The organism is Microbacterium sp. RURRCA19A (genome assembly GCF_900156455.1).
GTDB lineage: Bacteria > Actinomycetota > Actinomycetes > Actinomycetales > Microbacteriaceae > Microbacterium.
In genome coordinates, this window is sequence record NZ_FTNQ01000005.1 from 1 (window position 1) to 57,671 (window position 57,671).

Genomic DNA, 57,671 nt, shown 5'->3' on the forward strand with positions numbered 1-57,671 from the left:
CCGGACGGATCGACTACAGCCGCATCCGACGGCGCTAAGGCAGCGCTAACAGCAGCCCACGCGTCGTGGTTCCAACGCTGTCTCAGCGTGCCCGCACGAAAAGCCCCGGTTCGCCGGGGCTTTCGTCGTTTGCACGACCTGCTCCGAGAGGCGTGCGCTCGAGTGTCACGAGGGCGCCGCCCGCCGGCATCCCTCCCCGTCCCCGCGCACGCGAACGGCGCACCCGGGAGAACCCGAGTGCGCCGTTCGCGCGTGAGCCGGTTCGGCTCGCCGGTCACGCCTGGATGAACGCCAGGATGTCCGGGTTGATCACGTCGGCGTGCGTGGTCAGCATGCCGTGCGGGTAGCCCTCGTAGATCTTGAGGGTCGAGTTCTGCAGCAGTTCGTGCTGCAGGAGCGCGGCGGCCTTGTACGGCACGACCTGGTCGTCGTCGCCCTGGAGCACCAGGACCGGGACCGTGATGGCCTTGAGGTCTTCGGTCTGGTCGGTCTCGGAGAACGCCTTGATGCCGAGGTAGTGGGCCTGGGCGCTGCCGGTCATGCCCTGACGCCACCAGTTGTCGATCACGGGCTGGGACGGGGTGACGCCCTCGCGGTTGAAGCCGTAGAAGGGACCGGATGCCACGGCCTCGAAGAACTCCGAGCGGTTCGCGGCGAGGGCCTCGCGGAAGCCGTCGAACACCGACAGCGGCGTGCCCTCGGGGTTGGTGTCGCTCTGCAGCATGATGGGCGGGACGGAGGCGACGAGCACGGCCTTGGCGACGCGCCCCTGCGGCTCACCGAACTTCGCGACGTAGCGGGCGACCTGTCCGCCGCCGGTGGAGTGACCGATGTGGATGGCGTTGTGCAGGTCCAGGTGCTCGACGACGGCGGACGCGTCGCTGGCGTAGTGGTCCATGTCGTGACCGGTGCCGATCTGCGAGGACCGGCCGTGACCGCGCCGGTCGCTGGCGATGACGCGGTAGCCCTTGTCGAGGAAGTACAGCAACTGCGCGTCCCAGTCGTCCGACGACAGCGGCCAGCCGTGGTGGAACATGATCGGCTGGGCGTCCTTGGGGCCCCAGTCCTTGAAGAAGATCTCCGCGCCGTCTTCGGTGGTGACGAATCCCATGATCGAACCTCTCGTGTGATGGATCCGAGCGCTGCTCGGGGGTGTGGGTGGGTCGCTCGCCATCCGGGTCCGGGGCCGAGCGCGTTCACGATAACCAGGACGGTCCCGCGGCCTGCTTCGACATTTGTCTGATCTCTTCGCACACCTGGACGGGCTGTCGGATGCCGGCGGCGAGCGCCTCAGTAGTCGTCGTGGTTCTCGCGGACGATGTCGAGTCGCGTCTCGTCGTCGGCCCATTCCGCGAGCGCTGTGCGCAGTTGTCGCTGGAGCCAGGCCGCCGGAAGCAGGGCGCCGTCCCGCTCCAGATCGTCGAGGCGCGCGAGGCGTTCGTCGACGGAACCGGTGAGGTCGGGCAGAGCGGGGGTGTCGCTGTGGCTCATGGGAGCTCCGTTCTCTCCCCGCGGGTGCCGGGTGCGCCCGCGGTGCCCCGAGGGTAGGCGTCGCCCGCGCGACGACGGTTCGACGGATGTCGAAGGGTGGGTCGTCCGCTGTCCGAGTGCCGAGCGCGTGGGCCGACGTAGCCTCCTTCCCGGCGGGCATGCGCCGTCGTCCGCCGCCCATGATCGCTGAGCCGGAGGGTGAGATGAACGTCGCCGAAATGATCGTCGAGACGCTGCACCGAGCAGGGGTGGAACGGGTGTGGGGGCTCCCCGGCGATTCCTTGAACGCGTTCACCGATGCCTTGCGTCGCGACGGGTCCCTCGACTGGATGCATGTCCGCCACGAGGAGTCGGCGGCTTTCGCGGCGGCGGGGGAGGCGGCGATCACCGGTCGGCTGGCCGTCGTGGCCGGCAGTTGCGGCCCGGGAAGCCTCCACTTCATCAACGGTCTCTACGACGCCCAGCGCTCCCGCGTCCCGGTCCTCGCGATCGCCTCGCACATTCCGTCCGCGGAGATCGGCAGCGGGTACTTCCAGGAGACCCACCCCCAGGAGCTCTTCCGCGAGTGCAGCGTGTACGTCGAACTCGTCGGCGGCCCCGAGCAGATGCCGTGGGTACTGGAGGCCGCGATGCGCGCGGCTGTCGAGAAGCAGGGCGTCGCAGTCGTGGTCGTGCCCGGCGACGTGTTCTTCGCTCGGGCTGCGGATCGCCGACCCAGCGCCCCGATCGTCGCCACGGCGTCGCACATCGTCCCGACCGACGGGGCGCTCGCCGCCGCGGCCGAGATGCTCGACTCCGCCGAGAACGTCACGATCCTCGCCGGGGCGGGGGTCGCCGGCGCCCACGCCGAGGTGCTGGCCCTTGCCGAGCGGTTGAAGGCTCCGATCGTGCACGCGTTCCGCGGCAAGGAATGGATCGAGTACGACAACCCGTTCGACGTCGGGATGACGGGGCTCCTCGGCTTCTCGTCCGGATACCGCGCCATGGAGCACTGCGACGCGCTGCTCATGATCGGCACCGACTTCCCCTACCGGCAGTTCTACCCCTCCCGCGCCAAGGTCGTGCAGATCGATCTTCGCGGCGAGCAGCTGGGCCGGCGCACCGCGATCGACGTCGGTCTCGTCGGCGACTCCGGCGACACCGCGCGGGCGCTGCTGCCGCTCCTCCGCGACGATCGGGACGACCGGCACCTCCGGCGCAGCCTCGACCACTACCGGCGGGCGCGGACGGGTCTCGACGATCTGGCCGCCGACGACGGCCGGCAGCCTCTGCACCCTCAGTTCGTGGCGCGCCTCGTCGACGAGCTGGCCGCCGACGACGCCGTGTTCACCGCGGACGTCGGGACGCCGGTCATCTGGGCGGCGCGCTACCTGCGCATGAACGGGCGCCGGCGCCTCATCGGATCCTTCACGCACGGATCCATGGCCAACGCGATGCCGCACGCGCTCGGTGCGCAGGCGGTCGACCGCGACCGACAGGTGATCGCGTTGGCCGGTGACGGCGGCATCGCGATGCTGCTCGGCGATCTCCTCTCCATCCGTCAGAACGACCTGCCCATCAAGATCGTCGTGTTCGACAACTCGGCTCTCGACTTCGTCGAAGTGGAGATGAAGGCCGCTGGCATCGTCAACGCCGGCACGCACCTGCAGAACCCCGATTTCGCCGAGGTGGCCCGGGCGATCGGCATCCCGGGTTATCGCGCGACGACCGGCGAAGAGCTGCGTTCCGCGCTCGCCGAGGCGTTCGACCGACCCGGACCCGCGCTCGTCTCGGTCGTCGTGGCGCGCCAGGAGTTGGCGATCCCGCCGACGATCACGGCGGAGCAGGCGAAGGGGTTCGCCCTCTTCGCCCTGCGGACGCTGTTGTCGGGGCGCGGCGATGAGCTGATCGACCTCGCCGACACCAACGTCCTCCGGCGCCTGCTCCACCGGGACTGAGGCGGCGTTCGCCGGCACCCGTCGCCGATCTTCCGGGGTCGACGGCGGCGGCCGTCGAGCCTCAGGCGGCGACGACGGACGGGGCGGTGAGGAGGGCGAAGACCTCGGCCGTCACCGAGCCGGGCGTGGCGAAGTACATCGTCACGAAGCAGCCCGGGTGCGCGGGGGGAGTGAAGTTCTGCACACCGATCTCGAGCTCACCGAGATCATCGACGCGGGCCGACAGTCGGAACGTCGAGGGCTGGGCGACTTCATGCAACGCCCACAGGCGCGGGAAGTCGGGGTCGTCAGCGAGCTGCGCCAGCAGTTCCTGTACGCGGGGGGAATCGGGGTCGGCGTTGAAGCGGAACGATGCGATGGCGTCGCGCGCCACTCGCTCCCAGTCGCGCACCGACTGGCGGGATTCGGGGCGGAAGGTCTGCAGAAGGGCGTTGCGGCCCGGCGCCAGGTCGCCTCCCGAAAGGGCGAGCATCGCGTCGTTGGCGGCGAGGATGTCCAGGGCGCTGTCGGTGACGTAGGCGGGGCAGGCCGGCCACTGCTCGAGCAGTACCCGAAGGCTTTCCGTCGTCTGCGCGGTGACCGGGCGGGCGGGGCTGGCGGCGCCGCGGGCGAGTCGGTGGAGATAGTCGGCGTGGACGGCGTCCATGCGCAGAGCCCGGGCGAGCGACTCGGTCACCTGGTCGGACGGGCGGGTGACGCGCCCCTGCTCCAACCGCACGTAGTACTCGAGGCTGATTCCGGCCCGGGCCGCGACTTCGTCGCGTCGCAGCCCCGCGACGCGCCGACGACCGTCGCGCTCGACGCCGAAATCCTCGGGTACGCATGCGGCGCGACGGGCGGCGAGGAAGACTCCGAGGGGCGAGGAGCGACGGGCCATGTGATCCTCCGGGGTGAGGGCGATGGCATCACGTTAGGTGATGGAGCGGTCGCTCCACATCACCCGGGGCATCCCCCGACATCGCATATCCGCTCAGGCGGCGCGGACGGCCTGTGCGATCATCGCCGCGCTGTCCCGGGCGGAGCGCTCCAGCACGTCACGCGAGCGACCCAGGCGACTCACCAGGATCAACGACTGGGAGGCGGCCACGGCCTGTTCGGCGGCCCGGGATGTGTCGCTCCGCTCGTCGTCCGCGGGGGAGGCGGCGTCCAGAGCCTCGGCGACCGCGCTCACCATGCGTGCGAGCGTGTCGTCGGCGATCTCCGCGATCGGCGCCTCGTGCCCGAGTTCGGCGATGGAGTTGATCAGAAGGCACCCGCGTCGCTGCGGATCGCCGGCGCAGTCGTCGACCACCGCGGCGAAGTAGCGGGCGAGTACGTCGTCGGGGGATGCGGCCGGCGACGCGACCGCGCTCTGGACGAAGGCCACCCGCCGCTCGCAGTAGGCGCGGAACGCCGCCAGGAACAGCTCGCGCTTGCTGCCGAAAGCGAGGTACAGGCTGCCGTTGCCCACGCCGGTCGCTTCGGCGATGTCCTGCATCGACACGCCCGCGAAGCCGCGGGACCAGAATAGATCGATGGCGGCGTCGACGGCGGACGCCGTATCGAAGGTGCGACCACGCGGCATGACACGACCGTATCGGACGGGGTGGAGGTCGGGACGCGTGGGAGCGTTCTCTTGCATTTCCACGTATTGGATCGCTCACTCCAGTACGCTCCGTCATGTGGCCCGCTCTTCCTCGCCCTCGGAGCCGGACCCGGCGCTCGCCCTGAGCCCCGGCGTCTCGCGCGGCACGCTTCCCGTGCGCGGACGCGACGACGTCCTCCTCGAGATCGATCGAGCGCTCGACGCCCCCGCCGTCAGCGTCGTCGTGCTCGTCGGAGGCCCCGGCATCGGCAAGACCCGACTGCTGGAGGAGACGATCGCGGCCGCGCGTCGTCGCGGCTGGTGCCGTGTGATCGTCGCTCCGACGCCCGACTCGCGGACGACGCCACTGGGCGCCCTCACCGATGCCGCCCTGGCTGCCAGTCCACCCCTGCTGGACGCCGCGGAGCTGGCGCCGGTCCTGCTCGGATCCCATCCCCAGTACTGGATCACCCGGCTGCTGCACGACGGGATCGAACGTGCCGCCACCTCCCGCGGACTCCTGTTCGTCATCGACGACCTGCAGTGGCTGGATGCGGGTTCCGTGGGTGCCGTGGCGGCGCTCATGCGGACGACGGTCGGAATGCCCGTGACGTGGCTGATCGGCACGCGTCCGGGCGGGACGGATGCCGGTCAGGACCGCCTCCTCTCGTACGCCCGCGACGTCGGTGCGCTGATCGAACTCGAGCCGCTGACCGACGCGGCGGTGCGGGAGATCGGCGGCGACGTGCTCGGGATGCCCGCGGGCCCCGTCCTCGCCGACGCGCTCGGCGCCGCGGAGGGGAGTCCCCTGCTGGCGCTCGAGATGCTCTACGGGCTGTCGGACGAGAACCTCATAGATGTCACGGGCGGCACGGCCGAGATCGTCGACTCCCGCGTGCCCCGCGGGTTCGGCGCGTCCTCGCGTCGACGGCTCGCGGCGGTCTCCGCCGATGCCCGACGGGTGGCGCAGGCGGGCGCGCTGTTCGGGCGACGGTTCGGGCTGCCGGGAGTCGTCTCCGTGCTCGACCTGCCGCTGGCGTCGGCGCTGGCGTCGGTGGACGAGCTCCTCGCCGCCGACATCGTCGCCGACGACGGTACGGGTCTGGTGTTCCGTCACGACACGATCCGCGATGCCGCCCTCGAGAGTCTGTCTCCGTCTCTCCGTCGTGCGCTGGGCCGTGCCGTGCTGGAGAAGCGCCGCGCGGAGGGCGTGCCCGCCGCCGCGCTCGCGCCCGATCTCCTCCGCTTCGCCGAACGGGGCGACGACGAGTCCCTCGCCCTTCTCCTGGATGCCGCCCGGGAACTCGCCGCGACCGACGCGCAGACCGCCGCCTCGCTGGTCGCCCGGGCCGCCGAGCTGGCGCCCGCGACCGAGCGGTACCGGGCCGAGATCGTGGAGCTGCTCCCGGTGCTGTGGGCGGGGGGACGGGCGGATGAGGTGGCCGCGATCGGCGACCGGTTCTCCGCCTCTCTCGGCGGCGACGAACGGGCCCGCGTCGATCTCGTGATGGCCCGCCTGTTCACGGAGTCCTCGTTCGAACGGGCCCTGGAGATCTGCGACCGCGCCCTGGAGATCCCGGATGCCGCCCCGGCGACGCGCGTGCAACTGCTCGCCGTGCGCGCGCTGAACTGTGCCAACGCGGCAGACCCCGAGGGGCTGCGCGACTCGATCCGTCGGGGGCGCGCCGAGGCCGACGACCGGCGCGACCTCGTGGCTCTCGCGACGCTCGATGCGAGCGAGTCGGTGCTGACCTTCTACGAGTCGCGCTTCGACGACGCTCTCCGGCTGCAGCGCGACGCCCTCCGGCGGATCGCGGACTCGGGCACCCTCGCCTCGCTGTGGCTCCCGGAGGGCCTCTGGATGGCGTTCATGCGGAACTCGCTGGGTGAGTGCCGTGCGGCGCTGCGCGACGTCGACACCGGTCTGGCCGAAGCGCGTCGTGCGCACAACGTCATCGCCGAGGCCTTCTGGATGATGGTGCGTGCCCGCGTGCTCTACGACCTCGGCGCCCTCGAGGACGCTCGGACGCAGGCTGAGGCCGTCCTCGACCTGGCGTCGGAGCTGCAGCTCGGGGATTTCGCGAACGCCACGGCAGGCGTGGTCCTGTTCCGGATCTCCCTCCACACCGGCGACCGCGTCCTGCGCGACCAGACCCGCCCGCTCGTGACGGCTCTCGCCGAGGGCAAGGGCCTCACGCGCACGGGTCGGTGGAACCTCGTCGTGGAGGCCCTGGACGCGGGGCGGTTCGACGACGCCCGTGCCCTCAGCTCGCTCGCGCTGGAAGGGCTGGACCAGCCCGCGCCGGCGATGACCACCCCCGCCGACCTGCTCGACGACCTCCTCCTCGCCGAGGTGTGTCTGGGTGCCCGCGACACGGACGCGCTCGACCGGGTCCGCGTCACCGTCGCCGCGCGGGCCGACGCCAATCCGGACCGCCCCGCGGTGCAGGCCGTCGAGCTCGCGGTGCGCGGTCTGGCCGACCGTTCCGAGTCACTGCTGAGGGAGTCCGCGGTGCTGTGTCGTGCGGGCGAGCGACCGCTCGTCCTGGCGCGCGTCCTGGAGGTGCTCGCCGCCGTCCTCGTGGGCGATGAGGAAGCCGCGCGGACGCTCACCGAAGCGCTCGATGTCTACCAGGCCGTGGGCGCGACCCGCGACGCGAGCCGGGTGCTCCGCAGCCTTCGGGCGCGTGGCGTGCGCACGCGCCCGAAGGCGGCGTCCACGGCCGACCCGGCCGGCCTCGGCCTGTCGCAGCGCGAGCAGCAGGTGGCCGATGTGCTGCGGACCGGGGCGACGACGAAGGAGATCTCGGAAGCCCTCCTCCTCTCGCCCCACACCGTGGTCACCCACGTGCGTCACATCTTCGCCAAGCTCGGGGTCAACACCCGGAGCGAGGTCATCGAGATCCTGTCGTCCGCGCACGACTGAACGCCGCGGATCCTGACGGATGTCGGATGCGCATTCGTCACCCGTCGGGTGCGGTCGGCGTGCCGGTCGGTCACCATCGTCGTCATCGACGATCTGGAGGATGCCATGACCGACTCACTGTCCCGTCTCGCGGGGCCCGCCATCGTGCACCTCGAGCACGAACTCATCGTCCGCGACTTCCTCGAGCTGCTCGACGAGCAGTGCTGGAGCGACCTCCGGCCGTTCCTCCATGACGAGGTCGTGTTCGTCACAGCCCCGGGACGCAGCATCGACGGGAGGGAGTGCGTGCTCCGGGCCGTGCGCGAGATCCGCCACGGCTTCGCCCGCTTCGGGGTGGAGCTCGAGGACCTCGGATTCGGACCCGCCACGGTCTTCGCCCACCTGACGCTGTCCCTGCGGCTGCCCACCGGCGAGGAGGCGCGGGTGCAGAGCTTCGCGAAGTTCCGGCTGCGTGACATGCAGATCGTGGAGTGGACGCAGTCCTATGCCTGATCGGCACCTGCGGCGGCCGCGACCGTCGAAGGGTCTCTCGACGTCTGTCGGAGCGGCGGTCATCCCCGTACGCCTAGCCTGCGGTCGCAGGCGTTCGTGGTCGCGGTCGTCACGACGGGTCGCGCCGGGGGAGAGGGGTTCCATGGGAGAGATCGAGTTCGACGGGTACCTCGCGGAAGCGCGCCGGCACGTCAGCGCCGCCAACTACGACGTGCAACGGATGTCCGACGACGCGGGGGATCGACAGGCCGTCCACAGCGTCGTGCTGGCCCTCGACGCGATCCTGGCCGCCCTCGAGGACGTGGACGACGCGCGGTCGCGCGCGGGGGGAGAACGCCCGTGAGGGGCGGGCTGCCGGACGGTGTGCAACGCTTCACCGCGCCGCTCACGGGCCACGCGATCTTCCTCGTCGTCACCGTGGCGGACTCCGCCGTGGACGACGTGCGGGATGTGCTGCGCGACCTCGGCAGACTCGTCCAGACGGTGCGATTCCGCGACCCCTCGGACGGGCTGTCGTGCACGGTCGGTATCGGGGCCCGTGTGTGGCCGACGCTCGTGGGTGGTCCGCTGCCGCGCGAACTGCACCCGTTCGCGCCGGTGGTCGGCGCCGTGCACACCGCGGTCGCCACGCCCGGCGATCTCCTCTTCCACATCCGCAGCGATCGCGCCGACCTGTGCTTCGAGTTCGAACGACTCCTGGTCGCGGCGCTCGGGGACGGCATCCGGGTCGAGGACGAGACGTCGTGCTTCCGCTCGTTCGATCGGCGCGACCTGCTCGGCTTCGTCGACGGCACGGCGAATCCCGTCGGAGACGACGCCGACGACAGCGTGCTCGTGGGCGACGAAGACCCCGCCTTCGCCGGGGGCACCTACGTCGTGGTGCAGAAGTACCGGCATCCCCTCGAACGGTGGCAGGCGTTGCCCGCCGAGGTCCAGGAGCACATCATGGGCCGGACCAAAGCCGACAACGTCGAGCTCGACGACGCCACCTCGGGACAGAAGTCGCACAAGACGCTCGCGACGATCGTCGACGATGCGGGCGTCGAGCACGACATCGTGCGCGACAACATGCCGTTCGGCCGCCCCGGCCACGGCGAGTTCGGCACCTACTTCCTCGGCCAGGCGCGTGCGCTGTGGGTCATCGAGACGATGCTCCGGCGGATGTTCGTGGGGGATCCTCCCGGCATCCACGACCGCCTGCTCGATTTCTCCATCGCGCTGACCGGCTCCACCTTCTTCGCCCCGTCGGCGGCACAGCTCGCGGTCCTCGGAGACGACCGCGATGCGCCCGTCCCCGCCGCGACGGTCGTCGCGGCTTCCTCCCCTTCGCTCGGTATCGGCGCGAACCGCGCCCCGCTTCCCCAGGAGAACTGATGGATCATCTCACTCGCCGTCTCGCCCCGATCACCGACGAGACCTGGAACGCGCTGGACGACGAGGCCCGGACCCGGCTGCAGCCCGTTCTCGGCGCGCGTCGCCTCGTCGACTTCGTCGGGCCGCGGGGATGGGAGCACTCCTCGACCAACACCGGTCGTGTGCGCCCGGTCGGCGACGACGCCGGACTGCGCGCGCGGCAGCGCGTCGTGCTCGCGCTGACCGAGGTGCGCGCGGACTTCGTCCTCGCCAGGTCCGAGCTCGACGACACGGCGCGCGGCGCGGTCGACACCGACCTCTCCGCGCTCGACGAGGCGGCGCACCGGCTCGCCGTGCGGGAGAACACCGCGATCCTCGCCGGCTGGCCCGCCGTCGGCTTCGCGGGCATCGCACCGAGTTCGCCGCACGCCCCGATCGATGGGGCGGGGGATGCCGCGGGGCTGACGCGTCGCACGGCGGAGGCCGTCCGTCGACTCGGCGACGCGGGGATCGGCGGACCGTACGGCATGGCCGTGGGATCGCGCGAGTGGGTGGAGGTCCTCGGCGGGAACGACGCCGGCGGCCAGCCGCTCCGGCGGCACATCGAGCGGATCCTCAGCGGCGATGTCGTGTGGACACCCGGAATCGAGGGCGCGGTCGTGATCAGCCTGCGCGGGGGCGACTTCCTCCTCGAGGTCGGGCAGGATGTGGCGCTCGGGTACCTGGCGTCCGCGGAGGACCGGGTGCAGCTGTACCTCGAGGAGTCCTTCAGCTTCCGCATCGCGACTCCGGAGGCGGCGATCGCGCTCCTCCCGGGCGCGGACGACGACTGATCCGTCCGCGCTCAGCGGCGCAGGAACGCGTCGACCACGGCGTTGAAGCCGTCGGGGTCCTCGAGGAACGGGAAGTGCGAGTGCGCGGTGTTCCCGTCGAACACATGCAGTCGTGCCCCGGGGATGCGCTCGGCGATGTAGCGCTGCGACGTCGGTGTGACGTGGCTCCCCACGCAGCCGATCACGAGGGAAGGGAGGTCGATCCGGGGGAGAAGATCACGCCAGTCCTGCCCGGCGTGATCGACCAGGAGTGTCGAAGCCTGTTCCCGGGGCGCGGACCGCAGCTCCGCGCAGACGAAGTCCCACAGCTGCGGATCCGGTTCCCGCCCGAACATGCTGCGGACGAAGTCCCGCGTGACCTTCCCGGTCGCGTCATCGTGGATGGCCCCGGCCAATGCGTACAGACCGGCCGGATCGAGGATCGCGCCGGTCTCCTCGCGCTCCCGCGTCGAGATCCACGGCGCGGCCACGACCGCGGCGGGTTGATCGACGAAGATCGCGCGACCGAGGCCGTCGGTGCCGAACTGATCGATCAGCGACCACAGGACCGAAGCCCCCATCGACCAGCCCAGAACGTCGACCTCGGCGACGTCCAGCGCCGTGATGAAGCCGTGCACGTCGCGGGCCAGGCGCGCGACCCGGTACCCGTGCACCGGCTTCGCGGATTCGCCGTGTCCTCGGAGATCGAGCGTGATCACGCGGCGGCCGGATGCCATCGTGCGCTGGCCCCGGAACATCTCCCGCGTCTGACCCCACCCGTGCAGGAGGACGAGCGGCACTCCGTCGCCCCCGGTGTCGTCGAAGGCGAGGGCGACGCCGTCGTCCGTGAGGTGGCGCAGGGCCGTCGTCGTCCTCATGCGTGCAGCCCCGCCGCCGCGCGGTGGTACTGGAACAGTTTCATGCTCATGTGCAGCGCACTGCGCCGCGGTCCGTCGTCGAGCGCGTCCTTGACGGTGTCGGGGAGGTTGTCGAGCCGGTAGTACAACGTCGTGCGGTGGATGTGCAGCTTCTCGCACGCCACCCGGACGTTCCCCCCGACGTCGAGATAGGTCTCCACGGTCTCCCTCTGGGTCGGATCCTCCGAGGTGCACAGCGCGTAGGCGGCGGGCGAGTACACGCGGACGGCTTCGGGATCCGCCGCGACGCTGTCGATGAGCGCCCAGAAACCGAGGTCCGCGATGTCGGCGATACCGGCCACCGACGGCACGCGCGACACGATGCGCGCCGCGATCACGGCGCGGTCGGCCGCCCCGACCAGGTCGCTCTCGGCTTCGTCCAACGTGGCGGTCCCGATCGGGGCCGGGGCCATCCCCGCCGCGGCGAGCTCGTGGGAGACGACCTGTGCGACCGCCTCCACGTCGGTCGTGCGAGCGGCGAGCAGCAGCGGGCCACGGTGCACCCCGAGCGACAGCACGCGCGGCGCCCGGGTCGTGGCGAGGCGTCGGCCGAGAGTCAGCCGATCCATCTCGCTGACCGAGCCGTCGATGCGCAACGCCAGGACCGTCGTGCCCGGACCCGGCGCGAACATGCGCCGGTCGACCGCCTCGCGGAACGCGCGGCGGGCCGTCGCGTCGTCGGAGGAGAGCAGCGCGTCGATCACGCCGCGCGCTTCGCCCCCGTCGCGGTCGGCCTCCTGCTCCAGGAGCACCCGGATGAGTTCGCACGCCGCGTCGATGGCCGCGTAATCGACGCTGCGGAGGACCGGTTTGTCGCCGGTGATGAGCCAGAGGAGCGCGATCGTCTGATCGCCGCTGCGGATCGGGATCGCCAGGCGTTCCTGACCGCCGAACGGCGCCATCGGAACGTTGGTGGGCTGCCGGATCTGCCGGATGTGGAGCCCTTCCAGATACTCCCGCGCCTCGGGCGGGGTCGTGCGCTTGAGGAGGGCGCGGCGACGCATCTCGTCGACGTCGTCCTCCTGCTCGCTCGCCGCGATGGGCGTGTAGTCGAGGTCGTTCACGACCACGGAGCGCCCGAGCGTGCGGGCCAGCTCGTCCACGATCTCCTGCAGCTTCATGATCCGCGAGCGTAGGCGGGCTCTCCCGCCCCGGGGAGGGGTCGGGTTTTACCACCCTCGCTCCCGGGCGTGTCCGACGAATGATGTAAAGCCCTTCGACGTACGACGGGGAGCGGCGATCCCGGCGCTCTCTAACCTGTGACGACCCGGGCGGTGCCCCGCGCGTCCGGGAGGGAGAGGACATGATCGAGACGACACTGGACGACGGGTGGACCCTTCCTTCCTTCGCGGTGGGCGAAGGCCCCCCGATCGTCCTGGTGCTGGGGTCCGTCGAGGCCGTCCACAGTGCCGCGGCGGTCGCGGCCGACGCGGCGGCGGGGCACCGGGTGGTCGTGGTCGACGTGGCCGACCTGGCATCCGATCCCGCCGAGACGACGATCGCGACCGGGCGTCTTCTGGCTCTGCTGGCGTCCCTCGGAATCCGGGATGCCACCCTGGTGGGCCACACCGTCGGGTGTGCCGTCGCCGCCCACGCCGCGCGCACCGCGCCCGCGGGTGCGATCTCCCGGCTCGCCCTGATCAGCTCGCCGGTCGTGCTGCCGGCCTCGTCGGTCCCGTCCCTCGCCGCCGACTACGCCACCGACCTCGGTCACGTGACGGTGCCGACCCTGGTGCTCCACAGCGAGACCGACCCGGTATCCCCGGTGAACGACACGGCCCTGGGGGCGGCGATCGCGTCGCCGAACGCGCAGCTGCGGGTCTACCCGGGGGTGCGTGAGGCGTTGAGCGCGGAGCAGCGCGACGCCGTGATCCGCGACCTGCTGGCTTTCGCGGACGACTGAGCGCGGGCGGGTGCGCCACCCGCCGCCCTACGCCCGCCGCACCTCGAGCGCGTCGATGCCCGGCATCCCGAACCAGGACCGTCCGCCGATCTCGTCCACCAGGGTCATCAGCACGGCGTCGCACGAGCGGCAGCGTGCCACGGTCCCCATCGCCGTGGCGTAGACGGCGACCCGCGCCATCGCCCCGCCGTCGCCGCAGGATCGGCAGCGGATGAGCGAGTCGGTGGCATCCCATCCGAGGAGGTCGGTCAGCCGGCCGGCGAGTGCATTGCCGTCGAGAACGCCCATCACGAGCCTCCGAATCGCTCGGTGCGGATGTCGCCGGGCCGGTGGCCGGCGGCGAGGAGCCAGCGCGACACGGCTTCGACGAACGGGGTCGGGCCGCAGACGTAGACGCGCGGGGCGCGGGCGGCGGAGAGCACCGCGTCGCGCAGACGCTCGGCCGTCAGACGGCCGGGCGGGGTGGATGCCGCGGGAGGCGCGGCGCGCGTGTAGACGAGGTCGAGGTCGATCGCGCCCGACGCCGCGAGCGCCGCGAGCTCGTCCGCGAAGAACAGGTCGCCCGGGGTCCGCACCGAGTACAGCAGGCGGAACTCGCTCGGGTCTCCGGCGGCGGCGTGCGCCTGGGCCATCGCGTAGAGCGGAACGACTCCGGAGCCGCCGGCGATCAGCTGCACGGGCCGCGGCGATGCCTCGGTCGGCGGCGTCCACACGAAGAACGCCCCGAGCGGTCCGTGCACCTCGATCTCGTCGCCGACCCGCAGATCGTGGACGAGGAAGGGCGAGACCTCGCCGTCGGGGACTTCGTCCACCGCCAGCAGCACGCGCGTGCCGTCCCCGGACGAGGCGATCGAGTACGACCGCGACGCCTGATATCCGTCCGGCGCCGTGAGACGCAGATCGAGGTGCGCCCCCGCGTCGTTCCCCGGCCAGGTCGGGATGTCGAGTGCGATGCGCTGCGCCGTGGGGGTCTCGGCGCGGATGTCCGCGACCGTCGCGGTGTGCCAGGCGGTCGGGCGGCGCGTCACCAGTACCGTTCCTCCTGCCACGGGTCGCCGTGCAGGTGATACCCGTTCTGCTCCCAGAACCCCGGGTCGTCGTCGGGCATGGTCACGAGGCCGCGGACCCACTTGGCGCTCTTCCAGAAGTACAGGTGCGGCACGAGCAGCCGGGCGGGGCCACCGTGCTCGGGGGTGAGGGGTTCGCCGTCGGCCTCGAAGGCGATCCAGCTCCTCCCGTCGAGGAGGTCCTCCAGCGGCACGTTCGTCGTGTATCCGCCGTAGGAGTGCGCCATCACGTAGTCGTGGGCGGTCTCGACCTCGTCGAAGATGCGGTCCAGCGACACCCCGCGCCACGGCATGTCGAGTTTGGTCCAGTGCGTGACGCAGTGGATGTCGACGGTGATGTCCTCCATCCCCAGCGCCTGCAGCTCGGCGGTGTTCCAGCGGTGGTCGCCGTTCTCGGTGCGCACGACGAACTCCCATTCGTCGGCGTCGATCTCGGGCGTCGGACCGGCCGACAGCACGGGCCAATCGCCCACCAGGGTCTGGCCCGGGGGGAGACGCGGGTCGCGTTCGGAACGGCGTCCGGAGAATCCTCGAGTGATGAACGACATGGATGCCTCTTTCCTCCCCGGCGTGGGCGAGTTTCACCCTAGCCAGGTCGCCGACCGCGCGACAGGGACGATTGTCGGATCCCGGGGCGTCGCGACCCGTCAGTTCGTCGAAGACGTTCCGTCGGCGTGCGGACCGCCGGTGTCCGCGGCAGCCGCGCGCACGGTGCCGACCAGTGCGGCGGTCTCGTCGCCCCCGACGGCGATCGGCTGCAGGATCTCGCCGGTGGTGGTCAGCAGAACCCCCACCGGGCGGGTGCCCGGGATGCCGAGCGCCCTGGCGAACTCCCCGGACGGATCGACGTGCAGACCCTCGTCGGCCGCGCTCAGGGGCATGTCGTCGCCGACCGGCACGATGAGTCGGACGTCCACGAGGGTCTCGAGCGGGGCGCGGTCCCATCGCATCCGGTCGATCAGGTTCTCGCACGACGTGCATCCCCGTCGGACGAAGAGCAGCAGTTGCGCGCGCCCGCGCAGGGCGCGCTGACGGGGGACGACGACCGACCCGTCCGGCGTGAGGAGGGCGGCGTCGGGCACCCCGGCCGCGGGGGACGCCGAGCGTCCGCCGGAGGGTCGGAGCGTCGCGGCGATGACGGCGACGGCTGCGACGCTGAGCAGCAGGACGCCGTCGAGCAGAGGGGACAGGGCGAGGCGGACGGCGACCGCCGGCGCGAGCGGTGCGCTGACGGAGCCGACCATCGCGAGTCCGGCGAGGACGGCGATCGCCGTGTTGCGCGCCGTCAGGGCAGGACCCACGGGAGTGGATGCCAGTCGTCCGAAGCATCCGCAGTCCTCGGTCGACGCGCGCGTCTGCGCCCGCACGCCGACGGCGAGGAAGACGATCGACAGCGCGAGGGCGGCAGCGCTCGCGGTGGCGGAGACCACTCCGCTCCCGAGGAGGAGTCCGACGGCGACGACGAGTTCGACGACCGCGACGGCACCGACGACGGTCCGCGGAGGGAGACCCGACAGGCGCAGCGCGCGCAGTGTCGCGGGCGCGGCGTCGATGTCGAGGAGCTTGCCCACGCCGCTGGCGGCGAACACGGCGGCGAGAGCGAGGACGGGGAGGCTGAACGGCCCGAGCATCGCCCCAGAGTCCCACCCTCCGGGCGAGCGGTGCGGCCGGCGGTGCCGGGCTTTCGGCGGGTGAAGTCGGCCGGCGCGCCCGCCGTTCGCGGGGGCCGATAGTGTCGCTGTGACGACTCCGTCACTGCGCGCGGCTCCCGCGGCAGCCGCTCATCCAGGGAGAATCGCCCATGTCCGTCGGTCTGCTCGCCGTGGTGGATGACATCCTCGGCGCCGCACTCAAAGCCAGCGCGAAGACCGCGGGCGTCGTGATCGACGACGCGGCCGTGACGCCGCAGTACGTGCAGGGCATCACGCCCGCCCGTGAGCTGCCGGTGGTCTGGAAGATCGCCCTCGGCAGCATCATCAACAAGTACGTCATCATCATCCCGATCGCGCTGCTGCTGACGGCGTTCGCGCCGGGGGTGCTGCCGTTCCTGCTGATCCTCGGAGGCGGGTTCCTGTGCTTCGAGGGTGCGGAGAAGGTGCTGGAGTGGTTCGGGGTCGGTCACGGTCACGGTGACGACGACGGGCCTCGCGACGAGCGCAAGCTGGTACTCGGGGCCGTGCGCACCGACCTCATCCTCAGCACCGAGATCATGCTCATCGCGCTCGCGAGCCTGGATCCCGGCTTCGGCATCTGGATGACGCTCGGCGCGCTGCTCGTCATCGGACTCGCCATGACGGTCGTGGTCTATGGCGCCGTCGCACTCCTGGTGAAGATCGACGACATCGGACTGCGGTTCATGAAGAGTCCCGCGCGTGGGGTCCGTCGCTTCGGCGCCCGGGTGGTGGCATCCATGCCCGCCGTCTTCCGTGTGATCAGCGTGATCGGGACGATCGCGATGCTCTGGGTCGGCGGTCACCTGGTGGTGCAGAACCTCGGCGAGACCCTCTGGGCGGGACCGTCCGATCTGCTCCACGCCGTCGAGCACGCGATCGAGGCCACGGGCCCGGTCGTCGTGTGGATCGTGGACACCGCGATCTCGGCGGTGTTTGGTCTGATCCTGGGGCTCGTCATCGTCGCCGTCGTCACCGGCCTCCGGCGGGTGTTCCACCGCGGCGAGTCGGCCGACGCCGCGCACTGAGCCCCCGCCGGCGGGGACCTCCGAGGCTCGGCGTCAGTCGAGGCGCGAGTGCTCGCCCAGGCGGTGCCACGTGCGGTTGTGGTACACCAGGGCGGCGCCGGGCTCGCCCGGCTCGAGGTCGCGCTCGACGTCGACCTGCAGGGCCTGGGCGGCGATGACGGTCGAGCCGCCGGCATCCATCCGACTGACCACGGCGCACCGCAACCATGCCCGGACGCCGTGGTACACCGGCTCGCCCGTGGGCAGGCGCGACCAGGTCGAGGTGTCGGCGAAGCGGTCGAGTCCGCTCGTGGCGCCGGCACGGGCCAGGACGATGTCCTCGGCGTCGAGCAGGTGCACGACGATCGTGGACGCGGCCACGATCGTCGGGGTCGCCGACGACAGGCTCGAGACCGAGAAGATCAGCAGCGGCGGCTCGGCCGAGACCGACGACACGGATGAGGCGGTGAGGGCGACCGGTCCGTGCTCGCCGTACGCGGTGATGACGGCGATGCCGCCCGGGTGGCCGCGGAACGCGCGCTTGAAGTCGTCCGCCGTGACGGACGTGCCGATGGTCGGCGTGCTCTCGGATCGCTCCTGCGGCAGGGAAGTCATACCTCGACGGTAACCCTCGGCGCGCGGCCCGGCGCGGGACGCCGAAACGCGGCGACACACGTGATCCGCCCGCACGCGAGTGTTGTGAGGCTTCACATCGCCTTCTCCGTGATGTTTCCGTTGCAAATCGTTCTTGACAGAGCGCTGAGTGTGAGCGCTAACATTCAGAAGTCAGCCCGCCCGAGCGGCTGCATCACATGGACCGGCGACGCCGCCGGCGAAACGAGGAGGTTTCATCATGAAGGCGAAGAAGACCCTCGCCGGACTCGCGCTCGTGGGCGCGATCGCTCTGACCACCGCCGGCTGCGCCGGTGGCGGCTCGACCGCCGGTGGCGGCGGAGACGACAAGGTCATCACCGTCGGCTTCGCGCAGACCGGTTCCGAGAGCGGATGGCGCAGCGCCAACACCGAGTCGATGAAGACGGCGTTCTCCGAGGCCAACGGCTTCAACCTCATCTTCAACGCGGCCGACAACAAGCCGGAGGCGCAGATCGCCGCCGTCCGCAGCTTCATCAACCAGGGTGTGGATGCCATCGTGCTCGCCCCCATCGTCACCGACGGCTGGGACGACGTGCTGAAGGAAGCCAAGGACGCCAACATCCCGGTGATCCTCGAAGACCGCACGGTGTCCGCGTCGGAAGACCTGTACGCCAGCTGGGTTGGTCTGGACTTCAAGAAGGAGGGCGAGACGGCCGGCAAGTGGGTCGCCGAGAACTTCGGCAAGACCCCGACCAACCTCGTCGTGCTCGAGGGCACCACGGGTTCGTCGGCCGCCACCGACCGTGCCACCGGCTTCAACGACGCGATCAAGGGGACCGACATCACGGTGCTCGACTCGCAGACGGGTAACTTCACCCGTGCCGAGGGCAAGACCGTCATGGAGGGCTTCCTCCAGAAGTACGGCTCGCAGATCAACCTGCTGTTCGCCCACAACGACGACATGGGCCTCGGCGCGCTCGACGCGATCAAGGCGGCGGGCCTCAAGCCCGGCACCGACATCAAGATCGTGACGATCGACGCGGTCAAGGACGGCATGACGGCTCTGGCCGACGGCGAGTTCAACTACATCGTCGAGTGCAACCCGCTCCTGGGCGACAAGGTCGCCGAGGTCGTCAAGAAGGTCGTCGCCGGCGAGTCCGTCGACAAGCAGTACATCGTCGAGGACCAGGCGTTCGACCAGGAGCAGGCCAAGGCCGCTCTGCCCGACCGCAAGTACTGATCCATCCACGGACGCCTGGCGTCCGTCCCCGGGTGTGCGGGGCCGATTCCGGCCCCGCACACCCTCCCTCGACTCATCCCCCGAGAAAGCGATCGAGCATGACATCCGAACGCTCCGCCGTCGTCGCGATGCGCGGCATCAGCATCTCCTTCCCCGGAGTGAAGGCGCTCGACGGCGTGGACTTCACCCTCTATCCCGGCGAAGTCCACTCCCTCATGGGGGAGAACGGCGCCGGCAAGTCCACCCTCATCAAGGCCCTCACCGGTGTCTACGGAATCGACTCCGGCTCCATCCGCGTGCAGGGCGAGGAGCGTCTGTTCCGCTCCACGGCCGATGCGCAGGCGGCCGGAATCGCCACGGTCTACCAAGAGGTCAACCTCTGCCAGAACCTCTCCGTCGGTGAGAACGTGATGCTCGGCAACGAGATCCGTCGCGCCGGCATGGTCGACTGGCGTGCCACCCACGCCGCGGCCGCGACCGCGCTCGCCGAGCTCGGTGTGCACATCGACACCCGCTCGATCCTCGCCAGCCACTCGATCGCGATCCAGCAGCTCGTCGCGATCAGCCGCGCGATGGTCGTGGACACGACGGTGCTCGTCCTCGACGAGCCGACCTCGAGCCTCGACCGGGGCGAGGTCGAGCAGCTGTTCGCCGTGGTGCGGAGCCTGCGAGACCGGGGTGTGGCCATCCTGTTCGTCTCGCACTTCCTCGACCAGATCTACGAGATCTCCGACCGCCTGACGGTGCTGCGCAACGGCACGCTCGTGGGGGAGTACCCGATCGCGGAGCTCAGCCGCGAACAGCTCGTCGCGAAGATGATCGGCCGCGAGCTCGGCGAACTGGATGCCATCTCGGCCAGCGCCGAGCGTCCGATCGACCGTTCCGGGACCCCGGTCCTGAAGGCCGTCTCGCTGGCCCGCAAGAATGCGCTCGAACCGATCGACCTCGAGGTCTTCCCGGGCGAGATCGTGGGTCTGGCGGGACTCCTGGGCTCGGGCCGGACGGAGCTGGCCCGCCTCATCGCGGGCGCGGATCGCGCCGATCAGGGCCAGGTCGAGGTCGGGGGGTCCCCCTCGCGCCTCGGCTCTCCGCGCCATGCGCTCGATCGCGGGATCGCCTTCTCGTCCGAGGACCGCCGCGCCGAAGGCATCGTCGGCGACCTCACCGTCGCCGAGAACATCATCCTCGGCGTCCAGGCCCGCCGCGGTGCGCTGCGCAAGCTCGGCGCCGCCGAGGTGCAGGCGATCGTCGACGAGTACATCACCGCGCTCGGGGTGCGTCCCGCGAACCCGAACGCGCTCATCCGCAACCTGTCCGGCGGAAACCAGCAGAAGGTGCTGCTGGCCCGCTGGCTCGCCACCGCGCCGGAACTGCTCATCCTCGACGAGCCCACCCGCGGCATCGACGTCGGCGCGAAGGCCGACATCCAGCGCAAGGTCGCCGAACTCGCCGAGAAGGGCCTCTCGGTGGTGTTCATCTCCTCCGAGCTGGAGGAGGTGCTGCGCATCGCGCAGCGCGTGGCGGTGCTCCGCGACCGTCGTAAGATCGGCGAGCTGGCCACCCAGGACGTCGACCTCGACGGTCTGGTCGCCTACATCGCCGAGGGGCAGCCCGAGACAACGTCGTCCGATCGGGAGAAGATCGCATGAAGAAGTTCCTTTCGCACCGCCTCGTGTGGCCCATCGCGGCCCTCGTGGCGCTCATCGCCGTCAACACGATCTCGCGGCCGTCGTTCCTCAGCATCACGGTGCAGAACGGGCAGCTCTACGGATCGCTGATCGACATCCTGCGCAACAGCGCCCCGCTCATGCTCGTCGCGCTGGGCATGACGCTGGTCATCGCCACCCGTGGCATCGACCTGTCGGTCGGAGCGATCATGGCGGTCTCCGGTGCCGTGGCGCTGACGATCATCGAGGCCTCGCCCGACCCGGGCAACCTGGGCGTCGTCATGATCGCCATCGCCGCCGCGGTCGGCAGCGCCCTGCTGCTCGGCGTCTGGAACGGCTTCCTGGTCTCGGTGCTCGGCATCCAGCCCATCATCGCCACCCTCGTGCTCATGCTCGCCGGCCGCGGAGTCGCCCTCCTCATCACCAAGGGCTTCATCACGACGATCAACAGCGACCCGTACCAGTTCATGGCGCAGGGATACGTCCTGGGGCTCCCGTTCGCCTTCTACGTGTCGATCGCCGCGGTGATCGTCGTCGGCATCGTCGAGCGACGCACCGCGCTGGGCATGCTCACCGAGGCGGTCGGCATCAACCCCGAGGCGAGCCGCCTCGCCGGAGTCCGCTCGCGCGGCATCATCTGGGGCGCCTACATCGCCAGCGGCACGCTCGCGGGCATGGCCGGAATCCTCTACAGCTCGAACATCATGGCCGCCGACGCGAACGCCGCGGGTCTCTACATCGAACTGGATGCCATCCTCGCGGTGGTCCTCGGTGGAACCTCGCTCGCCGGTGGCAAGTTCAGCCTGGCCGGCACGGTCGTCGGCGTGTTCACGATCCAGACGCTCAAGAGCACGATCACCTTCCTGGGTGTTCCGCCGGCCGTCAGCCCGGTCTTCATGGCCGCGGCCGTGCTGATCGTCGTGCTGCTGCAGTCGCGCCGGTTCCGCGCGTTCTTCCAGACCGCGGGCCGTTCCGCCCTGCGTCCCCTCACCCGACGTCCTGACGCAAAGGTGCTGTCCTGATGGCCACTCTCACCGCTGAGCGGGGCCCCGTCGCCCCGACCACGTACCGCCGATTCCTCAGCCGCCACGTCTCGTGGATCCCGGTGTTCGCCGCGATCGCGATCCTGCTGATCATGATCGCGGGGTCCATGGCGTACTTCCCGAACTTCCAGCTGCCGCGGATCCTGTCGTCGATCCTGCTCGACAACGCGTACCTGCTGGTGCTCGCGGTCGGCATGACCTTCGTCATCCTGACGGGCGGCATCGACCTCTCCGTCGGTGCGGTCATGGCCTTCACCGGCATCCTGTGCGCCAGCCTGCTCTCGCAGGGGGTTCCCGTCGCGGTCGCGGTTCCGGCGATGATCCTCATCGGCGCAACCATCGGTCTGCTGATCGGCGTGCTCGTGCAGTTCTTCGACGTGCAACCGTTCATCGCCTCGCTGATCGGCATGTTCCTCGCCCGCGGCCTGGCGTTCGTGGTGAGCCTCCAATCGATCAAGGTCGACAACGAGGGACTGCTGTGGCTGCAGTCCACCCGCTTCTCGTTCGCCGGGTGGTACATCACCCCGACGGGGATCATCGCGCTGCTCACCGTGGCGCTCGCCGCGTTCGTGCTCCGCTTCACCCGGTTCGGGCGCACCGTGTACGCGGTGGGCGGCAACGAGCAGTCGGCGCGGCTCATGGGCCTGCCCGTCGTGCGCACCAAGCTGTCGGTCTACGTCATCAGCGGCGTGTGCGCGGGGCTCGCGGGCATCGTCCTGACCGCGTACTCCGGCGCCGGCTACCCTCTCAACGGCGTCGGGACCGAGCTCGACACGATCGCCGCGGTCGTCATCGGCGGCACGCTGCTGACGGGTGGGAGCGGGTTCGTGCTGGGCTCGATGATCGGTGTCTTCGTCTACGGCCTGATCCGCACGATCATCTCCTTCTCGGGCGCCGAGCAGTCCTGGACCCGCATCACCGTCGGAGCGCTGCTGCTGGTGTTCGTCGTGGTCCAGCGGATCATCGTCTCGCGGTCCGCGCTCTCCAAATGACGCGCCCGCGCAGGATGCGCGCGCGACGAGCGTCGCGCGGGCATGATTGACCCCATGTCCACCGTTGCCCCGCCCCTCCTCGAGGTTCGCGGGGCGACGGTGCGTTTCGGCGTCGAGTCCGCCCTCGCCGACGTCGACTTCCGCCTGCGCCCCGGCGAGGTGCACTCGCTCATGGGAGAGAACGGCGCGGGCAAGTCGACGCTGATCAAGGCGATCACGGGGGCGCTGCGTCTCGACCAGGGGGAGATCCTCCTCGACGGTCGTGCGATGCAGTTCTCCACCCCGGCGGATGCGCAGGCGGTCGGGATCTCCACCGTCTACCAGGAGATCGACCTCCTCCCGAACCTCACCGTCGCCGAGAACATCTCGCTCGGACGCGAGCCGCGGCGGTTCGGGATGATCGATCACCGCGCGATGCGCGATCGCGCGGCCGAGGCCCTCGCGTCGCTCGGCGTCGACGTCGACCCGTCGTCGGTGCTGTCCACCCACCCCCTCGCCATCCAGCAGCTCGTCGCGATCGCCCGCGCGGTCTCCATCGAGGTGAAGGTGCTCGTGCTCGACGAGCCGACCTCCAGCCTGGATGCCGACGAGGTCGCCGAGCTCTTCCGGGTCATCCGCGATCTCAAGACGCAGGGGATCGCGATCGTCTTCGTCTCGCACTTCCTCGACCAGGTCTACGAGATCTGCGATCGCGTCACGGTCCTCCGCGGCGGGCGACTGGTGGGGGAGTACGGCACGCGTGAGCTCCTCCGCATCGACCTCGTCGAGAAGATGCTCGGCGCCGCCGCCGACGCCCTCGCGCCGCTCGGGCAGCGTTCGCCCGAGCCCGCGGAGGGGCCGTCGATCGTGAGCGCGCGGGGTCTGGCATCCGGGTCCCGACTGCGCGACGCCGACGTCGACATCGCCGAGGGCGAGGTCATCGGTGTCGCCGGGCTCCTGGGGTCGGGACGCAGCGAACTGGCGCGAGCCCTGACCGGCGTCGACCACCCCGACGGCGGCGAGGTGCGCATCGACGGTGAGCCGGTGAGGCTCGGGTCGCCCCGCGAGGCGATCCGCCGACGCGTGGCGTACTCCTCGGAGAACCGGCGCACCGAGGGGATCATCGGCGACCTCAGCGTCCTCGACAACATCACGCTGGCCCTCCAGGCGCAGCGCGGGATCTTCCACCGCCTCAGCACGGCGCGGCGTCGGGAGCTCGCGACGAGCTGGGTGGAGGCGCTGCACATCCGCCCCGCCGACATCGACCGCCCCGTCGCCACGCTCTCCGGGGGCAATCAGCAGAAGGTGCTGCTGGCCCGCCTCCTCGCGCTCTCGCCTCGGGTCATCGTGCTCGACGAGCCCACGCGCGGCATCGACGTCGGGGCGAAGGCCGAGATCCAGCGCCTGGTGGGCGAACTGTCCGACAACGGCCTCGCGATCGTCTACATCTCCGCCGAACTCGACGAGGTGCTGCGGGTCGCGCACCTGGTCGCGGTCATGCGCGACGGCGTGCTCGCGCAGATCCTTCCCGCCGCCGAACTCACCTCCGACGCCCTCCTCGCCCTCGTGGCCAAGCCGGCCGCGGGGGAGGAGGGGGTCTCCGATGGCTGAGGACAAGGCATCCCGGACCGCCAACATCTTCGATGTCGCCCGCCTGGCCGGTGTCTCGCACCAGACGGTCTCGCGCGTCCTGAACAACATGCCCAACGTCCGGCCCGCGACGCGGGCGCGCGTCGAGCAGGCCATCGCGCAGCTCCGGTACAGCCCGTCGCCGGCGGCGCGGGCCCTGGTCACGCGGCGGACCCGCACGATCGGCCTGGTCACTCCGGGCACGGTCGACTACGGTCCCACGTCGATCGCGACGAACTTCAACTTCGCCGCCCGCGCCGCCCGCTACAACGTCGACGCGATCAGCTCGCCCCAGAACGACGTGGCCGCCGTCCGTGCCGCGATCGACGGGCTCCTGAAGCAGCGCGTGGATGCCATCGTGCTCATCGTCGTCGACGTCGAGGTGCTGGCGGCGGTGCAGGCGATCGAGATCGACGTCCCCATCGTCGCCGCCGCCACGACCAGCCGTCCCCACCCGCGCCTCGTCGCGATCGACCAGTATCGCGGGGCGCGGGCGGCTGTGCGACACCTGCTCGAGTCGGGATACACGACGGTCCGCCACATCGCCGGTCCGGCCCGCAACCCCGACGCGGTGGAGCGTCTGCGGGGGTGGCGCGAGGAGATCGCCTCCGCGCGCGCGCAGTCCACGCCTCCCGTCCACGGCGACTGGTCGGCGGCGAGCGGCTACCGGATCGCGACCGAGACCGACATCGCGCCGGGCGAGGGGATCTTCGTCGCCAACGACCACATGGCGATCGGTGTGCTGTCGGCGCTGCGCGAGCGCGGGCTCCGGGTGCCGGAGGACGTCGGGGTGGTCGGCTTCGACGACGTCCCGGAGGCGCCGTTCCTCTTCCCCTCGCTCACCACCGTGCGCCAGGACTTCGCCGCGCTGGGGGAGATCCTCATGCAGAAGGTGCTGCTGATGGTCGAGGAGCCCGACACCGTCAGCGAGAGCACCCCGTTGCCGACGCGTCTCGTCCTGCGCGATTCGGCGCCGCTGCGCCCCTGACGCCGAGCCTTCGGGCGTCTCCGGCGGCCTCCGCGTCGCGGTTCGGTGCGTTCCCCTGCGCCCGCGCGGAGGGTTCGGTGTCCACGACACGCGGATGCCGCGGGGACGCGTCCGCGTGTCCTGGACACCGAACCGGATCCGTCCCGGCGTGACAGGGCGTGGGATCGCTCTCAGGCGGTCGGTTCGCGTCACATGCTGGCGAGCGGGGCACTGTGAGCGCTAACATCGCGTCAGTCGTCGTTGTCGTCGACTCATGCAATGTCGCATTCACGAGAGGACCCGCACCCCCGTGCCTACACTCCACCGGACGGCGCTCCCCCGCCGTCTTCCCTCCTGGGCGCTCGCCGTCCCGGTCGTCGCCGCGCTCGTCGCGGCACCGATCGCCGTCCCCCTGGCCGCAGATGCGGCGACACCCACGAGCGGACTGGTCGTCTCCTACCCGCTCGACGAGACCTCGGGGACCGTCGCCCACGACGCCTCCGGCAACGGTCGCGACGCCGCCTACGTCGGCGGACCCTCGCTGACCGGCGGCGACGGCGTCCGACTCGACGGCGCCGATGACTATGTGAGCGTTCCCAACGACATCCTCGCGGGGCTCTCATCCATCACCGTCAGCACCGACGTGCTCGTGCGCCCGGAGCAGTCGGGCAACTACTTCATCTGGGGTCTCGGCAACACCACGGACTGGTACGGCAACGGCTACCTGTTCGCCACGGGCAACCCGGCCCGCACCGGCATCGCCAGCGGCAACTGGTCGACCGAGCAGGAGACCCGCGGCTCGGCGAACCTCGACCGCGGCGTCTGGAAGACCCTCACCTACACCCTCGACGCGGGCAGCAAGACCTCGCGCCTGTACCTCGACGGCGTCAAGGTCGCCGAGAACACCAACACCACGACCACCCCCGGTGCGATCGGTGGCGGCAAGACCACCGCCAACTACCTCGGCCGCTCGAACTACACCCCCGACAAGCGTCTCGCGGGCAGCCTCCGCGACTTCCGCATGTACGACCGGGCCCTCTCCGCCGACGAGGTGACCACGCTCGTCCCCACCGATGGGCAGCGCGTCGCCCGCGACAAGGCCGCCCTCGGCCTCGGCGACCTGAGCGCCGTGACCGCGGACATCGCCCTGCCCGCCGGCGGCACGAACGGGTCGAGCATCTCGTGGGCGTCGTCGAACCCCGCGGTGGTGTCGTCCACGGGCACGGTCACGCGCCCCGCCGCCGGACAGGCGGACGCCACGGTCACGTTGACGGCCACTCTCACCCGCGGAACCGCGACGCAGAGCACCGGCTTCACCGCCACCGTGCTGGCCGTCCCCGATGACGCGGGAGCCGCGCAGCGCGCCGTCGACGCGATCACGGTGGTCAACGCCGACGATGCGCGCGGCAATCTGACGCTGCCGACGATGGCGGACGGTCTGCCCGTCACGTGGACGACCTCGAACCCCGCGGTGGTCTCCGCCACGGGTGTCGTCGCGCGCCAGGAGGCCGACACGACCGTCACGCTCACGGCATCCGTGACGAAGGGCTCGGCGACCCGCACGCGCGACATCGTCGTGAACGTCCGCAAGGCCGTGCACCTCGGTGCCTTCGAGGGCTACACCTTCGCGTACTTCACCGGGAACACGATCGAGGGCGAGAACATCTACTTCGCCGCGAGCAACGGCAACAACGCGCTGTCGTGGACCGAGCTCAACGGCGGCAAGCCCGCCCTCACCTCGAAGTACGGGGAGAAGGGCCTCCGCGACCCGTTCATCATCCGCTCTCCCGAGGGCGACACGTTCTACCTGATCGCCACCGACCTCTCGATCGGTGGAGGCACCTCGTGGGGTGACTCGCAGACCATCGGCTCGAAGTACATCGAGGTGTGGGAGTCGCACGACCTCGTGAACTGGAGCGACCAGCGGCACGTCCGGGTCTCGCCCGACACCGCCGGCAACACCTGGGCGCCGGAGGCGTACTACGACGAGAGCCTCGGCCAGTACGTGGTGTTCTGGGCCTCGAAGATCTACCCGGCGGATGACCCGAATCACACCGCCAACGTGCCCAACAGCATGATGTACGCCACCACGCGCGACTTCGTGACCTTCAGTGCGCCGCAGGTCTGGCAGGGCGGGATCTCCCGCATCGACTCGACCGTCATCAAGGCGAACGGCGTCTACCAGCGGTTCACGAAGGATGAGGGCGCGGGGACCACCGGCTGCAGCGACATCATCCAGGAGAGCTCCGCGGTGCTGACCGCTCCGCTGAAGGACTGGACGCAGGTCACGTCGTGCATCGGCAAGAACGCCGGCACGGGTGCCGTGGAAGGCCCGAGCATCTTCAAGTCCAACCCGGGTGACGTCAACGGCGACAAGTACTACCTGTTCGTCGACGAGTACGGCGGGCGCGGGTACATCCCGCTGGCCACCACCGACATCGCGAACCCGAACTGGCAGGTCCCGGCGAGCTACACGCTCCCGAGCAGCCCGCGCCACGGCACCGTCATGCCCGTGACCGCGGAGGAGCTCGCGGCCCTGCGGAAGAACATCGTCACGGAGCCCGGCGTGACCCCGGTCACGGCGAACGACAAGGGCGAGGTCCTGCGCTACGACTTCACCGACGGTTCGGGCGCCACGCTGCACGACCGCTCCGGTGCGGGCCGCGACGCGCAGATCCAGGGCGGGGCGACGTTCTCGGACGGTGCGCTGACCTTCGACGGCAGCAACGACTACGTCGATCTGCCCGACAACGTGCTGGCGGGTGTCACCGACTTCACCGTCGACACCGAGGTGCGGATCGACGCGGCGCAGAAGAACCCGTACTTCCTGTACGCCTTCGGCAACACCGGCGGAGACGGAAAGGGCAACGGGTACCTGTTCTCGACCGGCAACGGCCAGTACCGCGGCGCGCTCACCACGGGCAACTGGACGGGCGAGCAGAACGCGTCCGCCGCCAGCGCCCTGCCGCGCGACCGCTGGGTGCACCTGACGTACACGTTGAGCGGCAACACCGCGCGACTGTACCTCGACGGCCAGAAGGTCGCAGAGAACACCAACGTCACGGTCCGACCGGGGGACATCGGCAAGGGCACGACCCTGGCGAACTACCTCGGCAAGTCCGTGTACAACGACGACAACCTCTTCCGCGGCCAGATGCGCGAGTTCGCGCTCTACAACCGCGCGTTGAGCCCGGACGAGGTCGCGGCCCAGAACCCGGGGCTGATCACCGAGGTCGGTCTGCAGGATGCCGCGGCGCTCAAGGTCGCCCCGATCGTCGACGCCGAGAACCGCACGGTGCTGTTCCCCGTCGTGCCGGGCACCGACCTGACGAAGCTGCGCCCGACGTTCACGACCGCGTCCGGCACGACGGCGACCCCGGCATCGGGCACGGTCCGAAACCTCAGCACGCCGGTCACGGTCACGCTGAAGACCGACGGGCAGGCCGATGTGGTCTGGACGCTGAAGGCGGTCGAGATGAAGAGCCCGGTCCTGCCGGGCCTGTACGCCGACCCGAACATCGCGGTGTTCGGTGACACGTACTACATCTACGCCACCACCGACGGGGTCCCCGGCTGGGGCGGCAACACGTTCTACGTGTGGAAGTCGAAGAACCTCGTCGACTGGACCCGGTCCGACAAGCCGTTCCTGACGCTGGACGGCACGAACGGCAACGTCCCGTGGGCCACCGGCAACGCCTGGGCTCCGACGATCATCGAGAAGGGCGGGAAGTACTACTTCTACTTCAGCGGTCACAACCCGCAGGACAACCGCAAGGAGATCGGTGTCGCGGTCGCCGACAGTCCCGAGGGGCCGTTCACCGCGGACGCTCAGCCGATGATCACCAACGGTGAGAGCGTCCACAGCGGACAGGCGATCGACCCGGCGGCGTTCCACGACCCGAAGACGGGGAAGTACTACCTGTTCTGGGGCAACGGCAACCCGGTCTACGGCGAACTGTCCGATGACATGAAGAGCATCAAGGCGGGCACGATCAAGCCGATCTCGGGTCTGAACGACTTCCGCGAGGGGACGTTCGTGAACTACCGCGACGGTCTTTACCACCTGACGTACTCGATCGACGACACCGGTTCGGCCGACTACCGCGTCGGCTACGCCACGTCGGCGAGCATCGACGGCCCGTGGACGTACCGCGGCGTGATCCTCTCGAAGGACACCTCGCAGGGCATCCTCGGCACGGGACACAGCTCGATCATCAACGTGCCGGGCACGGACGAGTGGTACATCGCGTACCACCGGTTCGCGATCCCGGGCGGCGGTGGAACGAACCGCGAGACGACCATCGATCGCCTCGAGATCGGCCCGGACGGGCTGTTCCAGGCCGTGAAGCCGACCCTGTCGAGCGTCGCGCCGCGCGAGGTTCCCGACACGACGGAGCCGACCCCGACGCCGACCCCCACGGCGACGCCGACGGCCACGCCCACGGCGACGCCGACGGTCACGCCCACCGCGACGCCGGAGCCGACGACCGAGCCCACGGGCACGCCGACCCCGACGGCCTCGCCCACGAGCACTCCGGATGCCGCCCCGTCGGTGTCGGTCTCGACCACCACGGTCGAGCGCGGGGGGATCGTGCGCGTGACGGTGACGGGCCTGGCTGCCGGTGAGCAGATCACCGCGGAGCTGCGCAGCGACCCCATCCGCATCGCCGGCATCCCCGCCGCCGACGCGAGCGGCCGCGTCACGTTCGACGTGCAGATCCCCGGCAACCTCGCCGCGGGCAGCCACACGATCGTGGTGTTCGGCGCCGACGGGAACGTGATCCGCACGATCCCGATCACCGTGGTGGCCGCGGGCCAGCTCGCCGCGACCGGGGCGCAGGCTCCGCTCGGGGCGGCGCTGCTGGCGTCCTTCCTGCTCGTGGCGGGAGGAGTGGTGTGGACCCTGCGTCGTCCGCGACGCACGGTGTCGTGATCGTCTGACGATCGAACGGGAGGAGCCCGGATGCCATGGCATCCGGGCTCCTTCTGGTCTCGTCCCCGCCCTTCGAGCGGACCGGCGTCACCTCACCGATAAACGCGATCCACGCCCAGAAACGCGCTGTCCCCGCGTTTCTGGGCGTAGATCGCGTTTATCGCGCCAGGGGTGGCGGCGGGTGCGAGGGTGGCGGGGGCCGCGGGGGTGGCGGCGGTTGCGGGGGTGCCGCCGGGCGTTCGTCCGCGCACGGTCGTCGGAGACGGGGCACGTGACATGCGGCTTCGCCCTTGACGGCGGACGAGTCTCCCGTTTACCGTGTGTCGAACCGGTTCGACACAAAATCCCGGTGACCCCACTCAACGACGAGAGAAGAGTTCCATGAGGTCGACTCGACGGCGCGCCGCCCGCGCGCCCATCACCACCGTCGCGGCAGGGCTGGCCGTCGCCGCCCTCGCCGTCGGTTCCCCCGTCCATGTCCCTCTCGCCGAAGCGGCCCCCGCCGACGACCCGAGCGGCCACGTGATCCTCGACTACGACTTCGACGCCGCGGCATCCGTCACGGCGACGGTGAAGGACGAGTCGGGCAAGGGGCGCGACGGCGTGCTGGACAACCCGGGCTCCGCCCAGCTCGTCGACGGACCGGCCGGAGGAAAGGCCCTCCACCTCTCCGGCGGGGCCGCAGGTTCGACGACCGCGCCGTTCATCACCGTCCCCTCGGGTCTGTTCCAGGGGCTGACCTCCACCACCATCTCGTCCTGGGTCAAGTGGGACGGCGGTGACGCTTTCCAGTGGCTCTACACGCTGGGCAAGGACAAGGACAGTGCGGCGTTCTACACGCCGCGGTTCCAGGGCGACGACAAGGCCCGTTCCAGCGTGAAGCCCACCAGCCAGGGCGAGGCGGGTGCCGCAGGATCGACGGCGCTCCCTTCCGGCGAGTGGCACCTCGTGACCACGACGATCGACGCCGGAGCGCTGGTGTACTACCTCGACGGGCTCGAAGTCGCCCGCACCGCGGTGGGCGCCGATGTCTCCAGCGCCCTCTTCGGCGCGTCCTCGCCCGACTCGGGCTACATCGGGCAGCCCTTCTGGACCGGTGTCCACCCCTTCTTCGCCGGCGCGATCGACGACTTCCAGGTGTACGACACCGCGCTCACCGCCGGCCAGGTGCGCGCGCTCGCGGGGGATGCCGCGCCCCAGCTCACCCGGGTGCTGGAGACGAGCGTGACGGTGCAGACCGACATCGGTGCCGCGCCGCAGCTCCCGGGCGTGAAGGCCGAGTTCGACGACGGGCAGCAGCGACTCGCGCCCGTCACCTGGGCCGACGTCCCCGCGTCCGCCTACGCGCAGCGCGGCGTCTTCACCGTGCAGGGCGCCGTCGACGGCACCGACACCGCGGTCACCGCGACCGTGCGCGTCACGACTCCCGGCGAGTTCTCGATCGACGTCGGTGACCGCACGGGCGCCTTCATGGGAGGGGCCTCCGGAACCCTCTACGGTCTCTACGGCCCCGGTCTGCCCTCGAACAACCTGATCGACGGCATCCAACTGCGCACCGTGTCGACCAAGGCGCAGGACGGCCCGCAGCACCCGGGCGCCGACGCGCTCGAGGTCGTGAAGCCGCTCGCCGACTCGTCCAACGGTGACGTCTACATCTACATGACCGACATCAACCGCGGCTTCCCGTACGAGGTGCCGGGAAACAACGGCGCCGAGAAGGAGGCCTGGTTCCTCGACTCGATCGGCGCGCAGGTCGATCAGGTGCTCCAGCTCCCCGCGGAGTACCAGAAGCGCATCGTGTTCGTGCCGTTCAACGAGCCCGAGGGCAACATGTACGGCAACGGCGGTCAGTCCTTCTGGGGCCAGAGCTGGCTGGACGACCCGGATCGCTTCTTGAGCGCGTGGGACCGCGCCTACCGGATCATCAAGGACAAGATGCCCGACGCCCGTGTCAGCGGCCCGAACACGAGCATCCTGTTCAACCAGACGTACGGTTTCCTGCAGCACGCCATCGCGAACGACACGGTCCCCGCGGTCTTCACGTGGCACGAGTTGAGCAACCCCGCGACGATCCGCGACTCGGTCGCCCGCTACCGCGGATGGGAGGACGAGCTGTTCGCGGGCACGAAGTGGGCGGGGACGCATCTCCCGATCAATGTCAACGAGTACGCCTTCAACTACCACACCTCGGTTCCGGCGCAGATGATCCAGTGGATCTCCGCGATCGAGGACTCCAAGATCGACGCCGACATCGCCTACTGGAACATCGACGGCAACCTGAGCGACTCCGCCGTGCAGTCCAACCGCGGCAACGGGCAGTGGTGGCTGCTGAACGCGTACGGGAACATGACCGGGGACACCGTGACGGTGCACCCGCCGCAGCCCGGTCAGAGCTACACGCTCCAGGGCGTGGCGACCGTCGATGACGCGAACCAGAAGGTGCACGCGCTCTTCGGAGGCAGTACGGGCGATCAGAGCGTCTACTTCGATCGCCTGCCCGATTACCTCGGCGGCTCGGCCCACGTCCAGGTGCGCGACATCCGTTGGACCGGTCAGATCGGTGACTCCGGCGAACCGCAGACGGTCGCCGAGTTCGACGCCCCGATCGTCGGGGGTTCGCTGAGCCTGCAGTTCGGCCAGGGCGATCTGCCCGCGCTCGGCACCGACTCCGCATACGAGGTCATCGTGACCCCGGGCACGGACACCACCAGCCCGGCGAAGTCCCCGGTGTCGTGGCGCGGCGTCTACGAGGCGGAGGATGCGCCGTTCACCGGCGGAGGCCACTTCGTCAACTACGAGGGGTCGCCGGCCGATGTCGGGAAGTTCTACACGTCGGGCAACCGCAACGTCGGCAACATCACGGGGGAGGCGTCGGGCGACGGCTCCACCGGAGACCTCGCGCTGAACTTCCAGGTCGACGTGCCGGCGGACGGCACGTACGACCTCAGCATCCTCGCGAACGCGTTCAACAAGGAACCCCGCAACGAGGAGCAGGGTCCCGTGAACATGTTCGTGCGCGTCGACGACGCCGCCGAGCAAGAGGTCTACGCCGAGCTGGGATACAAGTGGGTCGTCTGGAACCACACCGACACCACCGTCGAGCTGACCCGCGGGCGCCACACCATCACGGTCGCCTCGCAGAGCCTGGACGGATCGAAGAAGACCAAGGGCATCGCGCTGATCGACAAGATCGACCTGACGCTCGCCAACCCCGACTACACGCCCCTGTACGAGGCGGAGAACGCCGTCCTGCACGGAGCCACGGCGTCATACGACCGGCCCGGTGTCTCGGGCTCCGGATACGTCGACGTCGCTGCGGGCCAGTCGGCGACCTTCTGGGTGTACAGCAAGGACGACGCGGAGAAGTCGCTCGAGGTGAAGACCCTCGGCGGGGGAACCGGCATCCTGAAGGTGAACGACGTCGAACTCGGCGAGGTCTCCGACACCGCGCGGGTCCCCGCGTTCCTCGTCGGCGGCATCAACAAGGTCGAGATCGTCGGGGGCAGCGGCGCCCTGGCCGTGGACCGCGTGGCGGTCGAGCCCTCAGAGGGCGTGCTGGCCAGCCAGACGATCGAGGCCGAGGACGGCGTCTTCGGCGGGTCCGCCCGGGTGCAGGATCTCTCCCTCGCCAGCGGTGGAAAGGCGGTCGTGGGCGTCGGCGGCGCGCAGGACAACGCCAACACCCTCACGACGAAGGTCACGGTCGCCGAGGCGGGCACGTACGCGATGACGGTGCGCTACTCCAACGAGGAGCAGTCGCCCGCATCGCACTACAACCCCGACCCGGTGGCGCGTCGTGCCGACATCTCGGTCAACGGCGGGACCGTTCAGAAGGTGCTGTTCCCGCAGAGCTACAACGCCAACCAGTTCTGGGAGCTCACGGTCCCGGTCGACCTGGGGGCCGGGGAGAACACCGTGTCCTTCGCCTCGAAGGAGGCGCCGGACTTCAACGGCACCACCTTCATCTCGGAGCGGTTCCCGACCCTGGGGCTGCGCTCGCAGTGGGCGCCGAACCTGGACCGCCTCACCTTCACCGCGCTGCGTCCCGCGGACGCTCCGCCGGTGGTGGCGACGGTGGACGTGGACGCGACGTCGGTCGCGCAGGGCGGCACCGTGTCGGTGTCGGGCTCCGGCTTCGCCCCGAACGAGAAGGTCGCACTGGAGTTGCACTCCGACGTGATCGTCCTCGGAGAGGCGACCGCGGATGCCGCGGGTGCGTTCTCGACGTCGGTGATCGTCCCGGGCACGGCGCCGGTCGGCGACCACGAACTGGTGGCCACGGGGGCCGACTCCGGCCGCACCGCGTCGGCCGCGCTGTCGGTCACCGCGGCCGATCCGGGCACCGGCGGCGGTTCCGGAACCGGTGGCGGCTCCGGGTCCGGTGGGGGCACGGGGTCGACCGGGTCGGGAAGCGGCGGGGGAGCGTCCTCCACGGGTTCGACCGGCGGGTCGCTGGCGACCACCGGGGGTGCCTTCGCCGGGTTCGGGGCGGTGTTGGCGGGCGCTCTCGCCGTCGCCGTCGGCGCCGGCCTGATCTCACGCCGGCGCGGTCGCGCCGCCGACTGAGCCTGACCCGCAGAACCCCCGCGACAGCCGTCGCGGGGGTTCTGTCGTGGTCCGGGTGATTCCGGGTCACAATGACAGGTATTCGACGACATGGCTCTTGCTCCCCCGGGCAGAACGGCGGTACGATGATCGAACCGGTTCGATGATGAAAGGGGCGCGACATGACCACCATCGGTGATGTGGCCAAGGCTGCGGGCGTCTCCCGCAGCACCGTCTCCTACGCCCTGTCGGGCAACCGGCCGATCTCCCGAGAAACGCGCGAGCGGATCGACGCCGCGATCGCCGAGCTCGGTTTCACCGTGAATGCGGGCGCGCGCGCCCTCGCGACCTCGCAGACCATGGTCCTCGGGCTGCTCCTGCAGTTCCACGACGACGAGTTCCCGCCCGCGATGCTGCAGTACATCCTGGCGGTCTCGAATGCCGCGCGGGAGCTGGGCTACGACATCCTCATGGTCACCGACGGCGACGGCCCCGGCGCCGTTCGACGTATCACGTCGTCGAACATGGTCGACGGCGTCGTGCTTCTGGACGTGACCCACGACGACCCCCGACTCGCCGCGTTGCGTGAGGCACGTCAGCCCGGTGCGCTGGTGGGCCTGCCGCGCGACACCGAGGGCCTGGACGTCTTCGACCTCGACTTCGGTGAGGCCGCGCGGATCATCGTCGACCACCTCTACGGTCTCGGGCACCGCGACATCCTGCTGGTCTCGCCGCCCCGGCACGTGTTCGAGCGCGGGGGAGCGTACGCGTGGCGATTCCGCGACGCCGCCCTGGAGCGCGCGGCGCGATACGGCATCCGTCTCCATCCGTACTACGGCGAATCCCAGTCGCCCGGCATCGAGCGCAGCCTCAACGCGATCCTGGACACGCGGTCGGATGCGACCGCGCTCATCGTCCACAACGACGCATCGATCGCGGCCCTCCCCGCCGTCCTCCATGAGCGGGGAACGGTCGTGCCGCGGGACCTCTCCGTCGTCAGCCTGTATTCGCGCGATTTCGGGCGCACCTTCCTCCTGCCGTACACGGCGGTCGAGACTTCCCCCGACCGGCTCGGCCGCATGGCGGTCCAGCACCTGGTCCGGCGCATCGCCGATCCCGCACACGGCCCGTCCGTCGTCGGTTTCATCGAGCCGGAGCTCACCGACAGGGGGAGCACCGCCTGAGGGCGGCGGACGCGTGCCGTTCTCGTCGCCCGTCGTCGAACCGGTTCAACGCGTCATCTGCAGGACAACGCAGTCACATTTCAGAGAGGAAATCGCAGTGAGCACGAACAACACCCGTACCCGCGCTCTGGGCGCGGTCGCCATCGGCGCCGTGGCCGTCGGCATTCTGGCCGGCTGTGCCGGTGGCGGCACCGGCGACAGCAGCAGCGGCACCGGAGGCGCCTACACGTTCTGGGACCCGTACCCCCAGTACGACGCCTCGTCGGACTGGGCCAAGGTCATCGACACATGCGCGGCCGACGCAGGGGTCACCGTCGAGCGCACCGGCTTCGACACCAGCGACCTGACGAGCAAGGCCCTGCTCGCCGGACAGCAGGGCGACTCGCCCGACATCCTGCTGATCGACAACCCGGCCGTCTCGACGCTGGTCGAGGCCGGCATCCTCACCGCGACCGACGAGAACGGCCTCCAGGTCGGCGACGTCGCCGAGAACATCCTCGGCGCCTCGGTGGTCGACGGAAAGACGTACGGCGTCCCGATCGGGGCCAACACCCTCGCGCTGTACTACAACCCGCAGGTGCTGACCGCGGCCGGCGTCGACCCGACCTCCATCACGGACTGGACGACCCTGAACGCCGCGATCGAGAAGGTCGTGGCGTCCGGGAAGAAGGGCATCACGTTCTCGGGGATCGGTACCGAGGAGGGCAGCTTCCAGTTCCTCCCCTGGTTCTGGGGCTCCGGCGCCGACCTCACGAAGCTCGACTCGGCGCAGGCCGTCTCGGCCGTCCAGCTGTGGACCGACTGGGTGAAGAAGGGCTGGGCGCCGAACTCCGTCATCAACAACACCCAGACCACCAGCTGGCAGGAATTCGAGACGGGCGACTTCGGCTTCGCGGAGAACGGCACCTGGCAGAAGGCCGGAGCCGCGAAGGCCGGCTACGAGGTCATCCCCATCCCGGGGGCCACGGGCGGTGCGGCTCCCGCGCCGACCGGCGGCGAGTTCCTCACGCTGCCGGTGCAGAAGGACTCCGCGCGCTACGCGGCCTCGGCCAAGATCGTCGAGTGCCTCACGAGCACGGCCAACGTGGTGAAGACCGACAACACCCTTAACTACGTCGCGGCCACCCCCGAGGCGCAGAAGGAGCAGCTCGCCGGCGACGCCTCGCTCCAGCCGTGGGTCACCGCCGTCAACGCCGCGAAGGCCCGCACCGGAGACAACCTCGGAACGAAGTACCCGGTCATCTCCGAGCAGCTGTGGACCGCCGTGCAGAACTCCCTCACCGGTGCGCAGTCGCCGCAGGACGCGCTGAAGGCCGCCCAGCAGGCCGCGTCGTCCAAGTAACCGCATCCACTCGAAAGGGGCACGCCGACATGACCGCGACGCAGATCACTGCATCGACGGGCACCGGCGATTCCGGGAGGGCGGCGGCCGCCGCCGCCCTCCCCACCCCGGGCCGCCGTCCGCGGCACCGGGGCCAGTGGGCCGCGTGGGCGTTCCTCGCCCCCGTCGTGATCTACCTGGTCGTCTTCTACGCCTATCCGCTGTACCGCAACCTCGACCTCAGCCTGCGGGACTACACCGTCCGCTCGTTCATCGACGGCAACGCCCCGTTCGTGTGGCTCGCCAACTACGTCACGGTCTTCCAGGACGCCACGTTCTGGCCGGCCCTGGCCAACACCGCGACGTTCACGCTCGTCTCGATCCTCTTCCAGTACTCCATCGGGATGGCGCTGGCGGTGTTCTTCTTCCAGCGCTTCCCGCTGTCGGCGACGCTGCGGGCGCTCTTCCTCGTGCCGTGGCTGCTCCCGCTGCTGGTTTCGGCCTCGGCGTGGTCGTGGATGCTCAACTCCGACTCCGGCGTCGTCAACGCCGCCCTGAGCGCGATCGGCCTGGACCCGGTCAACTGGCTCACGTCGCCCCAGTCGGCACTCGTGTCCGTGCTCATCGCGAACATCTGGATCGGCGTCCCGTTCAACCTCGTCATCCTCTACAGCGGCCTGCAGAACATCTCGGGCGACATCTACGAGGCGGCATCCATCGACGGCGCGAACGCGTGGCAGAAGTTCTGGCGCATCACCTTCCCGCTGCTGCGCCCGGTCTCGGCGATCACGATCCTGCTCGGCCTGGTCTACACCCTGAAGGTCTTCGACATCATCTGGATCATGACGCGGGGAGGCCCCGGGACCAGCTCGACCACCCTCGCCATCTGGTCGTACCGGCTGGGATTCGGCTCGGCCCTGCCCGACCTCAGCCCGGCGGCCGCCGTCGGCAACCTGCTCATCGTCATCGCCCTCGTCTTCGGGCTGATCTACATCCGCGCGCAGCGCCGTCTGGAGGTGTGATGAAACGTCGACCGTGGTGGATCACGCTCATCGGCGTGGTCCTGACCGGGATCATGCTGTTCCCCGTCTACTGGATGATCAACGTGTCGCTCACCCCGCAGAGCGACATGCGCAAGTCCCCGCCGGATCTGTTCCCGCTCACCCCGACGTTCGAGGGGTACGAGCGGGTGCTCTCCGACCAGCTGCCGTTCCTCGGGACGAGCTTCGTGGTCGGTGTCGGGACCGTGATCCTCACCCTGGCTCTGTCGGCGCCGGCGGCCTACGCGCTGGCGAAGCTGCGCCCGCGCGGCGGGAACGCCCTCAGCTTCGTGCTCCTCATCGCGCAGATGATCCCCGGGATCATCATGGCGATGGGCTTCTACGCCATCTACCTCAACGCGGGGATCCTGAACACGATCCCGGGGCTCATCCTGGCCGACTCGACGCTCGCGGTGCCGTTCGGCGTGCTGATCTTCACGGCGTTCATGCGCGGCATCCCGGACGAACTGCTCGCGGCCGCCCGCATCGACGGGGCGGGCACCTGGCGAACCTTCCGCTCGATCGTGCTGCCGGTGAGCCGCAACTCGATCGTCACGGTCTCGCTGTTCGCGTTCCTGTGGTCGTGGTCGGACTTCATCTTCGCCTCGACGCTGAACAGCGGAGGCAAGCTGCAGCCCATCACGATCGGCATCTACCGGTACATCGGCAACAACAACCAGGAGTGGAACGCGATCATGGCGACCGCCGTGGTGGCATCCATCCCCGCCGCCGTGCTCCTGATCCTCGCCCAGCGCTACGTGGCGGCCGGTGTGACCGCCGGCGCCGTCAAAGACTGACCCTCGAAAGGCCCTTCGTGTCCGTACCCTCCCTCCCGTCTTTCGACGTGCGCGAGATCCCCTTCAGTAGACGCGGATCCTGGCTCGACCTCTCGCCCGTCGTCGGTCTGCACCGTCACGCCGACGACGTGCACCTCGTCTCGCACGTCAACGGCATGCACGCGGTGCTGCGCCTCGTCCCGACCCGGGGCGGGAAGAGAGTGGATGCCGTCGTCCGTGCGGACGCGTCCTGGGTGACGTGGCACGTCGACGGGGAGGCCGTGGCGGCCGCGGTGTTCGAGTCCGACGAGGTCGTGCGGATCGCCGGCGGCGGCGATTTCACGATCGAGGATGCCGTCGCCGAACTGACGCCGTTCACCGGGTCGTACCTGTACCAGGATCCCCTCGACGGCTCCCACGTCTTCACGTCCTACGAGACGGGACGCCGCTACCGGGTGACGGTGCTCACGGGCCGACTCGCCGTCACCGGTGCCGAGGCGCTCGGGCATGGCATCCGATCGCTCACCTTGAGCGGGGAGGAGTGGGAGGTCGCGATCGAGGAGATCACCTCCGCGGCCCCGCCGTACGTGCCGCGGGAGGCGTTCGGCGAGGTGCGCCACCGGGTCGCCGGCGAGTTCACCGAGTACCTCGACGCGATCGCCGCGTGGCGCACCGACGAGACCCCCGCGGTCGCGCTCGCGGCCTACGTGCTGTGGTCGGCGACCGTGGCTCCGGCCGGATTCGTGCACCGCGAGTCGGTGCTCATGTCGAAGCACTGGATGGACAAGGTGTGGAGCTGGGACCACACCTTCAACGCGCTCGCGCTCGCCCCCGGGCTGCCCGATTCCGCGCTCGATCAGTTCCTCGCGCCCTTCGACCACCAGGATGCCGCGGGCGCGATGCCCGACTCGATCACCCACTCCGAAGTGCTGTACAACTACGTCAAGCCGCCGATCCACGGGTGGGCGCTGGCGAAGCTGCGCGAACGGATGCCGCGGGCGGCGACCGAGGAGGAGCTCCGCGCGATCTACGAGCGGCTCTCGCGCTGGTCGCGGTTCTGGCTCGAGCACCGCACCGCGCCGGGCCGCGCGTTGCCGCACTACCAGCACGGCAACGACAGCGGTTGGGACAATTCCACCGCCTTCGACCGCGATCGCGTGATCGAGGCGCCCGACCTGGCGGCCTTCCTCGCGGTGCAGCTCGACGTGCTGGCCGACCTCGCCGACGAGCTTCACATCGACGAGGCCGCCGGCTGGCGGGCGGAGGGCGAACGGCTCCGGGCGGCGCTGCTGCGCGAACTGCACGACGAGGACGGATTCTTCGCCGTGGCGCCGCTGAGCGGTCGCGTCAGCACGCGGTCCAGCCTGCTCACCCTGCTCCCCGTGCTCGCGTCCGACCGGCTGCCGGACGAGGTGGTCGACGGGCTGGCGGAGCGGATCGCGGCCCATCTCACGCCGTGGGGCCCGGCGACGCAGCTCGTCGACTCCGCCGAGTACGAGAGCGATGGGTACTGGCGCGGGCCGATCTGGGCGCCCTCGACCATGCTCATCGAGGAGGGCCTGCGTCGCGGTGGCCGAACCGCGCTCGCCGATGTCGTCAACGAGCGCTTCCGGGCGCTGTGCGAGCGATCCGGCTTCGCGGAGAACTTCGACGCGCTCAGCGGCGCGGGCCTGCGCGACCGCGCGTACACGTGGACGGCGAGCGTCTACCTGGTCTTCGCCCACGAGCATCTCCTCCGCCGAACGGGGCGCGGCCCCGCGTCCGAGGCATCCGCGTGATCGACGCCCCCTTCGTCGTCAACGGGCGACGGCTGATCTGGCGCGGCGACGGGGAGACCGTCGTGATCGAGCCCTGGGGCGCCGACAGCGTGCGCGTGCGCGCGCGTCTGATGCAGGACGTGCTCGATCACGACTGGGCGCTCCTCCCTCCGCCGCCGTCCGTCGTGGCCGACGTCGCCGTCGACGGTGACACGGCGACGCTCACCGTCGGGCGTCTGCGAGTGGTCGCGACCTCGTCCAGCGCCGTGCAGCTGCAGACCGGATACGACCGCAACCACTGCCATCTCGCCTTCTTCGACGCCGACGGCACCCTGCTGTTCCAGGAACGCGACGCCGGCGGATCCCTCGCGCTCGTCGCCCGCGAGCATCGCCCCGTCCCCGGCGGCGAGGTGCGCCTGACGGCGTCGTTCGACCACGATCCCGACGAACGCCTGTTCGGGATGGGGCAGTACCAGCAGGACGTGCTGGACCTGAAGGGCTGCACGTTCGAACTCGCCCACCGCAACTCCCAGTCGAGCGTGCCGTTCGTGATGTCCAGCCGCGGCTACGGGTTCCTCTGGCACAACCCCGCGATCGGACGGGCCACCTTCGCGACCAACGGCACGCAGTGGTCGGCCGAGGCGACCGATCAGCTCGACTACTGGGTGACCGCGGCCGGGTCGCCGAGCGCCATCGCCCGCGCGTACGCGGATGCCACGGGACACACGCCGATGATGCCGGAACGCGGACTCGGCTTCTGGCAGTGCAAGCTGCGCTACTCCTCGCAGGAGGAGCTGCTGGAGGTGGCCCGCGAGCACAAGAGGCGGGGGCTCCCGCTCGACGTCATCGTGGCGGACTTCTTCCACTGGCCGAAGATGGGCGACCTCCGCTTCGAGGACGAGTTCTGGCCCGACCCGACGGCGATGGTGCGCGAGCTGGATTCGCTCGGGGTCGAGCTCATGGTGTCGGTGTGGCCGCAGGTGTCGCTGGAGTCCGAGAACTACGCCCGCATGAAGAAGGAGAACCTCCTCGTCCGCGCCGAACGCGGACTCGACGTGCACATGTCGTTCGAGGGGCCGAGCGCCTTCCTGGATGCCACCAACCCCCGCGCCCGCGCCTTCGTGTGGGACCGCATCCGCGCGAACTACGGCGTGCACGGCATCCGCACCTTCTGGCTCGACGAGGCCGAACCCGAATACGGCCTCTACGACTACGACAACTACCGGTACCACCTCGGATCGGTGCTGAAGGTCGGCAACCTCTACCCGCAGCACTACGCCCGCGCCTTCGCCGAGGGGCAGTGGGGCGATGGCGAGACCGACGTCGTGAACCTCCTGCGGACGGCCTGGGCCGGCAGTCAGCGCTACGGCGCCCTGGTCTGGTCGGGGGACATCGCCTCGACCTTCGCCGCGCTGCGCGCGCAGGTCACCGCCGGCATCCACATGGGGGTCGCCGGCATCCCGTGGTTCACGACCGACATCGGCGGCTTCCACCACGGCGACCCGGATGACGAGGGGTTCCGCGAACTGCTGGTGCGGTGGTTCCAGTTCGGGGCGTTCTGTCCCGTGATGCGGCTGCACGGCGACCGCCTTCCCACGATCGCGATCACCGCCGCCGACGGGACGCGACGTTCACCCTCGGGCGGACCGAACGAGGTGTGGAGCTTCGGCGAGGCCGTCACACCGGTGCTCGAGCGCTACCTCTTCGCGCGCGAGGCGCTGCGACCGTACGTCCGCGACGTGATGCGCGACGCGCACGAGAACGGGCAGCCCGTGCTGCGCGGGCTGTTCCACGGGTTCCCCGACGATGCGCGGACGTGGGACGTGAAGGACCAGTACCTCTTCGGCCCCGACCTGCTCGTCGCGCCCGTGATGGAGGCCGGCGCGCGCTCACGGCGTGTGGTGCTGCCGGCGGGGGCGGCGTGGACCGATCTGTGGAGCGGGACCGTGTTCGCCGGCGGCGGGGAGATCGAGGTCGACGCCCCGCTGGAGCGGATCCCGGTGTTCGTCCGCGACGGCGCGCAGGCCGAGGTGGTCGCTGCGGTGCGCGCGGCGCTCGGCATCGCGTGACCGCGTGGCCGCGGGTGAGCTGCCGCGCGGGCGAGCTGCCGCGGGGGTGCGCTGCCGCGTGGCGCGCGGGGCGGTGCCGCGCGAGCTGCCGCGCGGGTGAGCTGCCGACGTGGGTTCAGCCGACACCGATAAACGCGATCCACGCCCAGAAACGCGGGGAGAGCGCGTTTCTGGGCGTGAATCGCGTTTATGACGCGGGGGTGGCGGCGGCCGCGCCTCAGCCGAGGAGCGGCACCGCGCCCACGAGCACGCCGACGGCGAGCATCACGAGCGAGACGATCGTCGCCCGCCACAGCACCTTCTTGTGGTGGTCGCCGAGGTTCACCCCGGCGAGCGAGACGAGCAGCAGGATCGCGGGCACCAGAGGGCTCTGCAGGTGCACGGGCTGACCGGTGATCGATGCGCGGGCCATCTCGACCGGGGCGATGCCGTAGTTCGCCGCGCTCTCGGCGAGGACCGGCAGGATGCCGAAGTAGAACGCGTCGTTCGACATGAAGAATGTGAACGGGATCGACAGCACGCCGGTGATGACCGCGAGGAACGGGCCCATCGAGGAGGGGATCACCTGCGTGATCCACGCGGCCATCGCCGTGACCATGCCGGTGCCGTTCAGGACGCCCACCAGCACGCCGGCGGCCAGCACCATCGAGACGACACCGACGATGCTCGGGGCGTGGGCGACGATCTCGTCGGCCTGTCCGCGCAGCTTCGGGAAGTTCACGATCAGGGCCAGCGCCGCGCCGACCATGAACACGAACGCGAGCGGGAAGACGTCCATCACCAGCAGCACCATCACGGCGACGGTGAGCGCCAGGTTGAACCAGATGAGCTTCGGGCGGAGCGTCGCGCGGTTCGGATCGAGCATGGTGTCGGCCATGGCGGTGTCGGCCGCGACGACGAGCTCGGGGGCGGCGACGGCGCCGCGCCCGCCGCGGACCGTCACGACGTTGCCGGTGCGCAGCGACGCGACCGCGCCGGGCTTGGACTCCGCGCCGCGGAACAGCTTCGGTCCGCCGAGCCGGCCGAACCCGGTGGCGCCGTCGAGCTTCGAGGTGTCCACCGAGCCCGCGAGGCGCTTGCGCTCCGAGAGGCCCAGGAACCACGCGAACGCCAGCGCGACGACCAGGCCCGCGAGGAGCGAGGGCAGCATGGGCACGAAGATGTCGGTGGGCTGGACCCCCAGCGCCGTCGCGGCGCGGACGGTGGGGCCGCCCCAGGGCACGATGTTCAGCGTGCCGTTCATCAGTCCGGCGACGCACGTGAGCACGACCGGGCTCATGCCGAGGCGCAGGTAGAGCGGCAGCATCGCCGAGGTCGTGATGATGAAGGTCGTCGATCCGTCGCCGTCGAGCGACACCGCGCCGGCGAGGATCGCCGTACCGAGCACGATCTTGGCCGGGTCGTCGCCCAGGAAGCGCGTGATCACGCGGATCAGCGGATCGAACAGACCGACGTCGATCATGATGCCGAAGTACATGATCGCGAAGAGCAGCAGGGCCGCGGTCGGCGCCATCTTGCCGATCGCGTCGATCACCATGTCGCCGAGACCGAAGCCCGCGCCGGCGATCAGGCCGAAGATCGTCGGGACGACGATGAGCGCGACCATCGGGGTCAGGCGTCGCGTCATGATCAGGGCCATGAACGACAGCACCATCAGGAAGCCGAGGGCCACGAGCACCCCGTCGGCGGGTGTGTAGGCCACCGGGTACTCGGCGGCTTCGGCCGCAAGGATCAGGGGGGTCATCGCGACTCCTTCGTCGTGGATGCCGGCGCACCGCGCGCCGTCGATCCGCTGAACCTACGGACGCGGCCCCCGGTCGCGCGCGCTTGCTCGCATTGACCGGCGTTGTGCGCGTAGCGTGTGTTCTGCGCATTTCGCGCACAACGGCGTTCGGAGGTGCCATGCGGTTCGCCACCCGGACGCTGCTCGTCCAGATCGCCACGATGGTGGCCGTGGTGGCCGTGTGCACCGCGGTGTTCGCGTGGCTCGGCATCCAGCAACTGCGCGCCGAGGCCGACTCGTCGGCGCTGAACATCGCGCGGTCCGTCGCCGAGGCGCCGGAGGTCCGTGAGCTCGTCGCCGCGTACTCCGCCGACCCGGGAACCCCGGATGCCGCGAGCCTCCGCGGCGGCACGCTCGAGCGCTACGCCTCCGACGTCACCGCGCGGACCGAGGGCCTGTTCGTCGTGATCACCGACGACCACGGCATCCGTCTGGCCCACCCCGATCCCGATCGCCTCGGCGAGGTCGTGAGCACGAGCTTCGCCGACGCGCTCGCCGGGCGCGAGGTCGTCACGTGGGAGACGGGCACCCTGGGGGAGTCCGCCCGCGCGAAGGTCCCCGTCTATCCGCCCGACGGCGGTGCTCCGGTGGGCGAGGTCAGCGTCGGATTCGAGCGCGCGAGCGTGTTCGACGACCTGCCCGCCCTCCTGATCGGCATCGGCATCGCGGTGCTCGTGGCGGTGGGGCTCGGTGTCGCGGTGGCGCTGCTCACGCGGCGGCGTCTCGAACGCCTCACGCTCGGGCTGCAGCCCGAGGAGCTCGTCGCCCTCGTGCAGACGCAGACCGCCGTGCTGGAGAGCGCCGACGAGGGCGTCGTCGCGATCGACGACGCCGGCGTCGTGCGGGTCTGCACGACGACGGCCGAGACGCTCCTCGGGGTGTCGGGCGCGGTCGGGCGCCGCCTGGACGAACTGGGACTCCCGCCCGCGGTGGCCGCCGTGCTCGCCGGGTCCGGGGCGCCGAACGGGATGCCGATCGGCGAACGCGTCGTCTTCGTCGACGTCCGGCCCGTCCGGCGCGGGACGCGCGCGCTCGGCCGCGTCGCGGTGCTCCGCGATCGCACCGACGTCCTCGCGCTGTCGGACCGTCTCGACAGTGTGCGGGCGCTCGGCGACGCGCTGCGGGTGCAGCGCCACGAGAACGCCAATCGCGTGCACGCCGCCGTCGGCCTGCTCGACGCCGGGCGCACGGCGGAGGCGCGCGCGTTCCTCGCCGATCTGGTGGACCGCGGGTCGGTCGACTGGGCCGTGCCGGGGCTCGATCTCGTCGGCGACGCGATGCTGCGGTCGTTCCTCGGGGCGAAGGGACTGTCCGCGCGGGAACGCGGGGTGACCCTCCGGGTCGCGGACGAGACGTGGCTTCCCGCGACCGTCGTCGACGTGGAGGACGTCATCGCCGTGCTCGGCAACCTGGTCGACAACGCCGTGACGGCGGCGGCATCCGGGGGCGAGCCCCGCGCGGTCGAGGTCGCCGTCCTCGGCGACGGCGGCGACCTCGTGCTCACGGTGGCCGACACCGGCGGCGGCATCGCCGACGTCGACGCGGCCTTCGCTCCGCGCGAGCGCCCCGACGATCCTGCCGCGGTGCACGGTCTCGGCGTGGGGCTGCCGCTCTCGCGCGAGTTCGCCCGGCGGCGCGGCGGCGACGTCTGGATCGTGGATGCCGGCGGGTCCGGGCACGGCGCGGTGGTCGCCGCTCGGCTGCCGGGCGTGCTCCACACCGGCGCCGAGGGGGCCGCGCGTTCGCCGCGACCCGCGACCGAGGGGGAGAGATGACCGAAATCCGCGTCCTCGTCGTCGACGACGACTTCCGTGTGGCGGGGCTGCATCGTGACGCCGTCGATGCGCGCCCCGGCTTCACGGCCCTGGAACCCGCGCGGACGGTCGGGGACGCGCGGGCGGCGATCGCCGCGCACGCCCCCGACCTGGTGCTCGCCGACGTCTACCTGCCCGACGGCGACGGGATCGAACTCGTCCGTTCGGTCGGTCTCGACGCCTTCGTGCTGTCGGCGGCGACGGATGCCGCGACCGTGCGGCGGGCGTTCACGGCCGGGGCGCTGGCGTTCCTCGTGAAGCCGTTCGACACCCGCGTCCTGGCCGAACGCCTTGACCGGTACGCGCGCTACCGCAACCTGCTCGCGTCGTCGCGGCCGCTGACCCAGGACGACGTCGACCGCGCCGCCGCGGTCATGCGAGGGGAGCGGGACGGTGCGTCGCTCGCCCGGTCGGCGACCGAGCAGACGGTCCTCGCGGCGCTCGGGGACGACGAGGCGTCGGCGTCCGAGGTCGCGGAGCGCATCGGTGTCTCCCGCGCGACCGCGCAGCGCCACCTGACGGCGCTGGCCGAGCGCGGCCTGGTCACGGTGGGCCTCCGCTACGGCTCGACCGGCCGCCCCGAGCACCGCTTCCGGGTCGGCGGCTGAGTCGCTCGGAGCCGGCATCCCTCCCCAGCCCCCGCGTGGTGTTCACCGGTGTCCCATGTCCCACTTGTTGCTGGTCGGCGGGGCTTTGAGCGGCCGTTTGTGGGACACGCATTGCCATAAGTGGGACGAGGGGGTCAGCGCTCGAGAACCGCCCAGCCGCGGGGCGGGAGCTCCACCCTCGCGTCGGCGAGCATCCCGTCGCCGGTGACCACGGTCGCGGCGTCGGCGGCGGGGAGCGAAACGGGGGCGTCGCCCAAGTTCAACGCGACGATCACCGCCTCGGCATCCACGGCGGTGCGCAGCACAAGGGTGGTGTTCGTGACCTCGACGACATCGGTGCGGGCGCGCCAGAGCCACGGATGCCGCCGGCGGAGGGCGATGAGCGCGCGATGCGCGTCGAGGATGCGCTCGTCCACGCCGGTGACCTCCGCCGGTGTCGCCGGGAACTCCGGCCGCACCGCGTCGTCGCCGCCCTCGCGCTCCTCCTTCACCGCGGTCCAGCCGAACTCGTCGCCGGCGTAGACCGACGGCGTGCCGCCCACCGTGAACAGCACCGCGAGGGCGTGCGGGACGAGGTCGCGTCCCACGGCCGAAGCGATCCGCGTGACGTCGTGGTTGCCGACGAACGTCTGCGGAGCGTAGGCCGCGAGAAGCTCGTCGTGCCGCTCGATCGCGTGGCTCAGCTCGAAGAAGTTGCCGTCGGCGATGCCGTGCCAGATGCCCTGCCACAGCTCGTACTGCGTCAGCGAATCCATCGTCGACGCGTGCACGATCGCTGCGCCGTCGCCGTGGATCACCTCGCCGACGAACCACGCCTCAGGGAACCGCTCGCGGACGCGCGGGAGAACCCGCGCCCAGAATTCCGGCGGCACCGCGTAGGCGGCATCCAGTCTCCACCCGTCGATTCCGCGCTCGAGCCAGTGGCACATGACGTCGATCACGAGGTCGGCCGTCGCGTCGGAGGAGTGATCGAGCGCGACGAGGGCGCCGTGCCCCTCGAACACCTCGGGCTCGAACCGGTCGTCGACCCACCGTCCGCGGAACAGCGTCGTGTCGCCGCCCGCGAGCACGGCCTGGAAGGCGGGATGCCCGCGCCCCACGTGGTTGAAGACGCCGTCGAGAAGGACTCGGATGCCACGCTCCCGGGACGCTGCGAGCAACCGGTCGAGGTCGGCGTCGCTGCCCAGCCGCGGGTCGATGCGGAAGTGATCGACGGTGTCGTACCCGTGGGTCTCGGACGCGAAGATCGGCCCCAGTAGGAGACCGTTCAGGCCGAGCTCGATGACGTGGTCGAGCCACGGCTCGATGCGCTCGAGGCGGTGCACCGGTTCCGCGTCCGGGTCGACGTCGTCGCGGATGGGAGCACCGACGAACCCCAGGGGGTACAGGTGCCACCAGAAGACGTGCGCGGGCCAGTCGGGCATGACCCCGAGGCTATCCGCCGAGGTGCCGCCCTGCGACGGATATCGACCCCTCACGCGCGAGGAGTCACGCCCGGGCGCGCTCGTCGGGCAGGGCGAAGGGCGCGAGGTCGATCGCGCGCGCGCGCGTGCTCTCGATCGCGGCGGCGACGGCGCCGATCGACACGATGTCGGCGCCGAGGGGGGATGCCACGATCTCGGGCGGCGGAAGGTGCAGTGCGTCGGGAAGGGACTCGGTCGCCGCGGCGATGATCGGGCTGGCCCCGGCCGCGATCGCCCCGGAGATCACCACCCGCCGCACGTCGAACAGACTGCCGAGGAGCCCCGCGACGACCGCCAGCTGCGTCCCGACCTCGGCCGCGACGGCCAGCGCCCCGGGGTCTCCACTGGCGGCGAGGTCGAGGATCGTCTTGGCATCCAGGCCGTCCGCCGGGACGTCGGCCAGGGCGCTGCCGGCGGGCAGGGTGCCCGCGGTGATCGCCGCCCGTGCGGCTTCGACGCACCGCGGCGCGAGACCGTAGGCGCTGCCGACACCCTCGACCCGGTCGAACGCGACCGTCTCGCCGGCGCCGCCGTGTGCGCCGCGGAGCAGGCGGCCGTCGAGCCAGAGCCCGGCGCCGAACCGTTCGCCGGCCAGGAGCGCCACGAAGTCGTCGTAGCCGACCGCGGCGCCCTGTGCGTGCTCCGCGACGGCCGCGAGCGACGCGTCGTTCTCGACGCGGACGACCGGCGCCCACGGGGCGAACGCGTCGACGAAGTCGGGGTTCATGCGCTGCCAGAAGCCGTCGTGGTGGATCGGGGAGCGCCCGGCGCGGTCGACGGGGGCGGGCACGCCCACGCACACCGCGACGAGATCCGCGCGCGACGCTCGCGCCCGGGTCAGGGTGGCGTCGACGACCTTCTCGGCCGCCCGTCGGCGGCGCTCGGGGGAGTCGCGCTCCGGGTCGATGGACAGGCGCGAGGTCGCGACCGGAACGCCGCGCAGGTCGGCCACCGTCGCGGTGACGTGTCCGCGACCGGCATCCACGCCGACGACGAGCCCGGCGTCGGCGCGGAGGGCGAAGCGGCGTGCCGGGCGCCCCTTGGAGTACTCGCCCACGGCACGGGCGTTCGGCAGCTCCTCGAGCAGTCCCCGGGCGACGAGTTCGTCGAGCACGTCGATCGTCGTCGAGCGGGTCAGCGCGACGGCCGCCATGACGTCGCTCGCGGTGAAGACCTCGGCGTCCCACGCGTAGGCGAGCACGGCATCGAGGCTGTGGCGGCGGAGCGAGGGCACCGAGGGTGTGGCATCCGTCATCGGATCTTGACCCCTCTCGTGTCTGATGCAATACTGCCCTCACTGGATTGATTTGGCGAGTAGATTTAATCTCTGATTCAAGATCGCAAGGATGCGAGGACAACACGTGTCGAGAAAGACGGCGACGATGCGACGAACGGTCGCGGCGCTGGCGGTGACGGCCATGGGGGCGGCGATGCTCGCCGGGTGCTCCGCCGACGGGCGCGAGACGATCCGCTTCACGTTCAGCAAACGCGAGGCCCTCGCGTTCATGAACCAGGTGGTCTCCGACTACAACGCCTCCCAGGACAAGGTGCGGGTGGAGATGGATGCCTCGGGCGTCGACGTCGTGTCGGCGAGCTTCGTCCGCGGCAATCCGCCCGACATCATGCTCGCGAATTACAACTACGAGGTCGCGCGGTTCGTCCAGCGCTGTGCGCTCACGGACCTGTCCGGAACGACCGCCGCCGGCACCGTGCGCGAGGACCTGCAGCCCCTCATGGACCAGTACGGTTCGTGCGCCGGGCGCACGAGCGCCCTGCCGTACTCCGTCATGGCGTCGTCGGTGATCTACAACACGCAGATCTTCGACCAGCTGGGTCTGTCGGTCCCGACGACCTGGGATGAGCTGCTCCAGACCGCCGAGACGCTGAAGGCGAACGGCATCACGCCGTTCTACGGCACCTTCAAAGACGACTGGACCATCGGTCAGGGCTGGTACGACTACGCCGTGGGCGGGTCGCTGAACGTCGTCGACTTCTTCGACGGCCTCGCCGCCGAGGGCGACGCGGTCGGCCCCGACTCCGGGGTGTCGTTCCAGAAGGACTTCGCCGAGCCGATGCAGCGGATGACCGAGCTGTCGTCGACCTACACCAACCCGGATGCCGCGAGCCGCGGCTACGGCGACGGCAACCTCGCGTTCGCGCAGGGGCAGGCCGCGATGTACCTGCAGGGGCCGTGGGCGCTCGGCGAGATCGCCAAGACCTCGCCCGACCTGCCGGTGGGCACCTTCCCGCTGCCCATGACCGACGACCCGAACGACCTCGCGGTGCGCGTCAACATGGACCTCGCGGCCATGATCCCCGAGGGCTCGAGACATCAGGATGCCGCGCGCGACTTCCTCGAATACCTCTACCAGCCGCAGATCATCGAGGCCTACAACGAGTCGCAGCTCGGGTTCGCGCCCACCAAGGACGCGCCCGCCCCCAGCGACCCGCGCGTGGCCGGGATGATCCCCTACTACGACGAGGGGCGCATCTACCAGGGCGCCTCGGTGCTCGTGCCCAAGACCATCCCCGTCTTCAGCTACGCGCAGGCCATGATCCTCGGGGCCTCGACCGAGGGCACTCTGAACACCCTGGATCAGGACTGGTCGCGGCTGGCGTTCCGGCAGCCCGCCGCGTCCACCACCGAGTCCGCCGCCGAAGGAGTCGCGCGATGACCACCACGACCACCATCGTCACCGGCGGGAAGGCGGCCGCCCGGCGCAGCAGCCGTCGCGTCGAACCGATCTACTACCTGTTCCTGCTTCCGACGCTCGCGCTGTTCACCCTCGCGATCACGGTGCCCGGCCTCGTCGGCATCTTCTTCAGCTTCACCGACTCCATCGGTCTCGGGCAGTGGAACTTCGTCGGGCTGACCAACTACATCGCGCTCTTCAGCGACCCGGCGATCCTGCAGGCGTACCTGTTCACCTTCGGGTTCTCGGTCGCGACGGTCATCGTCGTCAACATCGCCGCGTTCCTGCTCGCCGTCGGCCTCACCGCGCAGATCCGCTTCAAGAAAGCGCTGCGCACGGTGTTCGTCATCCCGATGGTGATCTCGGGCATCATCATCGCCTACGTCTTCAACTTCCTCTTCAGCAACTCCCTCCCGCAGGCCGGGACCGCCCTCGGCATCCCGTGGCTGGAGACCTCGCTCCTGGCGAACCCCGACCTCGCCTGGGTCGCGATCGTGATCGTGACCGCGTGGCAGGCGATCCCCGGCACGCTTCTCATCTACATCGCGGGTCTGCTGTCGGTGCCCGGCGACGTGTACGAGGCCGCGGGCCTGGACGGGGCGAACAAGACGCAGCAGCTGCTGCGGATCACCCTCCCGCTGGTAGCCGGCTACGTCGTCATCAACGTCATCCTGGGCTTCAAGGGCTTCCTCAATGCCTACGACGTCATCGTCGGTCTCACCAACGGGGGACCCGGCACCTCGACCCGCAGCGTCGCGATGTCGATCATCCTCGGCTTCAACGGCGGCGACTACGCCTACCAGATGGCCAACGCGGCCCTCTTCTTCCTCGTCGCCGTCGCGATCTCGCTGCTCCAGCTCTCGCTCACCCGGGGAAGGAACACCCTCTCATGACCGCTGTGAACCAGCCGGCGCTCGCTTTCGAGCAGGCCGAACTCTCCGTCCCCTCGCGCCGACGCTCCGGTATCCGTCGGGTGGGCACCGAGCGCATCAACTGGTCGGCGACCACCGTCCTGGTGCTGTGCGCCGTCACGGTGCTGCTGCCGCTGTACGTCTCGATCACGATGGCGCTCAAGAGCGGGGCGCAGGTCGTCGACGGCAACGCCTTCTCGTTCCCGTCGCCCATCAGCTTCGACGGTTTCGTGCAGGCGTGGACGCTGACGAAGTTCCCCGTGGGCCTCACGATCTCGCTGCTCGTCATGGCGGGCACGGTCGCCGCGACCATCGTGCTGGCGGCCTTCGCCTCGTACGCGATCGCCCGCAACTGGGACCGCAAGCTCTTCCGGTACTCGTTCTTCTACCTACTGGCGGCGATGTTCATCCCGTTCCCGGTCGTGGCGCTGCCGCAGATCCAGCTCACCGGACGTGTCGGTCTCGACAACCCGTTCGGCGTGATCATCCTCGCCACGATGTTCCAGCTGAGCTTCAGCGTGCTGCTGTTCACCGCGTTCCTGCGCTCCATCCCGCGGGAACTCGAGGAGAGCGCGCGCATCGACGGCGCGACCACGTGGCAGACCTTCTGGCGACTGATCTTCCCGCTGCTCGCGCCCATGAGCGCGACGGTCGGCATCTTCGCCTTCCTGTACGCGTGGAACGACTTCATGATGCCGTCGCTCATCATCAGCGATCCGGCCCTGCAGACCCTCCCCGTGCGGCAGAACCTGTTCCAGACGCAGTTCAGCAACAACTACAACGTCGCCTTCGCCTCCTACCTCATGGCCATGGCCCCCGCGATCGTCGCCTACCTCTTCACCCAGCGATGGGTGATGGCCGGCGTCACGCAGGGCGCCGTCAAGGGCTGACCGACCCCCACCCCTCGAAAGGATCCTTCGTGACCACCGCCGCACCGTCCGTGCACGCCCGCGAGCTCTCCGCCGCCCCCGACTGGTGGCGTCAGGCCGTGGTGTACCAGGTGTATCCCCGCAGCTTCGCCGACAGCAACGGCGACGGCCTCGGCGACATCCCCGGCATCACCTCCCGGGTCCCGTACCTGGCCGAACTGGGAGTGGATGCCATCTGGCTCAGCCCCTTCTACCCCTCGGCGCTCGCCGACGGCGGCTACGACGTCGCCGACTACCGCGACGTCGACCCGCGGCTCGGGACCCTGGCCGACATGGACGAGCTCATCGCGCAGCTGCACGCCCATGGCATCCGTGTCGTGGTCGACATCGTGCCCAACCACACCTCGAACGACCACGCATGGTTCCAGGAGGCGCTCGCCGCCGGCCGCGGCTCCGCCGCGCGTGAGCGGTACATCTTCCGCGAGGGCACGGGCCCCGACGGCGCGGAGCCGCCGACGGACTGGCAGTCGGTGTTCGGCGGACCCGCGTGGGAGCGCGTCGCGGACGGGCAGTGGTACTTCCACAACTTCGACGTGTCCCAGCCCGACCTGAACTGGGCCAACCCCGAGGTGCGCGCCGACTTCGTGAAGACGCTGCGCTTCTGGAGCGACCGCGGGGTCGACGGCTTCCGCATCGACGTCGCGCACATGCTGACGAAGGACCTCAGCGAGCCGCTGCCCTCGGCGGCCGAGCTCGCCGCGATGCCCCAGGACGGCACCCACCCCCTCCTCGACCGGGACGACGTGCACGAGGTGTACGCCGAGTGGCGCGCCGTGTTCAACTCCTACGACCCGCCGCGCACCGCCGTCGCCGAGGCGTGGGTGCACCCCTCGCGCGTGCCGCTGTACGCGAGCATCGAGAGCCTGGGGCAGTCGTTCAACTTCGACCTGCTCGAGGCCGACTTCGACGCCGGGCAGTTCCGCCGCATCGTCGCCGACAACCTCGCGCTCGCCGCGCAGTCGGGCTCATCGACGACGTGGGTGCTGTCGAACCACGACGTCGTCCGCCACGCCACGCGCTACGGGCTCCCCGACGCCGAGCGCGCAGCTGACGGCCGACCGACGCTCAAGCACGGCAACGAGTGGCTGCTCTCCGGGGGGACCGCGCCGGTGCTCGACGCCGAGCGGGGCGGACGTCGCGCCCGCGCCGCCGCGCTGTTCGTGCTGGGCCTGCCCGGCTCGGCGTACCTGTACCAGGGGGAGGAGCTCGGACTGCACGAGGTCGCCGAGATCCCCGACGCCGCGCGCCAGGACCCGACCTACTTCCGCAGCCCCGGTGTCGACATCGGGCGGGACGGATGCCGCGTGCCGCTGCCGTGGAGCGCTTCCGGCACCGCATTCGGCTTCGGCGGCGGCGGCGCGCACCTGCCGCAGCCGGAGTGGTTCACGACGTACGCGGTCGACCGTCAGGACGGCGATCCGGCCTCGACGCTGTCGCTGTACCGCCACGCCCTCGACCTCCGGCACGAGCTGCAGACCGCCGAGGAGCTGGAGTGGCTCGACCTCGGCCGCGATGACGTGGTGGCCTTCGCCCGCCCCGACGGCTGGACGGTGGTGACGAACTTCGGCACCGAGCCGGTGCAGCTTCCCGCGGGCGAGGTGCTGCTGTCGAGCGCTCCCGTCGAGTCGGGGACACTCCCCGGCGAGGCATCGGCCTGGCTGCGCGTGTAGCTCGCGGCATCCATCCCGCTTCAGTGTCCAAGACACGCCGCATCGCGCAGAGCGCATACGGCGTGTCTTGGACACTCGGCGTTTCGGTGGGGCGCCGGGCACGGCAGCGTCAGGGCAGGGACGCGCGGACCACCACCGGCATCTCCACCAGGTGCTCGCCGGGAGGGGGGCCGTCGGGGGCGAGGAGCAGTTCGACGGCGCGGCGGCCCATCGCCTCGTGCGGGAGGCCGATCGTCGTCAGGCCCGGGCGGAGGTACGCGGCCAGCTCATCATTGTCGAACGAGACCAGCGCCACGTCGTCGGGCACCCGGAGCCCCGCCTCGCCCAGCGCCTGCGAGGCGCCGAACGCGAGGCGGTCGTTGAGGCACACGATCGCGCGCGGGGGCGGCCCGGACGCCAGCACCCGCGCCGTGACCTCGTGTCCGTGGTCGGGTTCCCAGAGCCAGATCGACTCCTCGCGCGAGAAGCTCATCCCTTCGCGCGCCATGGTGTCGTAGATGCCGCGCACGCGCGCGGCGACCGTCGCCGAGCGGAACAGGTCGCGCTCGGCCTCGGCGTCGTAACCGAGCAGCAGGATGTCGTCGCGGATGCCGGCATCCCGGAGCAGCTCGATCGCCCGGCGTCCGCCGGTCTCCTCGTCGGGCAGGACGCTGCAGCCGTGCGCCTCGCTGGTGGCGTTGAGCATGACCGCCCGGACGCTCGAGGGGATCGGGGGCACGAGGATCTCGCGCGCCCGCATCGAGGCGAAGATCACGCCGTCGACCTGACGGTCGAGCAGCGCGGACACGGCCTCGGCCTCGCGTTCGGGCTCGCCACCCGTCTCGGCGACGAGCACGACGTGACCGGCGGCCTCGGCGGCGCCCAGCGCCCCCTTGATGAGGCCGCTGGCGAAGCGGGTGGTGGCGACGAGGTCGGAGACGAAGCCGATCGTGTGCGAGGTGCTGGTGCGCAGGGCCCGCGCGGCCACGTTGGGGCGGTACCCCAGTTCGGCGGCGGCGGCGAGTACGCGGTCGTGGGCGTCGCGCGAGAGTCGGGTGTCGGGCCGGCCGTTGAGGATCATGGATGCCGCGGAGGGGGAGAGCCCGGCGAGACGTGCGACATCCGTCAGCGTGACGCGTTTGACCATGCCCACCTCCTCGGTCGTCGGCTCCGGTGCCGTCGTGACGATCTTCACAACGAATCTTGACAGGGGCGGAGCGGTCTGCGTAAATATCCCTGCTAAATCCTTTCAGCACTGTACCGCAGGGAGGATCGCACCCGAAACGCCCGCATCCTGGGTACCCGCAGCACTGACGAAGGAGTCGACATGTCCACCCGTACCCCGCGCCCGCGAAGCCGTCGCGTCGCGCCCCTCGCCCTCGCGGCGATCGCCGGACTCACCGGCGCCCTGCTCGCCGGCTGCGCCCCCGGCGCCGCCGCACCGCAGACCGCCGCCGCCACCGACGTCAGCACCGAACTGACGAGCGACCCGGTGCAGCTCACGATCGCCGACGAAACCGGATTCCCCGTCACCGACAAGCTGACCGAGGAATTCACCAAGCAGCACCCGAACGTGACGTTCAACATCACTCGCGACACGTTCCAGAACCTCACGGCCAACGCCCCCAAGCTCCTCGCCAGCGACACCCCGCCCGACCTGATCCGCCTCCCCACCCTCGGCGACACCGTGCGCGACGGTCTCGTGGCCAACCTCGACCCGTACTTCGACGCGTACGGCTGGGACGCCTGGCCCGCGTCGCAGCTTGCGCCGCTGCGCATGAGCGAGGACGGTATCCGCGGATCGGGATCGCTGTACCAGCTCGGCCTCGGCTACAGCATCACCGGCATCTACATGAACGACACCCTCGCCGCGCAACTGGGCATCACCGCCCCGCCGCAGACGCTGGCCGAGCTCGAGGCCGACATGGCCAAGGCCAAGGCCGCCGGCATCCTGCCGATCATGGCGGGCGACAAGGACGGCGTGGTCAACTTCGTCGTGCAGGCCGCGATGAACCAGTACGTCGACAAGGACCAGTTCCTGTCGTGGATGTTCAACGAGCCGGGCGCGAGCTTCAACGAGCCGGGCAACGTCCAGGGCGCCGAACTCGTGCGCAAGTGGGCGGATGCCGGGTACTTCCCGTCCGACATCAACGCGATCGACTACTTCACCTTCACCAGCCGCTTCTCCGCGGGCGAAGGACTGTTCACCTTCAACGGCAACTGGGAGGCCGCGAACTACCAGAAGGCGCTCGGCGACAACGTGAGCTTCTTCCTGGTGCCGCCGGCGGAAGAGGGTGCCGGTCACGTCGCGATGGGTGCGGCCAATTCCTTCTCGGTCGCGGCGAAGTCGAAGCACCTCAACGAGATCGTCTACTTCCTCAACTGGGTCCACACCGACCCGACCGCACGCCAGATCATCGTCGACGTCACGGGTGCCTCGCCCGGTGGGGACCCGAGCCTCGCGCTCCCGACCGTCCAGCCGGGCTCGCTCATCGAGAACGCGCTGAAGATGTCTGCGCAGATCGGTTCCGAGAACGGTCAGGTCGACTTCATGGCCAACACGACCGCCGGCATCTACGCCGGCTCGATCATCCCCGAGTCGCAGCTGCTGGTGACCAGCCAGATCACCGGGCAGGACTTCGTCGACCGCGTGCAGAAGTTCTACGAGAGCGAGGTCGGGAAGTAATGACCGATCGTGCGGTCGCCGTCGCGGCGGCCCCCCGAAAAGACGCCGCCGACCCGGCGACGACGACCGCACCCGTTCGCCGGGCCGCTGCACGCGCAGTGGCCCGGCGGGCGACCCTCGCCGGATGGTTGCTCCTCGTCCCCGCCCTCGGCTTCTACATCGGGTTCGTCATCTGGCCCCTGTTCCAGGGGGTGCAGTACTCGTTCTACGACTGGAACGGCATCGGGGTGGCACGGTGGGTGGGCTTCGGCAACTACCTC

The 57,671-nt window shown here is 70.4% G+C and carries 45 protein-coding genes (1 of these 45 running past the window's edge); 30 read left to right on the forward strand and 15 right to left on the reverse strand.

The genetic code is table 11. The annotated features are described in order from the left end of the window. Positions 1 to 274: 274 nt before the first annotated feature. Positions 275 to 1,111 carry an alpha/beta fold hydrolase gene (locus BW982_RS15475; protein ID WP_076494831.1) on the reverse strand — a complete coding sequence of 279 codons (837 nt, stop codon included), beginning with the start codon at positions 1,109 to 1,111 and terminating at the stop codon, positions 275 to 277. 179 nt (positions 1,112 to 1,290) lie between these two features. Further along, positions 1,291 to 1,491 carry a hypothetical protein gene (locus BW982_RS15480; RefSeq protein WP_076494833.1) on the reverse strand — a complete coding sequence of 67 codons (201 nt, stop codon included), beginning with the start codon at positions 1,489 to 1,491 and terminating at the stop codon, positions 1,291 to 1,293. Positions 1,492 to 1,694: 203 nt separating this feature from the next. On the opposite strand from BW982_RS15480, the gene poxB reads away from it, so the two are divergent. Continuing rightward, entirely contained in the window at positions 1,695 to 3,428 is a 1,734-nt protein-coding gene (poxB, locus tag BW982_RS15485; RefSeq protein WP_076494835.1) for a ubiquinone-dependent pyruvate dehydrogenase, read from the forward strand. A gap of 61 nt (positions 3,429 to 3,489) precedes the next feature. Here the strand turns inward: poxB and BW982_RS15490 are convergent, their stop codons facing one another. Together BW982_RS15490 and BW982_RS15495 are read right to left on the reverse strand one after the other, a co-directional pair. After that, positions 3,490 to 4,305, reverse strand: a complete 816-nt coding sequence (locus tag BW982_RS15490) for a helix-turn-helix domain-containing protein (protein ID WP_076494837.1) — start codon at positions 4,303 to 4,305, stop codon at positions 3,490 to 3,492. Between the two features lie 93 nt (positions 4,306 to 4,398). Beyond that, complete coding sequence (locus BW982_RS15495) at positions 4,399 to 4,992, reverse strand: TetR/AcrR family transcriptional regulator (RefSeq protein ID WP_076495079.1); 594 nt, start codon at positions 4,990 to 4,992, stop codon at positions 4,399 to 4,401. Positions 4,993 to 5,089: 97 nt separating this feature from the next. Here BW982_RS15495 and BW982_RS15500 point away from each other — a divergent pair, with 97 nt between their 5' ends. From BW982_RS15500 to BW982_RS15520, 5 genes are all read left to right on the forward strand, one after another. Then, a complete protein-coding gene (locus BW982_RS15500; protein WP_076494839.1) occupies positions 5,090 to 7,918 on the forward strand; it encodes an ATP-binding protein in 2,829 nt (942 codons plus the stop codon). 105 nt (positions 7,919 to 8,023) lie between these two features. Next, complete coding sequence (locus BW982_RS15505; RefSeq protein WP_139327501.1) at positions 8,024 to 8,410, forward strand: nuclear transport factor 2 family protein; 387 nt, start codon at positions 8,024 to 8,026, stop codon at positions 8,408 to 8,410. Between the two features lie 142 nt (positions 8,411 to 8,552). Beyond that, the gene (locus BW982_RS15510) at positions 8,553 to 8,753 is read left to right on the forward strand and encodes a hypothetical protein (protein WP_076494843.1); all 201 of its coding nucleotides are present in this window, start codon (positions 8,553 to 8,555) and stop codon (positions 8,751 to 8,753) included. Further along, positions 8,750 to 9,784, forward strand: coding sequence for a Dyp-type peroxidase (locus tag BW982_RS15515; RefSeq protein ID WP_139327502.1), 1,035 nt, complete (start codon positions 8,750 to 8,752; stop codon positions 9,782 to 9,784). Before BW982_RS15510 ends, BW982_RS15515 begins: the two co-directional genes overlap by 4 nt. Continuing rightward, a complete protein-coding gene (locus BW982_RS15520) occupies positions 9,784 to 10,596 on the forward strand; it encodes a family 1 encapsulin nanocompartment shell protein (protein ID WP_076494846.1) in 813 nt (270 codons plus the stop codon). The genes BW982_RS15515 and BW982_RS15520 overlap by 1 nt, the downstream gene beginning before the upstream one ends. 11 nt (positions 10,597 to 10,607) lie before the next feature. Here the strand turns inward: BW982_RS15520 and BW982_RS15525 are convergent, their stop codons facing one another. Both BW982_RS15525 and BW982_RS15530 read right to left on the reverse strand, forming a co-directional pair. Continuing rightward, on the reverse strand, positions 10,608 to 11,453 hold the full coding sequence (locus tag BW982_RS15525; RefSeq protein WP_076494848.1) for an alpha/beta fold hydrolase: 846 nt from the start codon (positions 11,451 to 11,453) through the stop codon (positions 10,608 to 10,610). Further along, positions 11,450 to 12,613 carry a PucR family transcriptional regulator gene (locus BW982_RS15530; RefSeq protein WP_076494850.1) on the reverse strand — a complete coding sequence of 388 codons (1,164 nt, stop codon included), beginning with the start codon at positions 12,611 to 12,613 and terminating at the stop codon, positions 11,450 to 11,452. Before BW982_RS15530 ends, BW982_RS15525 begins: the two co-directional genes overlap by 4 nt. A 182-nt stretch (positions 12,614 to 12,795) precedes the next feature. Between BW982_RS15530 and BW982_RS15535 the strand changes: the two genes are divergently transcribed. Then, a complete protein-coding gene (locus BW982_RS15535; RefSeq protein ID WP_076494852.1) occupies positions 12,796 to 13,395 on the forward strand; it encodes an alpha/beta fold hydrolase in 600 nt (199 codons plus the stop codon). A 27-nt stretch (positions 13,396 to 13,422) separates the two neighbouring features. Here BW982_RS15535 and BW982_RS15540 read toward each other — a convergent pair whose 3' ends face one another. The 4 genes from BW982_RS15540 to BW982_RS15555 form a co-directional block, all read right to left on the reverse strand. Further along, entirely contained in the window at positions 13,423 to 13,683 is a 261-nt protein-coding gene (locus tag BW982_RS15540) for a DUF6510 family protein (RefSeq protein WP_076494854.1), read from the reverse strand. Next, entirely contained in the window at positions 13,683 to 14,423 is a 741-nt protein-coding gene (locus BW982_RS17950; RefSeq protein ID WP_217693692.1) for an FAD-binding oxidoreductase, read from the reverse strand. The genes BW982_RS15540 and BW982_RS17950 overlap by 1 nt, the downstream gene beginning before the upstream one ends. Then, a complete protein-coding gene (locus BW982_RS17955) occupies positions 14,420 to 15,010 on the reverse strand; it encodes a molybdopterin-dependent oxidoreductase (RefSeq protein ID WP_076494856.1) in 591 nt (196 codons plus the stop codon). Before BW982_RS17955 ends, BW982_RS17950 begins: the two co-directional genes overlap by 4 nt. A 99-nt stretch (positions 15,011 to 15,109) precedes the next feature. After that, positions 15,110 to 16,093: a MauE/DoxX family redox-associated membrane protein gene (locus BW982_RS15555; protein WP_076494858.1), complete on the reverse strand. Its 984-nt coding sequence runs from the start codon at positions 16,091 to 16,093 to the stop codon at positions 15,110 to 15,112. A gap of 170 nt (positions 16,094 to 16,263) precedes the next feature. Between BW982_RS15555 and BW982_RS15560 the strand changes: the two genes are divergently transcribed. Then, positions 16,264 to 17,160: a DUF808 domain-containing protein gene (locus BW982_RS15560; protein ID WP_076494860.1), complete on the forward strand. Its 897-nt coding sequence runs from the start codon at positions 16,264 to 16,266 to the stop codon at positions 17,158 to 17,160. Between the two features lie 33 nt (positions 17,161 to 17,193). Here BW982_RS15560 and BW982_RS15565 read toward each other — a convergent pair whose 3' ends face one another. Beyond that, positions 17,194 to 17,754: a flavin reductase family protein gene (locus BW982_RS15565; protein WP_076494862.1), complete on the reverse strand. Its 561-nt coding sequence runs from the start codon at positions 17,752 to 17,754 to the stop codon at positions 17,194 to 17,196. A gap of 238 nt (positions 17,755 to 17,992) precedes the next feature. Here BW982_RS15565 and BW982_RS15570 point away from each other — a divergent pair, with 238 nt between their 5' ends. From BW982_RS15570 to BW982_RS15655, 14 genes are all read left to right on the forward strand, one after another. Beyond that, complete coding sequence (locus BW982_RS15570) at positions 17,993 to 18,973, forward strand: ABC transporter substrate-binding protein (RefSeq protein WP_076494864.1); 981 nt, start codon at positions 17,993 to 17,995, stop codon at positions 18,971 to 18,973. 98 nt (positions 18,974 to 19,071) lie between these two features. After that, the gene (locus BW982_RS15575) at positions 19,072 to 20,622 is read left to right on the forward strand and encodes a sugar ABC transporter ATP-binding protein (RefSeq protein ID WP_076494867.1); all 1,551 of its coding nucleotides are present in this window, start codon (positions 19,072 to 19,074) and stop codon (positions 20,620 to 20,622) included. Next, positions 20,619 to 21,662 (forward strand): ABC transporter permease, encoded by a 1,044-nt coding sequence (locus BW982_RS15580; protein WP_076494870.1) that lies wholly within the window; start codon positions 20,619 to 20,621, stop codon positions 21,660 to 21,662. The genes BW982_RS15575 and BW982_RS15580 overlap by 4 nt, the downstream gene beginning before the upstream one ends. Beyond that, positions 21,662 to 22,675 carry an ABC transporter permease subunit gene (locus tag BW982_RS15585; RefSeq protein WP_076494873.1) on the forward strand — a complete coding sequence of 338 codons (1,014 nt, stop codon included), beginning with the start codon at positions 21,662 to 21,664 and terminating at the stop codon, positions 22,673 to 22,675. Before BW982_RS15580 ends, BW982_RS15585 begins: the two co-directional genes overlap by 1 nt. Positions 22,676 to 22,729: 54 nt before the next feature. After that, complete coding sequence (locus tag BW982_RS15590; RefSeq protein ID WP_076494876.1) at positions 22,730 to 24,265, forward strand: sugar ABC transporter ATP-binding protein; 1,536 nt, start codon at positions 22,730 to 22,732, stop codon at positions 24,263 to 24,265. Next, positions 24,258 to 25,271 (forward strand): LacI family DNA-binding transcriptional regulator, encoded by a 1,014-nt coding sequence (locus tag BW982_RS15595; protein WP_076494878.1) that lies wholly within the window; start codon positions 24,258 to 24,260, stop codon positions 25,269 to 25,271. Before BW982_RS15590 ends, BW982_RS15595 begins: the two co-directional genes overlap by 8 nt. A 289-nt stretch (positions 25,272 to 25,560) precedes the next feature. After that, a complete protein-coding gene (locus tag BW982_RS17545) occupies positions 25,561 to 30,183 on the forward strand; it encodes a family 43 glycosylhydrolase (RefSeq protein ID WP_175611127.1) in 4,623 nt (1,540 codons plus the stop codon). Positions 30,184 to 30,564: 381 nt separating this feature from the next. Beyond that, on the forward strand, positions 30,565 to 34,749 hold the full coding sequence (locus BW982_RS15625) for a LamG-like jellyroll fold domain-containing protein (RefSeq protein WP_076494881.1): 4,185 nt from the start codon (positions 30,565 to 30,567) through the stop codon (positions 34,747 to 34,749). 161 nt (positions 34,750 to 34,910) lie between these two features. Next, positions 34,911 to 35,912, forward strand: a complete 1,002-nt coding sequence (locus BW982_RS15630; RefSeq protein ID WP_076494883.1) for a LacI family DNA-binding transcriptional regulator — start codon at positions 34,911 to 34,913, stop codon at positions 35,910 to 35,912. 97 nt (positions 35,913 to 36,009) lie between these two features. Then, positions 36,010 to 37,254, forward strand: coding sequence for a sugar ABC transporter substrate-binding protein (locus tag BW982_RS15635; RefSeq protein ID WP_076494886.1), 1,245 nt, complete (start codon positions 36,010 to 36,012; stop codon positions 37,252 to 37,254). A 29-nt stretch (positions 37,255 to 37,283) separates the two neighbouring features. Then, on the forward strand, positions 37,284 to 38,255 hold the full coding sequence (locus tag BW982_RS15640; protein ID WP_076494889.1) for a carbohydrate ABC transporter permease: 972 nt from the start codon (positions 37,284 to 37,286) through the stop codon (positions 38,253 to 38,255). Continuing rightward, positions 38,255 to 39,070 (forward strand): carbohydrate ABC transporter permease, encoded by an 816-nt coding sequence (locus BW982_RS15645; RefSeq protein WP_076494891.1) that lies wholly within the window; start codon positions 38,255 to 38,257, stop codon positions 39,068 to 39,070. The genes BW982_RS15640 and BW982_RS15645 overlap by 1 nt, the downstream gene beginning before the upstream one ends. A gap of 17 nt (positions 39,071 to 39,087) precedes the next feature. After that, a complete protein-coding gene (locus BW982_RS15650) occupies positions 39,088 to 40,827 on the forward strand; it encodes an amylo-alpha-1,6-glucosidase (protein ID WP_076494893.1) in 1,740 nt (579 codons plus the stop codon). Further along, positions 40,827 to 42,875: a glycoside hydrolase family 31 protein gene (locus tag BW982_RS15655; RefSeq protein ID WP_076495083.1), complete on the forward strand. Its 2,049-nt coding sequence runs from the start codon at positions 40,827 to 40,829 to the stop codon at positions 42,873 to 42,875. The genes BW982_RS15650 and BW982_RS15655 overlap by 1 nt, the downstream gene beginning before the upstream one ends. A gap of 217 nt (positions 42,876 to 43,092) precedes the next feature. Here the strand turns inward: BW982_RS15655 and BW982_RS15660 are convergent, their stop codons facing one another. Then, entirely contained in the window at positions 43,093 to 44,619 is a 1,527-nt protein-coding gene (locus BW982_RS15660) for a CitMHS family transporter (protein ID WP_076494895.1), read from the reverse strand. Between the two features lie 158 nt (positions 44,620 to 44,777). Between BW982_RS15660 and BW982_RS15665 the strand changes: the two genes are divergently transcribed. Together BW982_RS15665 and BW982_RS15670 are read left to right on the forward strand one after the other, a co-directional pair. Continuing rightward, positions 44,778 to 46,433: a sensor histidine kinase gene (locus tag BW982_RS15665; protein WP_076494897.1), complete on the forward strand. Its 1,656-nt coding sequence runs from the start codon at positions 44,778 to 44,780 to the stop codon at positions 46,431 to 46,433. After that, positions 46,430 to 47,080, forward strand: coding sequence for a response regulator (locus BW982_RS15670; protein WP_076494899.1), 651 nt, complete (start codon positions 46,430 to 46,432; stop codon positions 47,078 to 47,080). Before BW982_RS15665 ends, BW982_RS15670 begins: the two co-directional genes overlap by 4 nt. A 134-nt stretch (positions 47,081 to 47,214) precedes the next feature. On the opposite strand, the gene BW982_RS15675 is transcribed toward BW982_RS15670, so the two are convergent. Together BW982_RS15675 and BW982_RS15680 are read right to left on the reverse strand one after the other, a co-directional pair. Next, on the reverse strand, positions 47,215 to 48,504 hold the full coding sequence (locus BW982_RS15675; protein ID WP_076494901.1) for an alpha-amylase family glycosyl hydrolase: 1,290 nt from the start codon (positions 48,502 to 48,504) through the stop codon (positions 47,215 to 47,217). 64 nt (positions 48,505 to 48,568) lie between these two features. Next, a complete protein-coding gene (locus BW982_RS15680; RefSeq protein ID WP_076494903.1) occupies positions 48,569 to 49,798 on the reverse strand; it encodes an ROK family protein in 1,230 nt (409 codons plus the stop codon). Positions 49,799 to 49,925: 127 nt separating this feature from the next. Here BW982_RS15680 and BW982_RS15685 point away from each other — a divergent pair, with 127 nt between their 5' ends. From BW982_RS15685 to BW982_RS15700, 4 genes are read left to right on the forward strand one after another with little or no spacing between them, the layout of a single operon-like run. Further along, positions 49,926 to 51,218, forward strand: a complete 1,293-nt coding sequence (locus BW982_RS15685) for an ABC transporter substrate-binding protein (protein ID WP_076494905.1) — start codon at positions 49,926 to 49,928, stop codon at positions 51,216 to 51,218. Then, positions 51,215 to 52,129: a carbohydrate ABC transporter permease gene (locus BW982_RS15690; protein WP_076494907.1), complete on the forward strand. Its 915-nt coding sequence runs from the start codon at positions 51,215 to 51,217 to the stop codon at positions 52,127 to 52,129. Before BW982_RS15685 ends, BW982_RS15690 begins: the two co-directional genes overlap by 4 nt. Then, positions 52,126 to 53,037, forward strand: coding sequence for a carbohydrate ABC transporter permease (locus tag BW982_RS15695; RefSeq protein WP_076494909.1), 912 nt, complete (start codon positions 52,126 to 52,128; stop codon positions 53,035 to 53,037). The genes BW982_RS15690 and BW982_RS15695 overlap by 4 nt, the downstream gene beginning before the upstream one ends. 29 nt (positions 53,038 to 53,066) lie before the next feature. Continuing rightward, the gene (locus BW982_RS15700) at positions 53,067 to 54,746 is read left to right on the forward strand and encodes a glycoside hydrolase family 13 protein (RefSeq protein ID WP_076494911.1); all 1,680 of its coding nucleotides are present in this window, start codon (positions 53,067 to 53,069) and stop codon (positions 54,744 to 54,746) included. A gap of 109 nt (positions 54,747 to 54,855) precedes the next feature. Here the strand turns inward: BW982_RS15700 and BW982_RS15705 are convergent, their stop codons facing one another. Further along, the gene (locus BW982_RS15705; RefSeq protein ID WP_076495085.1) at positions 54,856 to 55,872 is read right to left on the reverse strand and encodes a LacI family DNA-binding transcriptional regulator; all 1,017 of its coding nucleotides are present in this window, start codon (positions 55,870 to 55,872) and stop codon (positions 54,856 to 54,858) included. Positions 55,873 to 56,052: 180 nt separating this feature from the next. Here BW982_RS15705 and BW982_RS15710 point away from each other — a divergent pair, with 180 nt between their 5' ends. Together BW982_RS15710 and BW982_RS15715 are read left to right on the forward strand one after the other, a co-directional pair. Beyond that, positions 56,053 to 57,411: an ABC transporter substrate-binding protein gene (locus tag BW982_RS15710; protein ID WP_076494913.1), complete on the forward strand. Its 1,359-nt coding sequence runs from the start codon at positions 56,053 to 56,055 to the stop codon at positions 57,409 to 57,411. After that, positions 57,411 to 57,671: the 5' end (the start) of a carbohydrate ABC transporter permease gene (locus BW982_RS15715; protein ID WP_254845625.1), read on the forward strand. Its footprint extends 711 nt past the window's final position; only the first 261 of its 972 coding nucleotides appear in the window; its start codon is at positions 57,411 to 57,413; its stop codon lies off the right edge, out of view. The genes BW982_RS15710 and BW982_RS15715 overlap by 1 nt, the downstream gene beginning before the upstream one ends.

Excerpts from the sequence above, each read along its gene's own strand:
- BW982_RS15540 (WP_076494854.1), bottom strand. The coding sequence starts at position 13,683 with ATGGGCGTTCTCGACGGCAATGCACTCGCCGGCCGGCTGACCGACCTC.
- BW982_RS15475 (WP_076494831.1), bottom strand. The coding sequence starts at position 1,111 with ATGGGATTCGTCACCACCGAAGACGGCGCGGAGATCTTCTTCAAGGAC.
- BW982_RS15525 (WP_076494848.1), bottom strand. The coding sequence starts at position 11,453 with ATGAGGACGACGACGGCCCTGCGCCACCTCACGGACGACGGCGTCGCC.
- BW982_RS15625 (WP_076494881.1), top strand. The coding sequence starts at position 30,565 with ATGAGGTCGACTCGACGGCGCGCCGCCCGCGCGCCCATCACCACCGTC.
- BW982_RS15575 (WP_076494867.1), top strand. The coding sequence starts at position 19,072 with ATGACATCCGAACGCTCCGCCGTCGTCGCGATGCGCGGCATCAGCATC.
- BW982_RS15590 (WP_076494876.1), top strand. The coding sequence starts at position 22,730 with ATGTCCACCGTTGCCCCGCCCCTCCTCGAGGTTCGCGGGGCGACGGTG.
- BW982_RS15555 (WP_076494858.1), bottom strand. The coding sequence starts at position 16,093 with ATGCTCGGGCCGTTCAGCCTCCCCGTCCTCGCTCTCGCCGCCGTGTTC.
- BW982_RS15520 (WP_076494846.1), top strand. The coding sequence starts at position 9,784 with ATGGATCATCTCACTCGCCGTCTCGCCCCGATCACCGACGAGACCTGG.
- BW982_RS15695 (WP_076494909.1), top strand. The coding sequence starts at position 52,126 with ATGACCGCTGTGAACCAGCCGGCGCTCGCTTTCGAGCAGGCCGAACTC.
- BW982_RS15585 (WP_076494873.1), top strand. The coding sequence starts at position 21,662 with ATGGCCACTCTCACCGCTGAGCGGGGCCCCGTCGCCCCGACCACGTAC.
- BW982_RS15505 (WP_139327501.1), top strand. The coding sequence starts at position 8,024 with ATGACCGACTCACTGTCCCGTCTCGCGGGGCCCGCCATCGTGCACCTC.
- BW982_RS15705 (WP_076495085.1), bottom strand. The coding sequence starts at position 55,872 with ATGGTCAAACGCGTCACGCTGACGGATGTCGCACGTCTCGCCGGGCTC.
- BW982_RS15570 (WP_076494864.1), top strand. The coding sequence starts at position 17,993 with ATGAAGGCGAAGAAGACCCTCGCCGGACTCGCGCTCGTGGGCGCGATC.
- BW982_RS15660 (WP_076494895.1), bottom strand. The coding sequence starts at position 44,619 with ATGACCCCCCTGATCCTTGCGGCCGAAGCCGCCGAGTACCCGGTGGCC.
- BW982_RS15710 (WP_076494913.1), top strand. The coding sequence starts at position 56,053 with ATGTCCACCCGTACCCCGCGCCCGCGAAGCCGTCGCGTCGCGCCCCTC.
- poxB (WP_076494835.1), top strand. The coding sequence starts at position 1,695 with ATGAACGTCGCCGAAATGATCGTCGAGACGCTGCACCGAGCAGGGGTG.
- BW982_RS15640 (WP_076494889.1), top strand. The coding sequence starts at position 37,284 with ATGACCGCGACGCAGATCACTGCATCGACGGGCACCGGCGATTCCGGG.
- BW982_RS15645 (WP_076494891.1), top strand. The coding sequence starts at position 38,255 with ATGAAACGTCGACCGTGGTGGATCACGCTCATCGGCGTGGTCCTGACC.
- BW982_RS15630 (WP_076494883.1), top strand. The coding sequence starts at position 34,911 with ATGACCACCATCGGTGATGTGGCCAAGGCTGCGGGCGTCTCCCGCAGC.
- BW982_RS15670 (WP_076494899.1), top strand. The coding sequence starts at position 46,430 with ATGACCGAAATCCGCGTCCTCGTCGTCGACGACGACTTCCGTGTGGCG.
- BW982_RS15495 (WP_076495079.1), bottom strand. The coding sequence starts at position 4,992 with ATGCCGCGTGGTCGCACCTTCGATACGGCGTCCGCCGTCGACGCCGCC.
- BW982_RS15690 (WP_076494907.1), top strand. The coding sequence starts at position 51,215 with ATGACCACCACGACCACCATCGTCACCGGCGGGAAGGCGGCCGCCCGG.
- BW982_RS15565 (WP_076494862.1), bottom strand. The coding sequence starts at position 17,754 with ATGACTTCCCTGCCGCAGGAGCGATCCGAGAGCACGCCGACCATCGGC.
- BW982_RS15535 (WP_076494852.1), top strand. The coding sequence starts at position 12,796 with ATGATCGAGACGACACTGGACGACGGGTGGACCCTTCCTTCCTTCGCG.
- BW982_RS15490 (WP_076494837.1), bottom strand. The coding sequence starts at position 4,305 with ATGGCCCGTCGCTCCTCGCCCCTCGGAGTCTTCCTCGCCGCCCGTCGC.
- BW982_RS15510 (WP_076494843.1), top strand. The coding sequence starts at position 8,553 with ATGGGAGAGATCGAGTTCGACGGGTACCTCGCGGAAGCGCGCCGGCAC.
- BW982_RS15595 (WP_076494878.1), top strand. The coding sequence starts at position 24,258 with ATGGCTGAGGACAAGGCATCCCGGACCGCCAACATCTTCGATGTCGCC.
- BW982_RS15560 (WP_076494860.1), top strand. The coding sequence starts at position 16,264 with ATGTCCGTCGGTCTGCTCGCCGTGGTGGATGACATCCTCGGCGCCGCA.
- BW982_RS15530 (WP_076494850.1), bottom strand. The coding sequence starts at position 12,613 with ATGAAGCTGCAGGAGATCGTGGACGAGCTGGCCCGCACGCTCGGGCGC.
- BW982_RS15665 (WP_076494897.1), top strand. The coding sequence starts at position 44,778 with ATGCGGTTCGCCACCCGGACGCTGCTCGTCCAGATCGCCACGATGGTG.
- BW982_RS17955 (WP_076494856.1), bottom strand. The coding sequence starts at position 15,010 with ATGTCGTTCATCACTCGAGGATTCTCCGGACGCCGTTCCGAACGCGAC.
- BW982_RS15680 (WP_076494903.1), bottom strand. The coding sequence starts at position 49,798 with ATGACGGATGCCACACCCTCGGTGCCCTCGCTCCGCCGCCACAGCCTC.
- BW982_RS15480 (WP_076494833.1), bottom strand. The coding sequence starts at position 1,491 with ATGAGCCACAGCGACACCCCCGCTCTGCCCGACCTCACCGGTTCCGTC.
- BW982_RS15580 (WP_076494870.1), top strand. The coding sequence starts at position 20,619 with ATGAAGAAGTTCCTTTCGCACCGCCTCGTGTGGCCCATCGCGGCCCTC.
- BW982_RS15685 (WP_076494905.1), top strand. The coding sequence starts at position 49,926 with ATGCGACGAACGGTCGCGGCGCTGGCGGTGACGGCCATGGGGGCGGCG.
- BW982_RS15675 (WP_076494901.1), bottom strand. The coding sequence starts at position 48,504 with ATGCCCGACTGGCCCGCGCACGTCTTCTGGTGGCACCTGTACCCCCTG.